This is a genomic window from Nocardioides renjunii (genome assembly GCF_034661175.1).
Classification (GTDB): Bacteria; Actinomycetota; Actinomycetes; order Propionibacteriales; family Nocardioidaceae; genus Nocardioides; species Nocardioides renjunii.
In genome coordinates, this window is record NZ_CP141058.1 from 2537337 (window position 1) to 2594138 (window position 56802).

Genomic DNA, 56802 nt, shown 5'->3' on the forward strand with positions numbered 1-56802 from the left:
ACGCGTCGGCGGCGAAGGCGCGGACGGTCACCGACCGGTGCGTCGCCTTGAGCCAGGCGCCCTGACGCAGCACCTTGCCGCGGGACTTGTAGACGACACCGGAGCGCTCGCCGACCTTGATCCGGTCACCGCTGCGACCGCACTTGTCGATCATGCGGGCCTGCGCCCGGACGACCCGGACCTGGGCGGGCAGCACCTCGGGCGGCGTGACCACCGGCGGCGTGACCGGCGGGGTGACGACCGGCGGGGTCGGGCAGGGCACGTTGCTGTCGGTCGGCACGGGGTAGGTCGTGGTGGTCTGACCGTTGGGGAACTGGTGCCCCGGGGTGGCGGTCAGCGTGAGACTGCCGTCGGAGTTGGTCGTCGCCGTCCAGGGGCCGGTGGGCACCTGGCCGTAGTGGGCGTTGCCCGGACCACAGTCGTCGACGACCGGCACGGTCGGCGGCTGGACGGTGGTGGGCGGGCACGGCACGTTGCTGTCGGTCGGCGCCGGGTAGGTCAGGGTCGTCTGCCCGTTGGGGAACTGGTGTCCCGGGGTGGTGGTGACCGTGAGGCTGCCGTTGGAATGGGTCGTCACGGTCCAGGGGCCGGTGGGCACCTGGCCGTAGTGGGCGTTGCCCGGACCGCAGTCGTCGACCACCGGCACGGTCGGCGGCTGCACGGTCTTCACGACGCAGTTGTCGGTGAACTTGTAGACCGGGATGGTGCCGTAGCTCGTGTTGGTGTTGCCGTTGTCCCACCTGGCGTCGAGCCGCAGGGTGACGTCACCCGTCGGCTTGCTGGTGACGGTCTCGGTGAACTTCGCGGTCTGCGTGGACGTCAGCTTGGTGCCCACCGGGACGACGGCCCGGTTGGAGGCCGTGATCGTCTCGGTGACGGTCTCGCTGTTGGTGACCGTCCAGGTGACGGTCCAGCCCCCGCCCGTCTTGCAGGCGACGGAGCCGGTGATGGTGTTGTGGTGGGCGCTCGCGGCGCCGGCGATCCCGACGACGGCGAAGCCGACGGCCAGGACGAGCGTGACGACGCGTGACACCGTGCGGTTCAGGGAGGACGTACGTCCTGCGCCCTGCCCGCCGACCTGTTCGCTCAGGCTCTCGTGTGGTGCTGAAGACATGTGTGACAAACCCCCAAATAGCGTGGGGACGCCCGCTGCCTCCCCATCACTCGATTCAACGCGGCGCGGGAGCGGCAAACACGAGAGGTTGTCTCAAGATGCTCTCTGGATTCCCTCAGTCGTCTGACGACTTCGTCAATATGCGCTAGGGCGCTCGGAGATCGTCAGCGGCCGAGCAGGGGATCCAGCGCAACTGCGACGAAAAGGAGGGACAGGTAGAGGTTCGAGGTGTGGAAGAGCCGCATCGGGTTGATCTCCCCCAGGGCGTCGGAGACCTTCGTGCGCGCCCACATGCGGTGCGCCTCGACGAGGAACACCGCTCCCAGCACGGCCGCCGCCACCGCGTAGACCAGGCTGGTGCCGGCCACCGGCCAGAGCAGCAGCGAGGTGGCCACCATGACCCAGCTGTAGAGCACGACCTGCCGACCGACCTCGGCCGCCGGCTTCACGACAGGCAGCATGGGCACGTCGACGTTGCGGTAGTCCTCGCGGTAGCGCAGCGCCAGCGCCCAGGTGTGCGGCGGCGTCCAGAAGAACACCACGAGGAACAGCACGACCGGCGTCCACGCCAGCTCGCCGGTGACGGCGGTCCAGCCGATCAGCGCCGGGAAGCAGCCCGCCAGCCCGCCCCACACGATGTTCTGCGTCGTGCGGCGCTTGAGCAGGATGGTGTAGACGAGCACGTAGAAGGCGTTGGCGAGCAGCGAGAGCGTCGCCGAGAGCCAGTTGACCCACAGCGCCAGCACCACCGTCGACAGCACGGCCAGGACGGTGGCGAAGACGAGGGCCGACAGCGGCGAGACGATGTGGCGCGGCAGGGCGCGGCGGCGCGTACGCCGCATCTGCTCGTCGATGTCGCGGTCGTAGACGCAGTTGAAGGCCGACGCCGAGCCGGCCGACAGCGCGCCGCCCACGACGGTCGCCGCGACCAGGCCGAGCGGCGGGATGCCGCGGTCGGCGAAGAACATCACCGGCACGGTGGTCAGCAGCAGCAGCTCGATGACCCGCGGCTTGGTCAGCCCGACGTAGGCGCCGACGACGTCGCGCCAGGTCTTGGCGCCGTCGTCGTCGGGGTCGCCACCGGTCGACGGCCGGGCGGACGCACCAGCGCGCGAGCCGGCGTGGGACACAGTGGCACCTCAGGGGACGGGGTGGAGACGGATGGGACCCGGAGTTGTGGGAACCGGAGGCCGTGAACGGCCGGAGGAGCGACGTCCCGGGCCACCCTCGGGTGGGGTCGAGTCTACTCGGCCCCGGCGATAGGCTCGCAGTCGAGGCCACCTCCGCAGGTCTGTGATCCTGCACTCCCCGGCCCCACGGCTGAACCCCGGCTGCACTCCATCGAGAGGAACCGCGTTGTCCGAGAACTCCGCCCTGCCCGCCACGCTCGAGTGGGACGAGATCGACGACAGAGCTGTCGACACCTCCCGTGTGCTCGCGATGGACGCGGTGCAGAAGGTCGGCAACGGCCACCCCGGCACCGCCATGAGCCTGGCGCCCGCGGCGTACCTGCTCTTCCAGAAGGTGATGCGGCACAACCCGGCCGACCCGCACTGGACCGGTCGCGACCGCTTCGTGCTCTCGGCCGGCCACAGCTCCATCACCCTCTACACCCAGCTCTTCCTCGGCGGCTGGGGCCTCGAGATCGAGGACCTGCGCTCCCTGCGCACCTGGGGCAGCAAGACCCCCGGGCACCCCGAGCACGGCCACACCGCCGGCGTCGAGACCACCACCGGCCCCCTCGGCCAGGGCGTCGCCAACGCGGTCGGCATGGCCATGGCCGCCCGCCGCGAGCGCGGCCTGTTCGACCCCGACACGGCGGAGGCCGACTCCCCGTTCACCCACCACGTCTACGCGATCTGCTCCGACGGCGATCTCGAGGAGGGCATCAGCGCCGAGGCGTCCTCGATCGCCGGCACCCAGCAGCTCGGCAACCTGACGATGATCTACGACGCCAACCGCATCTCCATCGAGGGCGACACCGACGTCGCCTTCACCGAGGACGTCGGCGCCCGCTACGAGGCCTACGGCTGGCACGTGCAGACCGTCGACTGGACCAACGACGGCACCGACTACGTTGAGGACGTCGCCGCTCTGTACGACGCGGTGCGCGCCGCCGCGGAGGTCACCGACCGCCCCAGCCTCGTCGTGCTGCGCACCCTGATCGCCTGGCCCGCGCCGACCGCGCAGGGCACCGGCAAGTCCCACGGCTCGGCCCTCGGGGCCGAGGAGGTCGCGGCGACCAAGGAGATCCTCGGCTTCGACCCCGAGAAGCACTTCGAGGTGCCCGAGGACGTCATCGCCCGCACCCGCTCGCTGGTGGAGCGCGGCAAGCTGGAGCAGTCGGCCTGGCAGGAGCGGTTCGACGCCTGGCAGGCGGCCGCGCCCGAGGAGCGGCTCGAGGTCTTCCGTCGCATGCAGACCCGGGCGCTGCCCGAAGGGCTGGCCGACGCCCTGCCGAGCTTCGACGCCGACCCCAAGGGCGTCGCCACCCGCAAGGCCTCCGGCGCGGTCATCAACGCCGTCGCGGCCGTCATGCCCGAGCTGTGGGGCGGCTCCGCCGACCTGGCGGAGTCCAACAACACCACCATCGAGGACGCGCCCTCCTTCATCCCGGCGGTCCGGTCCACCGACCAGTGGTCGGGCGACCCGCTCGCCGGACGCGTGCTGCACTTCGGCATCCGCGAGCACGGCATGGGTGGCATCCTCAACGGCATCGCCCTCCACGGCGGCACCCGCGTCTTCGGCGGCACCTTCCTCACCTTCAGCGACTACATGCGCGGCTCCGTCCGCCTGGCCGCGCTGATGGGCCTGCCGGTCACCTACGTGTGGACCCACGACTCGATCGGCCTCGGCGAGGACGGCCCGACGCACCAGCCGATCGAGCACCTGGCGGCGCTGCGCGCGATCCCCGGCCTCGACGTCGTACGCCCCGCGGACGCCAACGAGACCGCGGCCGCGTGGCACGCGGTGCTCCAGCGCACCGACCACCCGGCCGGCATCGCGCTCACCCGCCAGAACGTCCCCGTCTTCCCGCGCGGCGAGGACGGCTTCAGCGACACCTCGAACGTGCACCGCGGCGGGTACGTCCTCCTCGACGTCGAGGGCGGCGACCCCGACGTCATCCTGATGGGCACCGGCTCCGAGGTGCAGGTGGCGGTCGCCGCGCGCGACCTCCTCGCCGAGGACGGCATCCGTGCCCGCGTCGTCTCCCTGCCCTGCCTCGAGTGGTTCGAGGAGCAGGAGGAGGCCTACCGCGAGACCGTGCTCCCCCCGACGGTCAAGGCCCGCGTGTCGGTCGAGGCCGGCGTGAAGCAGGGCTGGCGCGAGTACGTCGGCGACCACGGCCGCATCGTGTCCATCGACCACTACGGCGCCTCGGCCGACTACGCGCGCATCTACGAGGAGTTCGACATCACCGGCGAGGCGGTGGCCAACGCCGCTCGCGACAGCCTGCGCACGCTCACCGACTGACGTCGGCCGAGCCCGCAGCCACCGACCACCGATCCTCAGGAGGCACCATGAACGACCGTCTCAAGGCCCTGGCTGACGCCGGGGTGTCCATCTGGCTCGACGACCTGTCCCGCGAGCGCCTCGAGACCGGCAACCTCGCCGACCTCGTCCAGAACCGGCACGTCGTCGGCGTGACGTCCAACCCGGCGATCTTCCAGTCGGCGCTGGCAAAGGGCGAGCGCTACGACGCCCAGGTCCGGGAGCTGGCGGCGCAGGACGCCGACGTCGACAAGGCGACCCTCGTCATCACCACCGACGACGTGCGTGAGGCCTGCAAGGGCATGCGCCCGGTCTTCGACGCCACCGACGGCGTCGACGGCCGCGTCTCCATCGAGGTCTCCCCCGGTCTCGCCCACGACACGGGCGAGACCGTCACCGAGGCGGCGATCCTCCACAAGACCGTCGGCGAGCCCAACGTGATGATCAAGATCCCGGGGACGAAGGAGGGCTGGCCCGCGATCACGGAGACCCTCGCGGCCGGCATCTCGGTCAACGTGACCCTCATCTTCGGGCTCGAGCAGTACCGCAACGTGATGGAGGCATACGTCACCGGTCTGGAACGGGCGTCCGACAACGGCCATGACCTGAGCGGCATCCACTCGGTCGCGTCGTTCTTCGTCTCCCGCGTCGACTCGGAGATCGACAAGCGCCTCGAGGCGACGACCGGGGGCCCGGGCACCGACCCGGCGCTGCGGGGCAAGGCCGGCGTCGCCAACGCCCGCCTGGCCTTCCAGATGTACGAGGACTTCTTCCAGGGCGAGCGCTGGGCCGCGCTCGAGGCCAAGGGCGCGCGCAAGCAGCGGCCGCTGTGGGCCTCCACCGGCGTGAAGAACCCGGACTACGACGACACCATGTACGTCGTCGACCTGGTCGCCGCCGACACCGTCAACACGATGCCCGAGAAGACCCTCGACGCGGTCGCCGACCACGGCGAGGTGCGCGGTGACCGCATCCGGCCGTTCTACGACGACGCCGCCGCTCACATGCAGGCGCTGGCCGACGCCGGCATCGACTACGACGACGTCATCAAGGCCCTCATCAAGGAGGGCGTCGACAAGTTCGTCGTCGCCTGGGACGAGCTGCAGGAGACCCTCGCCGCGTCGCTCGAGGCCGCGCGGGCATGACCGAGGGGCCGGTCGACCCGACGACCACGGACGCCTGGTCACGGCTGACCGGGCTGGCGCAGGCCCCCCGGGCCGACCTGCGCGACGCCCTGACGACGTCGTGGGTCGAGCAGCAGTCGCTGGACGCGGCCGACCTCCACGTCGACCTGTCGAAGAACCTGTTCGACGACGACGTGGAGGCCGCCCTGCTGGCCCTCGCCGACGAGGTGGACCTGGTCGGGCGTCGGGACGCGATGTTCGCCGGCGAGCACATCAACGTCACGGAGGACCGTGCGGTGCTCCACACCGCGCTGCGGCTGCCGCGCGAGGCGACGCTGACGGTCGACGGCACCGACGTCGTGGCCGACGTGCACGAGGTGCTCGCCCGCGTCTACGCCTTCGCCGACCAGGTCCGCTCCGGCGACTGGACGGGCGTGACCGGCAAGCGGATCCAGACGGTCGTCAACATCGGCATCGGCGGGTCCGACCTCGGCCCGGTCATGGCCTACGAGGCGCTCGAGCCCTACCGCCAGGACGGGCTCTCCTGCCGCTTCATCAGCAACATCGACCCGACCGACGCGGGGCAGGCGCTCACCGGGCTCGACCCGGAGACCACGCTCTTCATCGTCTCCAGCAAGACGTTCGGGACGCTGGAGACGCTCACCAATGCGCGCCTGTGCCGGACGTGGCTGCTCGAGCACCTGCCGGCCGGCAGCGACCCGGCCGCCGCGGTCGCGCAGCACTTCGTGGCGGTCTCGACCGCCCTCGACAAGGTCGCCGACTTCGGCATCGACCCCGACAACGCGTTCGGCTTCTGGGACTGGGTCGGCGGGCGCTACTCGATGGACTCGGCCATCGGCCTCTCCCTGGTCGTGGCCATCGGCCCGGAGCACTTCGCCGACCTGCTCGCCGGCTTCCACGCGATGGACGAGCACTTCCACACGATGCCGGCCGAGGACAACGTGCCGCTCAAGATGGGGCTGCTCAACGTCTGGTACACCAACTTCCTCGGCGCCCACACCCACGCCGTCCTGCCCTACTCGCAGCTGCTGCACCGGTTCCCGGCCTACCTCCAGCAGCTGACCATGGAGTCCAACGGCAAGGGCGTGCGGTGGGACGGCGAGGCCGTCGGCTACGACACGGGCGAGGTCTTCTGGGGCGAGCCGGGCACCAACGGCCAGCACGCCTTCTACCAGCTGATCCACCAGGGCACCCGCCTCGTGCCGGCGGACTTCATCGCCTTCGCGCGGCCGGCGTACCCCCTCGTCGACGAGCCCGAGGAGGGCGAGCGCGTCGACGTCCACGAGCTGCTGCTCGCCAACTTCCTGGCGCAGACCAAGGCGCTCGCCTTCGGCCGCACCGCCGACGAGGTCCGCGCCGAGGGCGTGGCGGAGGAGCTCGTCGCCGCTCGCACCTTCCCGGGCAACCGGCCGACCACCTCGATCATGGCGCCGGCGCTCACCCCGGCCGTCCTCGGGCAGCTGGTCGCGCTCTACGAGCACGTCACGTTCGTGCAGGGCGCCGTCTGGGGCATCGACAGCTTCGACCAGTGGGGCGTCGAGCTCGGCAAGCAGCTGGCGCAGGAGCTGCGGCCGGCGGTGGCGGGCGACGCGTCGGTCGCGGCGGAGCAGGACCCCTCCACCCAGTCCCTGATCGCCTACTACCAGGAGCAGCGACGCTGATGGCCTCCACACCCCGCCCCAACCCGCTGCGCGACCCGCAGGACCGCCGGCTGCCGCGCATCGCCGGGCCGTCGAGCCTGGTGCTGTTCGGCGTGACCGGCGACCTGTCGCGCAAGAAGGTCATGCCGGCCATCTACGACCTGGCCAACCGCGGGCTGCTGCCGCCCGGCTTCTCGCTGGTCGGGTTCGCGCGGCGCGACTGGGAGGACCAGGACTTCGCGCAGATCGTCTACGACGCGGTCAAGGCCAACGCGCGTACGCCGTTCCGCGAGGAGGTGTGGCGCCAGCTCTCGGAGGGCTTCCGCTTCGTGTCGGGCAACTTCGACGACGACGAGGCGTTCGATACCCTGCGCCGCACCATGCACGAGCTCGAGGAGGTCCGCGGCACCGGCGGCAACACCGCCTTCTACCTGGCCATCCCGCCGTCGTTCTTCGGCGTCGTGGTCGACCAGCTCAAGGAGCACGGCCTCGCCGAGCAGGCCGCCGACGCCGACGGCGTGCAGCCGTGGCGACGCGTCGTGGTCGAGAAGCCGTTCGGCCACGACCTCGAGTCGGCGCGCGAGCTCAACGCCGTGCTCGACGGCGTCTTCCCTCCCGAGTCGGTCTTCCGCATCGACCACTACCTCGGCAAGGAGACGGTGCAGAACATCCTGGCGATGCGCTTCGCCAACAACATGTTCGAGCCGATCTGGAACGCCAACTACGTCGACCACGTGCAGATCACGATGGCCGAGGACATCGGCATCGGCGGCCGGGCCGGCTACTACGACGGCATCGGCGCCGCCCGTGACGTCATCCAGAACCACCTGCTGCAGCTGATGGCACTGGTGGCGATGGAGGAGCCGACGTCGTTCGACGCCGAGAGCCTGCGGCTGGAGAAGCAGAAGGTCCTCTCCTCCGTCGTGCTGCCCTCGCGGCTGGACATCACCACGGCCCGCGGGCAGTACAGCCCCGGCTGGCAGGGCGGCGAGAAGGTGATCGGCTTCCTCGAGGAGGAGGGCATCCGTCGCACGTCCAGGACCGAGACCTTCGCCGCCATCACGCTGCACGTCGACACCCGGCGGTGGGCCGGCGTGCCGTTCTACCTCCGCACCGGCAAGCGCCTCGGCCGCCGGGTCACCGAGGTGGCCGTGGTCTTCAAGAGGGCGCCGCACCTGCCGTTCAACGCGACGTCGACCGAGGAGCTCACGCAGAACGCCCTGGTGATCCGCGTGCAGCCCGACGAGGGCCTGACGATGCGCTTCGGCTCCAAGGTCCCCGGCACGGCGATGGAGATCCGCGACGTCAACATGGACTTCGCCTACGGCGGTTCCTTCACCGAGGCGAGCGCCGAGGCCTACGAGCGCCTGATCCTCGACGTGCTGCTCGGCGACCCGCCGCTGTTCCCGCGCCACGAGGAGGTCGAGCTGTCCTGGAAGATCCTCGACCCGATCCTCGAGCACTGGGCCCGCAAGGGGAAGCCGGAGGCCTACCCGTCCGGCACCTGGGGGCCGGAGTCGGCCGACAAGATGCTCGCCCGCGAAGGACGCACCTGGAGAAGGCCATGACGATGTTCGAGCTGCAGAACACCACCTCGTCCAAGATCGCCGCGGAGTTCGTACGCGCCCGCACCCGTGCCGGGTCCCCGGCGATGGGCATGGTGATGACGCTGATCATCGTCGTGCCCGACGAGGACGCCGAGGCCGCGATGCAAGCCGCCCAGCGGGCCTCGCGCGAGCACCCGGCCCGCGTGCTGGGCATCATCCTCGGCGACGCGCGCGGCAAGCCCCAGGTCGACGCGACCGTCGGCACCGGCGGTGGCTGGGGCGGCGAGACCGCGCTCATCCGGTTGCGCGGCGAGGTGGTGCGCTACGCCGAGTCCGTGGTGCTGCCGCTGCTGCTGCCGGACTCCCCCGTGGCGATCTGGTGGCCCACCGAGCCGCCCGACGACCCGGCCGACGACCCGCTGGGGGCGCTGGCGCGGCGACGCATCACCGACTCGGCGGCTGCCACCCGTGGCAAGTCCTCGGTCATGCACCGCCAGTGCCAGTCCTACGCGCCCGGCAACACCGACCTCAGCTGGACGCGCCTCACGCCGTGGCGGGCGCTGCTCGCCGCGGCCCTCGACCAGCACCCGGTCAAGGTGGCGCGCGCCTCGGTCTCGGCCGAGCGGATCAGCCCGAGCGCCGACCTGCTCGTGGCCTGGCTCAACGACCGCCTGCGCGTGCCGGTGGAGCGGCACACCTCCGAGGGGCCGGGGATCACCCAGGTCGTGATGGACACCAAGCAGGGACCGATCACGATCACCCGCGAGGACGGCCGGCTGGCGACGTTCTCCTCCCCCGGCCGCCCGGACCGCCCGGTGGCCCTCAAGCGCCGGGAGGTGCCCGCGCTGCTCAGCGAGGAGCTGCGCCGTCTCGACGAGGACGACGTCTACGCCGCCACCGCCCGCCGGCTCGTCGCGCTCGAGAAGGAGTCCTGACCGCATGACCGACGCCCCCCGGGTCAGCCGGCACCAGGACGCCGACGTCCTCGTCGGCGACGTGGCCTCGGCCCTCCTCGACCGGATCGAGACCGCGCAGGCGCGCGGCGACGTCCCGCACGTCGCGCTCACGGGCGGCTCGATCGCCGAGTCGCTGCACCGCGAGCTCGCGCGGCGCGCCCCGGACTCGTCGGTGGACTGGTCGCGCGTGGAGTTCTGGTGGGGTGACGAGCGGTTCGTGACCGCCGACTCGCCCGACCGCAACGCGCTCCCGGCCCGCAGCGAGTTCCTCGACGTCGTCGGCGTCGACCCTGCGCACGTGCACGAGGTGCCGTCGAGCGACCAGGTCGCCACCGCCGAGGAGTCGGCCGCGGCCTACGCCGAGACGCTACGGGCCCGCGGCGTCGAGTCGTTCGAGGTGATGATCCTCGGGCTCGGGCCCGACGGGCACTGCGCGTCGCTCTTCCCCGGCCACCCGGGCCTCGCGGTGTCGGGCGTCGCCGTGACGGCCGTCCACGACTCCCCCAAGCCGCCGCCCGACCGCGTGACCCTGACCTTCGAGGCGCTCAACCGCGCCCGATCGGTCTGGTTCATCGCCAGCGGCGAGGGCAAGGCCGAGGCCGTCGCCCGCGCCCTGGCCGACGAGGGATCGGTCGAGGAGACCCCCGCGCGGGGGGTCCGCGGGCACGAGACGGTCTGGTGGCTCGACGAACCCGCCGCCTCCGCCCTCCCCACCCTCCCCGCCTGAACTACACGTGACCGGGCACTTCGTGCCCGTCCTGCGCACCGACCGGGCACTTCGTGCCCGTCCTGCGCACCGACCGGGCACTTCGTGCCCGTCCGGTCAGCGTGAGAGGTCGATGTACGTCGGTCGGCGGGCCGCCGCGGCTTCGTGGCCCGCGCGCAGCCGGTCGCTGGCCGCGAGCTCGCGACCGTAGACGTCGTCCTTCGTGAACACGTCCATGTGCCACCCGCGCGCGTCGCGCAGCCAGTCGAGCCGGGCCTCGTCGTGCTCGCTCACCTCGTCGCCGTGGTAGGCCTCGCCGTAGTACTCCGCGCCGTAGCGGACGCCGGCGTCGCCGACGTCGATGCGGAACCTCGGGACGCCGGCGTCGTCCTCCACCCAGACCTGCGTCTCGGGCGGCGGGAGGTCGGCGTCGTACCAGTGCAGTCGCAGCGCGCTCTCCGGCGGAGACTCCGCGCCCGTGTCACCGAGCGGGGCGAGGGTCCGGAGCTGGCGGATGCCGCGGTGCCCGGCGAACCTGGGCACCTCGCTGAGGAGCAGCCGGTGGTCGAGCCCGAGTCGCAAGAAGCCGTCGACGGCGGCGAGGGCGTCAAAGCGCCAGAGCAGGCGGCCGAGGTCGCACGCGGTCCTAAGCGGCGTCGTGACGGCGAGGGCGCCGATCTGGTCGAGGTCGCGGGTGGTGAGCTCACGGATGCCGCTCGCGACGCCCGGTCGGCGCATCCGGCTGCCCGACCGGCTGAAGACGTCGAGCACCGGCATCTCGTGGATCGCCGAACGAGGCAGCGCGTCGACACCGTGCAGCCATGCCGCGGTGCGGTCGACGACGACCGCGTGCTCGGGGACGACCAGCTCGAGCGCGGCGACGCGGAGTCGGAGGGAGTCCGGCACGGCGGCGGCCACGAAGACGCCACGCAGCACCGGTCGCAGCAGGCCGCGCTCGACCAGGCGTCGCCGCAGGCTCTCACGGACCCCGAGACGGGTCGCCTCAGCGGCCGAGAGGGGACGGTCCAGCGGGATCGGCGCGTCGACGCCCAGCGCCTCGACGTCGCGACACCAGGCGGGCATGACGTGCATCCGGCCAGCGTGCCGCCTGCCGGCGGAGGACGTCGTACGTCATCCACAGCGGCAGGCCCGGACCGGCACGAAGTGCCCGGTCGGCACGCAGGACGGGCACGAAGTGCCCGGTCACGTGAAGTTCAGAAGATGATCTCGCCGGCCTTGCGGCGGCTGCGCAGGAGGGCGACGGCCTCGTCGAGGATGTCGGCCGCCTCGGTCTCGCTGCGACGCTCCTTCACGTAGGCGAGGTGCGTCTTGTAGGGCTCGATCTTCGGCGCCGGGGGCGGGTTCTCGGAGTCGAGGCTCGCCGGCAGGCCGCACTTGGGGCAGTCCCACGAGTCGGGCGCGGCGGCCTCGATCGCGAAGGTGACCACCGAGCGGTGGTCGTGGCTGCAGAAGTAGGTCACCGTCTGCCGGGGCGCCGCCTCTCCACGCTCGGCCTCCCCCATCGGTCCGGCGCCGACCCGACTACCGCGGATCGCGTTTCCACCACCAGCCACGACAACTCCTTCGCCAGAACCTTGGGACAGACAGAGACAGGGACAGTGCGGGGCGGACGATCAGGCGCCGCTGTAGGCCTTGAGCAGGCCCAGGGCGACGATGCAGGCGAACCAGATGACGCCGACGCCGATCGTGAAGCGGTCGAGGTTGCGCTCCGCCACCGAGGATCCGCCCAGGCTGCTGGAGACGCCGCCGCCGAACATGTCGGACAGGCCACCACCGCGGCCCTTGTGGAGCAGCACCAGCAGGATCATGATCGCGCTGGTGATGACCAGCAGGACGGTGAAGAGCGGAATCACGAGCGGAATCCTACGTCACGCCGTCGGGATCCGCTGAGGGGCCTCACAGCACCGGCATGTCGTAGAAGCGGCAGATGCCGCCGAACTCGTCGACCTGCAGGCTCGCGCCGCCGACGAGACACCCGTCGACGTCCGACTTGTCCATGATGCCGCCCACGTTGGCGGCCTTGACCGAGCCGCCGTAGAGGATCCGCAGGCCGTCGGCCGCGGCGTCGCCGTGCACCTCGCGCACCCGCCCACGGATGGCCGCACAGACCTCCTGCGCGTCGTCGGGCGTCGCCACCTCGCCGGTGCCGATGGCCCACACGGGCTCGTAGGCGACCACGAGACCGGCCACCTGCTCGGCGGTGAACCCGTCGAGCGAGCCGTCGACCTGCGTGAGCGTGAACGGCACGTGCTCGCCGGCCTGGCGCACGTCGAGGCCCTCGCCCACGCACACGATCGGCGTCATCCCGGCCGCCAGCGACTTGTGCGCCTTGGCGTTGACCAGCTCATCGCTCTCGTGGTGGTACATCCGGCGCTCTGAGTGGCCGACCACGACGTAGGAGCAGCCGAGCTTGGCCAGCATCGCGGCGGAGACCTCCCCGGTGTAGGCGCCGTTGTCGTGGACCGACACGTCCTGCGCGCCGTAGCGGATCGACAGCCGGTCGCCGTCCACGAGCGTCTGCACCGAGCGGAGGTCGGTGAAGGGCGGCACGACGACGACCTCGACCTTGCCGAAGTCGTGGCGCTTGTCCGCCAGCGTCCAGGCGAGCTTCTGGACCAGCACCACCGCTTCCTGGTGGGTCAGGTTCATCTTCCAGTTGCCCGCCATCAGCGGGGTCCGGGTGTTCTTCGTGCCAGCCACTGCGTCACGCCCTCTCGAGTACTGCGATCCCGGGGAGCTCCTTGCCCTCCAGGAACTCCAGCGACGCGCCACCGCCGGTGGAGATGTGACCGAACGCGGCCTCGTCGAAGCCCAGCTGGCGCACGGCCGCGGCCGAGTCGCCGCCGCCCACGACGGACAGGCCTCCCGACGAGGTGACCTCGGTGAGCGCCTGCGCCACCGCGCGGGTGCCCTCGGCGAAGGCGGCCACCTCGAACACGCCCATGGGGCCGTTCCAGAAGACCGTCTGCGCGTCGGACAGCGCCGCCGCGAAGGCGGCCGCGGACTCGGGCCCGATGTCGAGCCCCAGCGCGTCGGCGGGGATCTCCGAGGCGGGTACGACGCTGGGCTGGGGCTCGCGGTCGCCCGACGGGAACGCGGTGTCGACCACGACGTCGGTCGGCAGGACGATCTCCACCCCGCGGTCCACCGCCTCGCTGAGGTAGCGGGTGCACGTGTCGAGCTGGTCCTCCTCGAGCAGGCTCTTGCCGACCTCGTGCCCCTGGGCCTTGAGGAAGGTGAACACCATGCCGCCGCCGATGAGCAGCTTGTCGGCCTTGTCGATCAGGTTGTCGATCACGCCGAGCTTGTCGGAGACCTTCGAGCCGCCGAGGACGACGACGTAGGGGCGCTCCGGGTGCTCGGTGAGCCGGCGCAGCACCTCGACCTCGGCCGCGACCAGGCCGCCCATCGCCGACGGCAGTCGCAGCGCGACCTCGTAGACGCTGGCCTGCCGGCGGTGGACGACGCCGAAGCCGTCCGAGACGAAGGCGTCGGCCAGCTGCGCGAGCTGGTCGGCGAACGCCCCGCGCACGGAGTCGTCCTTGCTGGTCTCGCCGTCGTTGAACCGGACGTTCTCGAGCACGGCGATCCCGCCGTCCTCCAGGCCGGCCACGGTCTCGCTCGCGCTGGCCCCGACCGTGTCGGTGGCGAACGCGACCGGCCGCTCGAGCAGCTCGGAGAGCCGCGCGGCGACCGGCTCGAGGGAGTACCTCGGGTCGGGCGAGCCGTCCGGGCGGCCCAGGTGGGCGGTCACGACCACCCGGGCGCCCGCGTCGGACAGCTGCGTGATGGTCGGCACGCTCGCGCGGATCCGGCCGTCGTCGGTGATGGTGGTGCCGTCGAGGGGCACGTTGAGGTCCGAGCGGACCATCACCCGCTTGCCCCTCAGGTCACCCAGCGACTCGATGCCTGCGGTGTCGGACATCGAGGTCAGAGCGACGTGCCGACGTGCGTGATCAGGTCGGCGAGGCGGTTGGAGTAGCCCCACTCGTTGTCGTACCAGCCGAGCACCTTGACCTGGTTGCCGATGACCTTGGTCAGCGGGGCGTCGAAGATGCAGGACGCCGGGTCGGTGACGATGTCGGTGGAGACGATCGGGTCGGTGGAGTACTTGAGGAACCGGCCGTCGGCGGCCGCCTTGACGATGTCGTTGACCTCGTCGACCGACGTCTCGCGGCTGGCCTCGAACGTGAGGTCGGTGGCCGAGCCGGTGGGCACCGGGACGCGCATCGCGTAGCCGTCGAGCTTGCCCTTGAGCTCGGGGAGCACCAGGCCGATGGCCTTGGCGGCACCCGTCGAGGTCGGCACCATGTTGAGCGCGGCGGCGCGGGCGCGGCGCGGGTCCTTGTGGATGTTGTCCTGGAGGTTCTGGTCGGCGGTGTAGGCGTGGATGGTCGTCATCAGGCCCTTGTTGATGCCGAGGCCGTCGTGGAGCGCCTTCGCCATGGGCGCGAGGCAGTTGGTCGTGCACGACGCGTTGGAGATGACGGTGTGCTGGGCCGGGTCGTAGAGCTCGTGGTTGACGCCCATCACGATGGTGATGTCCTCGTTGGAGGCGGGCGCCGAGATGATGACCTTCTTGGCGCCGGCGTCGACGTGGGCCTTGGCCTTGGTGGCGTCGGTGAAGAAGCCGGTGGACTCGACGACGACGTCGACACCGAGGTCGCCCCACGAGAGGTTGGCCGGGTCGCGCTCGGCCGACACGGCGATCTTCTGGTCGCCGACCATGATCGAGGTGTCGTCGCTCGACACGTCGGCGTCGAGGCGGCCGAGGATGGAGTCGTACTTGAGCAGGTGCGCCAGGGACGCGTTGTCGGTCAGGTCGTTGACGCCGACGATCTCGATGTCGGCGCCGGAGGCGCGGACGGCGCGGAAGAAGTTGCGGCCGATGCGGCCGAAGCCGTTGATGCCTACGCGGACGGTCATGGGTGCATGTCTCCTAGGTGGGGCCTTCGGTGACCCCGTCGACAACTCTGGCCTTCGGTGACCAGCATCACCGAGCCTATCGGCTGCCGACCGGCCCCCGAACCGGGGTCGCCCACGCTACGGACAGGTAACTTTGGATCGATCCAAGACCGTCACCCTCCGGTCACCCGTACGCCGCCCGGGCGACGGTCCGGCGCCGCCGGGCAGCGCGCTCAGGCGTCCTCGGCGAGCATCTCCGGCGTCAGGGACGCCTCGGTGTCGGGGATGCCGAGCTCCTCGGCGCGCTTGTCGGCCATCGCGAGCAGGCGGCGGATCCGCCCGGCGATCGCGTCCTTGGTGAGCACCGGGTCGTGGAGCTGGCCGAGCTCCTCGAGGGAGGCCTGCTTGTGCTCGAGCCGCAGGTGCCCGGCCTGGCGGAGGTGGTCGGGGATCTCCTCGCCGAGGATCTCCAGCGCACGGTCGACGCGGGCGCCCGCCGCGACCGCGGCCCGGGCGGACCGGCGCAGGTTGGCGTCGTCGAAGTTGGCCAGGCGGTTGGCCGTCGCGCGGACCTCGCGGCGCATCCGCCGCTCCTCCCAGGCCATCAGCGACTCGTGGGCGCCGAGGCGGGTGAGCAGCGCGCCGATGGCGTCGCCGTCGCGGATCACGACGCGGTCGACCCCGCGTACCTCGCGCGCCTTGGCGGAGATGCCGAGGCGACGGGCGACGCCCACGATCGCGAGGGCGGCCTCGGGGCCGGGGCAGGTGATCTCGAGGGAGGACGAGCGGCCCGGCTCGGTGAGCGAGCCGTGGGCGAGGAAGGCGCCCCGCCAGGCGGCCACGGCGTCGCAGCCGCCGCCGCTGACGACGGCCGGCGGCAGGCCACGCACAGGGCGGCCGCGCTGGTCGAGCAGGCCGGTCTGCCGCGCGAGCGCCTCACCGTCCTTGGTGACCCGGACGATGTAGCGGCTGCCCTTGCGGATGCCGTTGCCCTGCACCATGACCACGTCGGAGGGGTGGCCGTAGACCTCGGAGATGTCGGTGCGCAGCCGGCGAGCGGCGGCGCCGGTGTCGAGCTCGGCCTCCACGACGATGCGGCCGCTCACGATGTGCAGTCCGCCGGCGAAGCGGAGCATCGAGGCGACCTCGGCCTTGCGGCAGCAGGTCTTGGTGATCTGGGTGGAGGCGAGCTCTGCCTTCACCTGTGCCGTCATTGCCATGGGCGGAATCCTGCCATGCGGGTCAACGACCCTCACGCGCTCGGGTCAGCCCTCGTCGACGATCCGGCGGAAGGCGGCCGCGAGGCGGTCGGGATCGTGACGCGGCTCCCCCGGCACGGCGATGTCGTCCACCACCAGCCGGGCTCCCCGGTCGGTGACGACCGTCTCGAGCTGCTCGCGGTCGCCGACCAGTGAGGACGCGTCGACGACGACGGCGTGCACGGTCAGGTCGGGTGCGTGCTCGAACAGCGCGGCGAGGTGGTCGGCCGGGCCGAAGCCGGTGGTCTCCCCCGCCTGGGCCTCGAGGTTGAGCACCACCACGAGGCGTGCCTCGGTCTCCGCCAGGGCGCGGCGCAGGCCCGGCACCATGAGGTGCGGGATCACCGAGCTGAACCAGGACCCGGGGCCCAGCACGACCCACTCGGCGGCCAGGATCGCCTCCACCGCCTCGGCGCACGCCTGCGGGTCCTCGGGGACCAGGGCGACCGACTCGATCTGCCCGGCCGTGGTCGCGACCTCGACCTGGCCGCGTACGACGCTGACGGCCGCCGGCTCGGCGGGGTCCGCGCCGCGGACGCGGGCCGTGATGTCCATCGGCGTGGTGGCCATCGGCAGCACCCGCCCGTGGGCGCCGAGCAGCCGGCCCACCCAGTCGAGCGCGCGGACGTGGTCGCCCATCAGCTCCCACAGGCCGACGATGAGCAGGTTGCCGATGACGTGGCCGTTCATCTCGCCCTGACCGGCGAACCGGTGCTGGATGACGTCGGCCCAGGTGCGGCCCCACTCGTCGTCGCCGCACAGCGCGGCCAGCGCCATCCGCAGGTCGCCCGGGGGCAGGACCCCGAACTCGCCGCGCAGCCGGCCCGACGAGCCGCCGTTGTCGGCGACGGTCACCACCGCGGTCAGGTCGTCGATGGTGAGGTCGTCCTTGAGGCGCCGCAGCGCCGACAGGGTGGCGAAGAGGCCGTGACCGCCGCCGAGGGCCACCGCGGCCTGCGCGGTGTCGCGGGCCACGTCACTCCCTGCCGAGGTCGCGGTGGGAGGTGCTGACGTCGTAGCCCGCCTCCCGCATCAGGCCGGCGATGGCCTCGGTCATCGCCACGCTGCGATGCTTGCCGCCGGTGCACCCGACGGCGACCTGCATGAAGCGCTTGCCCTCGTGGAGGTAGCCCTCGGCGATGGTGCGCAGCACCGGGAGGTACTGCTCGAGGAAGGTCCCGGCGCCCGGCTGCGAGAGGACGTAGGCGGCGACGTCGGGGTCGCGGCCGTTCTGCGGCCGCAGCTCGGGGACCCAGTGGGGGTTGGGCAGGAACCGCATGTCGGCGACCCAGTCGGCGTCGACGGGGATGCCGTACTTGAAGCCGAAGCTGATGACGGTCACCTTGAGCCGCGTCGTGGTCGCGGTGCCGAAGAGCTCGGTGATCTTGTCCTGCAGCTGGTGCACGTTGTAGTTGGACGTGTCGAGCAGCACGTCGGCGTCGCCGCGGATCTCGGCCATCGCCCCGCGCTCGCGCTGGAGGCCGTGGAGCAGGCGGCCGCTGCCCTGCAGCGGGTGGGGGCGACGTGCCGCCTCCTGGCGGCGGACCAGGACGTCGTCGGTCGCCTCGAGGAACAGCAGCGTCGTGGGCCGGCCGGTGACCTGCTGGTGGCGGTTGGCCTGGAGCGAGTCGAAGAACGACCCGGACCGGACGTCGACGACCACCGCGATCGGCTGGTGGATGCCCTTGCTGTCGTCGACGAGGCGTACGACGTCGCGCACCAGCGTCGGCGGGAGGTTGTCGACCACGAAGTAGCCGAGGTCCTCCAGCTCCTTGGCCGCGGTGCTGCGTCCGGCGCCGGTCATGCCGGTCACGATGACCAGCTCGCCGGGGGTCGGCTCGGGCATCTAGTCGTCCTCCAGGATCTCGCCGGTGGCGGTGTTGACCGCCGGCTCTCGGGGTGCAGTCTTGCGGGTCGCGTCGGCCTTCGCGACCGCGTCCTTGATGGCGGTCGCCGTGCGGGGGCCGATGCCCGGCACGAGCGCGATCTGGTCGGCCTCGGCCTCGCGGAGCTTCTTGAGCGAGCCGAAGTGCTTGAGCAGCGTCTTGCGCCGCACCTCCCCGAGGCCCGGCACGTCGTCGAGCATGCTCTCCACCATCGACTTGGACCGGCGGCCGCGGTGGTGGGTGATGGCGAACCGGTGGGCCTCGTCACGGATGCGCTGGAGCAGGTAGAGGCCCTCGCTGGTGCGCGCCATGATGACCGGGTCCTCCTCCCCCGGCAGCCACACCTCCTCGAGCCGCTTGGCCAGGCCGCACACCGGGATGTCGTTCAGCCCGAGCTCGGCGAGGGCCTGCTGAGCGGCCGCCACCTGCGGTGGCCCGCCGTCCACGACGACCAGCGACGGGGCGTACGCGAACTTGCGCGGGCGGCCGGTGTCCGGATCGATCAGCATGGGGCCGGAGTCGGTGGCCACCGTCTCGCTGCGCGCCTGCTCGTCGAGGAGGCGACGGAACCGCCGGGTGATCACCTCGTGCATCGACGCGACGTCGTTCTGGCCGTCGACGCCGCGGATGACGAACCGGCGGTACTCCGACTTGCGGGCCAGCCCGTCCTCGAAGACCACCATCGAGGCGACGACCTCGGTGCCCTGGAGGTTGGAGACGTCGTAGCACTCGATCCGCAGCGGCACCTCGTCGAGGCCGAGGGCCTGCTGGATCTCCTCGAGCGCCCGGTTGCGGGTGGTGAGGTCGCTGGCGCGCTTGGTCTTGTGGAGCGCCAGCGCCTGCAGGGCGTTGGTCGCGACGGTCTGCTGCAGGTCGCGCTTGTCGCCGCGCTGCGGGACCCGGATGGCGACCTTGCTGCCGCGCCGCTCGCCGAGGAGCTCCTCGAGGACGTCGTGGTCGGGCGGCAGGGCCGGCACCAGGACCTCGCGCGGGATGGAGTCGGACTCACCGCCGTAGAGCTGGAGCAGGAAGTCCTGCACGAGCTCGGGGGTGCCGCCCTCGTCGGTGCGGTCGGCCACCCACCCCCGCTGTCCGCGGATCCGCCCGCCGCGGACGTAGAAGATCTGCACGGCCACCTCGAGCGGGTCCTCGGCCAGGGCGATCACGTCGGCGTCGGTGCCGTCGCCGAGGACCACCGCCTGCTTCTCGAGGGCCCGGTTGAGGGCGCCGAGGTCGTCACGCAGCCGAGCGGCCTTCTCGAAGTCGAGCGCCTCCGAGGCGGCGTACATCTCGCGCTCGACGCGCCGGGTGAACGCCGCGGTGTTGCCGCCCATGAAGTCGCAGAAGTCGTCGACGATCTCGCGGTGCTCCTGCGCGGTGACGCTGCCGACGCAGGGGGCGGAGCACTTGTCGATGTAGCCGAGGAGGCACGGCCGGCCGATCTGCGCCGAGCGCTTGAAGACGCCGTTGCTGCACGAGCGCATCGGGAAGACGCGCAGCAGCAGGTCGACGGTCTCGCGGATGGCCCACGCGTGGCTGTAGGGGCCGAAGTAGCGGGTGCCCTTGCGCTTGGCGCCGCGGCCGACCATCACCCGGGGGAACTCCTCGCCCACCGTGACGGCGAGCCAGGGGTAGGACTTGTCGTCGCGGTACTTGACGTTGAACCGCGGGTCGAACTCCTTGATCCAGCTGTACTCCAGCTGGAGCGCCTCGACCTCCGTGTCGACGACCGTCCACTCCACGCTCGCGCCCGTGGTGACCATGCTGGCCGTGCGCGGGTGCAGGTTGCCGATGTCCTGGAAGTAGGACGAGAGGCGTGAGCGGAGGCTCTTGGCCTTGCCGACGTAGATGACGCGACCCTTGGCGTCGCGGAACCGGTAGACCCCCGGACTGGTCGGGATCGACCCCGGCGCAGGGCGGTAGGAGCTCGGGCTTGCCACCCGACAACCCTACGGGCGGCCCCCGACACCGGAGGCCGCCCGGTGGGTCACCGGAGGACGGGGATCGGCCGCTACTTCACCTTCTGCGGGCGCGACCGCAGCGAGACGGTCTGGAAGCCGGCCTGGCGTCCGGTGACCTTGACCACCAGCTTCTTGCCGCGCATGGCACGGGTCACCTTGAGCGAGCGCTTGTTCGCCTTCTTGACGGCCTTCTTGCCGAGGTACCACCGGTAGGTCAGCCGCGTCCCGGCGCTCCAGCCCTTCACCGTGGCGACCACACGCTTGCCGACCTTGGCCTTGCCGCCGATCTTCGGCCGGGAGGTGACGAGCACGCCCGGCGCCACCTGCACCGTGGAGCCGGACCGGGCGAAGGTGGTCGTGGCGTAGCCGGCGGCCCGCGGGTACTCGCTGACCTGGATCGTCGCGCCGACGTCGGCGGGGCCAGGCTGGTAGGTCCGGGCGGTCGCGCCCGGGATCGGCGTGCCGTTGCGGCTCCACTGGTAGGCGGCGGAGTAGTCCGCGGGCTTCTGGCTGTCGTAGTTGACCCAGTCCAGCCCGGTCGCGGTCAGCGTTCCGCCGAGCCGCGCGTCGCCGGTGATCAGCGGAAGGCGCTGCGCGCCCTGGGCGTACCAGGCCGCCGGGGCGACCGTCTGCGGCGCGGAGGTCCGCGACGTGGGGTCCAGCCCGGGTGCGTACGCCGTCACCACCGCGCTCAGCGCGCCGCCGGCCATGGCCGGGGTCGGGCGGAAGGTGCGGTCCTCGGCGCCCGGGACGGGCTGGCCGTCGAGCAGCCACTGGTAGCGGTAGCCGGCGGGCGCGGGGCTGAAGCCGGACGGCGTGACCGTGACCTCGCGCAGGGCGGTCGCCGCGCCGACGCTGGCGGTGCCGCCCGCGACGGACGCGGCTGCGGGCGTACGCGTGATGGTCACGGTGGCGCCGCTGCCGCGCGCACGGTCAGCGTGCCGGAGTTGGTCCACGCCTCGTCACGCTGCAGGGCGCCGTCGTTGCTGGCGTCCGGCTTGCGGAGGAAGGCGCCGGCCTCCTCGTTCTCCCGCTCGACGACGATCCCGGGCGAGTAGGTCTGGCCGTAGCGGACCGTGGAGCTGCTGGTCGTGTAGTAGGTGCCGGCGTCGCCGCCGCCGCCGTTGCGCAGGTCGACGAAGTGCCGCAGGCCCGTGTCGGGGTCGATGAAGGTGACGCTGCGCAGCCCGCTCGTCGCCCCGCGCGAGGCGAGGGTCCAGGTGCCGCCGGCGGTGCCGTCGACGACCTCTCCGGGGGCGGTGATGCCCTGCTCCCACCGGTAGACGGTGCCGAGCACCGGGTTGGCGAAGCCGGACGGGCCCGCGCCCATCACCTCGTAGAGGTTGCCGTACTCGGCGGCGGCGGTGTTGGCGTGCTCGAGGCTCACGTTGTGGCCGTACTCGTGCTCCAGGACGATCCGGAAGTCGGCTCTGGCCTCGGCCTGGAGGATGACGGGTCCGCCGCTGACGAACGACGAGCCCAGCCGGGCGCGGCCGCCGACCGTGCCGCCGCAGCCGTCGGGCACGACGACGACCAGGTGGTTGGGCGACGACCCGGAGAAGTCGACGCCCGGGAACGCCTGGCTGCCGACGCTGGCGGCGATGGCACCGAAGTCGGCGCCGCCTGCGCCGAGGCCGCAGCCGGACGCGGTGGAGCCCGCGGTCGACGCGACGGGCACCACCGGTGACGCCGTCGTCCAGGACGGGATCTGGCCGCCCGACTCACGCACCCAGTACTGCTGGGCGCCGGCGAGGCCGTCGAGGATCTGCGCGTCGGTCAGTCCGACCGCGCCGAAGTTGGTCACCCTGGCGACGTACGTCGCGTGGTTGGTCGGTCCGGCGGACGGACCGGGCGATGCCACGCGGGCGCTCACCACCTCCAGCGGCGTGCCGTCGGCGGCGGCCCGGCTGAGCGCGCCGGCCCGCGCCGGACCGGTCAGCGTCCTGCCCTCGCCCGTGCCCGGTGCGGCCAGCGTGCCGGTGAAGTCCGACAGCGGCTCGGCGGTGAACCCGTCGGCCAGCTCGACCTCGGTGCCGGAGGGCAGCAGCAGCGAGTAGCGGTCCGGGTCACCGCCCTCGCCGGCCACCACCAGGACCGTGCCGGTGACGTCGAGCGTGTCGCGCGACGTCCCGCCGGGGGCGGACGCGCCCTGGGCCGGGGTCAGCAGCGCCGCTGCGACGGCGACCGCGGTGGCGACCGTGAGACGTGCTCGGACAGCCTTCGAGACCATGTGGTGCTCCCCCTGCGCGTGCCCCCCGTCAGGGCAGTCGGGGGCATTCTGTCCCCGAGCACGGCCTCCTGCACCCGGGACCCGCAGGTCGCCCGCAGGAGTTGCGTCAGGCGCGGGTGATGGAGTCCCCGTCGACCGTGATCTCGACCGCCTCGAGGGGCGCCGAGGCCGGGCCGGACAGCGGCGAGCCGTCCTCCAGCGAGAAGCGGCTGGCGTGGCAGGGACACGGGATCTCGCCCTCGCTGCTGGTCTCCACGAGGCAGCCCTGGTGGGTGCACACGGCGGAGAACGCCTTGAAGTCACCCTCCGTCGGCTGGGTCACGACGACCTTGGCGCCGGTCACCACGAGGCAGCCGCCGACCGGTACGTCGGCGGCGCTGGCCAGCGCCTCGCCACCCGCCGCCCCGCCGCTCTCCTCCTCGGTGGGCTCGCCGGTCGGCTCGTCGCCACCCGACGTGGCAGGGTCGGTCGCGCTGGTGTCGTCGTCGGAGCCGCACGCGGCCAGGACGGGGACACCGAGGGCGACCGCGGCGGAACCGGACAGGGCACGACGTCTGTTGATCGTGGTCATGCGAGCGACCCTAGCCAGCGCACCTGTGAGGAGACTGTGACTACGACGACTTCTTGGCGGCGGCTCGCTTGACCGGTGCCTTCCTCGCGGGAGCCTTGGTGGTCGCCTTGGTGGTCGCCTTGGTGGTCGCCTTGCGCGTCGCGGTCTTGCGGGCGGGCACGGACGCCGCGGCCGCGGCCCGTCGCGGGGCGCCGGGCTGCTTGGCCCCGCGGCCCTCGAGGATCGGCTTGAGGAACGCGCCGGTGTGGCTCTCCGCGACCGCCGCCACCGCCTCGGGCGTGCCCTCCGCGACGACGAGGCCGCCGCGCGACCCGCCCTCGGGCCCCATGTCGATGAGCCAGTCAGCCGTCTTGATGACGTCGAGGTTGTGCTCGATGACGAGGACCGTGTTGCCCTTGTCGACCAGGCCGGACAGCACGTGGAGCAGCTTGCGGATGTCCTCGAAGTGCAGGCCGGTGGTCGGCTCGTCGAGGACGTAGACGGTGCGGCCGGTGGACCGCTTCTGCAGCTCGCTCGCCAGCTTGACGCGCTGCGCCTCGCCGCCGGACAGCGTCGTGGCGGGCTGGCCGAGCCGGACGTAGCCGAGCCCGACCTCGCCGAGGGTCTGCATGTGGCGGGAGATCGCCGGGACGGCGGCAAAGAAGTCGGCCGCCTCCTCGATCGGCATGTCGAGGACCTCGGCGATCGTCTTGCCCTTGTAGTGGACCTCGAGCGTCTCGCGGTTGTAGCGGGCGCCGTGGCACACCTCGCACGGGACGTAGACGTCGGGCAGGAAGTTCATCTCGATCTTGATCGTGCCGTCGCCGGAGCACGCCTCGCAGCGGCCGCCCTTGACGTTGAACGAGAACCGGCCCTGGAGGTAACCCCGCATCTTGGCCTCCGGGGTGGAGGCGAAGAGCCGGCGGATGTGGTCGAAGACGCCGGTGTAGGTGGCGGGGTTGGACCGCGGGGTGCGGCCGATCGGCGACTGGTCGACGTGGATGACCTTGTCGACGTGCTCGAGGCCCGAGATCTTGGTGTGCCGACCGGGGACCGTGCGGGCGTTGTAGATCTGCTTGGCCAGCGAGGTGTAGAGGATGTCGTTGACCAGCGTCGACTTGCCGGAGCCGGAGACGCCCGTGACCGCGGTGAAGACGCCGAGCGGGAAGCTGACGTCGACGTTCTGCAGGTTGTGCTCGCGCGCGCCGTGAACAGTGAGCTCACGGCCCTTGGTGCGCGGGCGGCGTACGGCGGGGACGGGGATCTCGCGGCGGCCGCTGAGGTATTGCCCGGTCATCGAGTCGGGGTGGGCCAGCAGGTCCTCGACGGACCCGGAGTGGACGACCTGACCGCCGTGCTCGCCGGCGCCCGGGCCGATGTCGACGACCCAGTCGGCGACGCGCACGGTGTCTTCGTCGTGCTCGACGACGATGAGGGTGTTGCCGAGGTCCTTGAGCCGGATCAGCGTCTCGATGAGCCGCTGGTTGTCGCGCTGGTGGAGGCCGATGGACGGCTCGTCGAGGACGTAGAGCACGCCGACCAGGCCGGCACCGATCTGCGTCGCGAGCCGGATGCGCTGGGCCTCGCCGCCGGACAGCGACCCGCTGGGCCTGTCGAGGGAGAGGTAGTCGAGGCCGACGTCGAGCAGGAAGCGCAGGCGCTCCTGGATCTCCTTGAGCACCCGCTCACCGATCTGGCGCTCACGGGTGGAGAGCTCGACGGTGCGGAGGTACTCGGCCGTCTCGTCGATCGACATGGCGCAGACCTCGGCGATGTTCTTGCCGCCCTGGTCCTTGGCGCCGAGGGTCACCGACACCGAGACCGGCTTGAGCCGGGTGCCTTGGCACGCGGGGCACGGGACCTCGCGCATGAAGCCCTCGAAACGCTCGCGGCTCGTGTCGGACTCGGCCTCCTTGTGGCGCCGCTCGACGTAGGGGCGCACGCCCTCGAAGGCGGCGTAGTAGGCCCGCTCGCGGCCGTAGCGGTTGCGGGTGACGACGTGGACCTTGGTCTTGTGGCCCTCGAGCAGGGACGTGCGCGCCTTGGGCGTCAGCTGGTCCCACGGCGTGTTGAGGTCGAAGCCCAGCTCCTCGCCGAGCGCGTTGACGAGCCGGAGGAAGTAGTCGGCGACGTGCGCGCCGCTCCACGGCGCGATGGCGCCCTCGCCGAGGGTGGCGCCGGGGTTCGGCACGACGAGCTCGGGGTCGACCTCCATCTTGGTGCCGAGGCCCGAGCAGACCTGGCACGCGCCGAAGGGCGAGTTGAACGAGAACGAGCGCGGCTCGAGGTCGTCGGTGTCGATGGTGTGGTCGTTGGGGCACGCCATCTTCTCCGAGAACCGCATCTCGCGACCGGGGTCCTTGGCGTCGAGGTCGACGAAGTCGACGACGACGAGCCCACCGGCGAGCCCGAGCGCGGTCTCCACCGAGTCGGTCAGCCGGCGCTTGGACGACTCCTTGACCGCGAGCCGGTCGACCACGACCTCGATCGTGTGCTTGAGCTTCTTGTCGAGCACGGGGGGCTCGTCGAGGGTGTGCGTCTGGCCGTCGACGCGCGCGCGGCTGAAGCCCTGCTGCTGGAGCTGGCGGAAGAGCTCGACGTACTCGCCCTTGCGGCCGCGGATGACCGGGGCGAGCACCTGGAACCGGCGACCCTCCTCCATCGACAGGATGCGGTCGACGATCTGCTGCGGCGTCTGGCGCTCGATGGGCGCACCGCAGGTCGGGCAGTGGGCGCGGCCGGCCCGGGCGTAGAGCAGGCGCAGGTAGTCGTAGACCTCGGTGATCGTGCCGACGGTGGAGCGCGGATTCTTCGAGGTGGACTTCTGGTCGATGCTGACCGCGGGGCTGAGGCCCTCGATGAAGTCGACGTCGGGCTTGTCCATCTGACCGAGGAACTGGCGCGCGTAGGCGGACAGCGACTCGACGTAGCGACGCTGGCCCTCGGCGAAGATCGTGTCGAAGGCGAGGCTGGACTTGCCCGACCCGGACAGGCCCGTGAAGACGATGAGCGAGTCGCGCGGCAGGTCGAGCGAGACGTCCTTGAGGTTGTGCTCGCGGGCGCCCCGGATGATGAGCTGGTCGGCCACTGTGGTCCTCGTTCTGGCAGCGTGGTGGAGTCGAACACATGTTCGTCTCGATGGGCGCGGAGGGTCAACCCGGCGCGCCGTTCCACCTTCTCACGCAGCACCGACAGCGGGGCCATCGAGCACCCGCTCGGGTGGACGGTGCACGCTCGACGGTGGTGGCACGATGGGCCTGTGACCGACGTCCCGCGACCGTCCCCCGACCTGCTGGTCGACGCCGATCGAGCGCTCGTCCGCACGGTCGACCAACTCTCCGACTCCCAGTATGCCGAGCCCTCACAACTCCCCGGCTGGTCGCGCGCCCACGTCGTCGCCCACCTGGCGCTCAACGCGGAGGCGCTGGCGGGCGTGCTGCACGGGGCCCACCTCGGTCAGCACCGGCCGATGTACGCCTCCCCAGAGGCGCGCGACACCGACATCGAGGCGCTCGCCGCCGCCGACCCTGGAGAGGTCCGCGAGCGGTTCCTCGCCTCGCAGGGGCAGTTCCGGCAGGCGCTCGAGGCGATGACCGAGGGCGACTGGGACGGACGGTTCGAGCGGACGCCGGGCGGCCCGTCGTTCGGGCTCGCCAACGTCGCGCCCATGCGGCTGCGGGAGGTCGAGGTCCACCACGCCGACCTGGGCGCCGGCTACACCGCCGCCGACTGGCCGGAGGGGTTCCGCCGGCTGCTGCTCGACTCGATGGCCAAACGGCCCTTCCCCGCACCCTTCGACGTACGCGCCACCGACCTCGACGGCACCTGGCACGTCGGCCGGGCCGGTGACCAGCGCGGTGACCAGCGCGACGGTGCTGTCGTGCCGGTGGTCACGGGCACGTCGTCCGACCTCGGCTGGTGGCTGACCGGCCGGGGTGCCGGCCAGGGACTCACGACCGACGCCGACCAGCTCCCGGAGGTGCACCCGTGGTGAACGAGTCCTACACCGGCCAGGTCTCCCCCGGCGGCCCGCCGGACGTGCGCCGGCTCGGCTGCCTGACCCTGACCAAGGTCGCGGTCGACCCCGACATGTCCAACAACTGCTACCTGCTCCACTGCGCCGAGACCGACGAGGTGGTCCTCGTCGACGCCGCGGCCGAGCCCGACCGGTTGCTCGAGCTCATCGGCGACCGCTCCCTCACCTCGATCGTCACGACCCACCAGCACTGGGACCACCACCGCGCGCTCGCGGCCGTGAAGGCGGCGCACCCGGGGGCCACCGTTGTCGCCGGGGCGCCCGACGCCGACGCCATCGAGGAGCAGACCGGGGTGAGCGTCGACCGCCGCGTCGGCGAGGGCGACAAGATCGCCGTCGGCACCTGCGACATGACCGTCATCCCGGTCGCCGGCCACACGCCGGGCTCGATCTGCCTCGTCCTCGACGACGAGGTCGTCGCGCCGACACCGCACCTCTTCACCGGCGACTGCCTGTTCCCCGGCGGGGTGGGGGCGACCCGGGGCGACGCAGAGGCCTTCCGACAGCTCATCGGGGACGTCGAGACGAAGATCTTCGGCCGGCTCCCCGACGAGACGTGGTTCTACCCCGGCCACGGCGACGACGGCCGGCTCGGCGACGAGCGGCCCTCCCTCGGCGAGTGGCGGGCCCGCGGCTGGTGACGCTGGTCCTCGACCGCCGTGGCAGGCTGGAGGCATGAGCACGCGTGAGCTGACCCTGGCGGACTTCGAGGAGACGGTGAGCGGTGAGGGCATCGTCCTCGTCGACTTCTGGGCCGCCTGGTGCGGCCCCTGCCGCCAGTTCGCCCCCGTCTACGAGAAGGCGTCGGAGGAGCACCCGGACATCGTCTTCGGCAAGGTCGACACCGAGGCCGAGCAGCAGCTGAGCCAGATGGCCGCGATCACCTCGATCCCCACGCTGATGCTGTTCCGCGACGGGGTCCTGCTGTTCAACCAGGCCGGCGCCCTGCCGCCGCAGGCTCTCTCCGGCGTGATCGCCCAGGCCCGTGAGCTCGACATGGACGCCGTCCGCCAGGAGCTGCAGGCCGCCCAGGCAGCCGCCGGCGACGCCCCGCAGGACGAGGTGGGCCTCGACGACTTCGCCGCCGCGCACAGCCAGGGGGCCTACGTCGTCGACGTGCGCGAGGCCGACGAGGTGGCCGGCGGTCGCGTCCCCGGCGCGGTCCACATCCCGATGAACGAGGTGCCCGGCCGCGTCGCCGAGCTGCCGAAGGACCAGCCCGTCTTCGTCATCTGCCAGTCCGGCGGCCGCAGCCGCCAGGTCACCGACCACCTCCGCGCGCAGGGCGTCCCGGCCGTCAACGTGGCCGGCGGCACGGGCGGCTGGGCGCAGCGCGGCTGGCCGCTCGAGCGCTGAGCCGTCGCGGCTGGCCTCGCCGCGAGGTCAGAGCATCCGGCGCAGGATCGCCGGCCGCAGGTTGGTGAACAGGTGCGCCGCCAGGGCCACGAAGAAGGCGACGTGCGCGCCGACGTGCAGCGGCAGCCAGGCGTCGTCCCCGGTGCCGACCAGCAGCAGCCCGGAGACGGGTACGACGACGAGCAGCAGGAGCAGCGTGCGCTCGGTCCAGTGCACGAGCCGACGGTCGGCCGCCGAGAGGTGCTCGGACCAGGGCGGCAGGCCGGCGACCTTGCGCCACAGCGGGCGGACGACGCCGAGCGCGAGCACCGTCAGCCCGAGCAGCAGGTGGAGCTCGGCGAGGTCGAAGCCGCCGCCGAGGAGGTCGTAGTCGTCGGCGCGGGCCTCGCACCGGTCCTCGAGCCGGTCGAGTCGCTCCTCGAAGGCGTCGCTGGTGTCACCGCCGCTGCGGTCCTCGCCGGGCGGGTCGCACTCCCCGTCGAGGTCGAGGTTGTAGCCGACGGCGAACTGGGCGCCCACGGCGGCGACGGTCAGCCAGTGCAGGACCTTCTGCGAGGGGCGGTAGCCGCGGGTCTCCGAGACTGGCTCGGTGGTGGTGGACACGCGCAGATGCTAGGGCGTACGCCGAGGTGCCGCAGGCCCTCGAGGGGTGGGATAGCCTCGGCGCGTGCTGATCAGCGACTCCCGGAAGGTCCTCTTCGTCCACGTTCCCAAGACCGGCGGGGTGTCGGTCGAGGAGACCGTGAAGGAAGCGTGTCCGGACGCCCGGAAGGCGCGCACCCCGATCGGTCGGCACGCCACGCTCGGCAAGATCATCAAGCACGAGCCGCAGGTGCTCGACTACTGGACCTTCGGCTTCGTGCGCAACCCGTGGGCCCGGATGGTGTCGTGGTACTCGATGATCTCCGCGTGGGACCGCCGGCACGGCCCGCGGAGCGGCAAGCCGCAGGACGTCAAGCACCACTCGATGCGCGACGGCAACGACATGTGGCGCGCCGCGGCGGCCTACTCCGGCTTCGACGAGTTCGTGATGCGCGGCACCGAGGAGCTCCCGCGGGTGGGCGTCCCGCAGATCACCTACCTGCGGGCCCGCCGGCACGGCCGGGAGGTCGACTTCATCGGCCGCACCGAGAACTTCGTCGCGGACCTGCAGAAGGTGCAGGTGCAGCTCGGCCTCGAGCCGTCCACGCCGCCGCACAAGAACAAGTCCAAGCACGGGACCTACCACGACTACTACACCGACGAGACGCGCCAGCGGGTCGCCGAGGTCTACGCCGAGGACATCGACCTGTTCGGCTACACCTACTGAGACAGGCCGGGCAGGCGAGTGCCGCGGGCACCTGACCAGGTGCCCGTGTCGGCGAGCCGGCGCCAGACGTCGTACTCCGGCTCGAAGTGGGCGACCAGCGCCTCCCGCGTCGCCGGGGTGAGCTCGCCACGCTCGGCCGACGAGGCGTTGCGGCGCTCGAACTCCAGCGGCACGCCGACGCGCTCGCTGAACCACGCCGACCACACCTCGGGGTGCTCCACGCTGAGGACCCGGTCGACCGCGACCGCGCCCTGGGCGTGGATGAACCTCGCGGGCCGCCCCTGCGGGACCGGTGCGTCCGGGTCTCCGGCGAGGTAGTGCCGGGCGAAGTCCTCGAACGACATCTCGGCCGTCGAGCGGCGGCTGTCGTCGCGGGCCCGGTAGCGCCACCACGACTCCAGCCAGGCCACCGGCTCGCGGAACATCGTGACCAGCTCGTAGGAGTCGCGGGGGTGCCCGTGCGCGGCGAGCTCGGGCGCCTTGGTGTGCACGAACCCGCGCGCCGGCAGGTGCTTGCGGCCGGGCGGGGAGCTGACCGACTCGGTGGCGTACGGCGCCAGCGCGCGCTCCAGGGTCGTGCTCGCGGTCTTCGGCAGCGCGAGGAGCACGAAGTCCCGGCCGGGGCCGAGACCGAGGAACGTCATCACGCGCCGATCATCCCCCATCGGCTCCCCATCGGCTGCGCCTGTCACGCGTGCGTGGGCTAGCCTCGCGCCCGTGCTGATCTCCGACGCCAGGCGGGCACTGTTCGTGCACGTGCCCAAGACGGGCGGCGTCTCGGTGGGGGTCGCCTTCCAGCGCGCGTGTCCCGACGCGCGCAGCAAGACGCCGGGCGTCTCGCCGCCGCTGGGCAGGCACGCGCCGTACGAGCGGATCCTGCGCGCGGAGCCGCACGTGGCCAACTACTGGTCCTTCGCGTTCGTCCGGAACCCGTGGGCGCGGATGGTGTCGTGGTGGTCCATGATCGACGACTGGAACCGGGCCTGGGGACCGGCCAGCGGGCGGCCGCAGGAGACGGCCACGCGGATGCGCGGCAACGAGATGTGGCGGGCGGCGGCGGCGTACGCGGACTTCGAGGAGTTCGTGCTCCGCGGGACCGACGAGCTGCCGCGGGTCGGCCGGCCGCAGGTCGACTACCTCCGGGCGGCTGACCGCGAGGTCGACTTCGTCGGGCGGACCGAGTCGTTCGCCGAGGACCTGCAGCGGGTGGAGCGACAGCTGGGCAGCGAGCCGACGCGGGTCCCGCACCGCAACAAGTCGCCGCACGGGAGCTATCGCGACTACTACACCGCCGCGAGCCGGGCGAAGGTGGCCGAGGTCTACGCCCCCGACCTCGAGGCGTTCGGCTACACCTTCTGAGCGGGACCGCTCCGGCACAATGCGCGCATGACCTTCCCCGGCGGCTGGACCCGCGGCGCGCACACCTTCGACGGCGTCAGCCACCCGACCCACCGACGGGGCACCGGCCCGGGCGTCATCGTGGTGCACGAGATCCCCGGCATCACCCCGGCCGTCGCGGCGTTCGCCGAGGAGGTGGTCGACGCCGGGCACACCGTCGTGATGCCCAGCCTGTTCGGCACGGACGGGGCCGGGATGACGGTGGGCTCCACCGCTCGCGCGCTGCGGCAGGTGTGCGTGAGCCGGGAGTTCACCAAGCTCCGCACCGGCGAGACCGCTCCCGTCGCCGACTGGCTGCGCTCGCTGGCCCGCGAGCTGCACGCCGAGCTCGGCGGCCCCGGCGTGGGCGCCCTCGGCATGTGCTTCACCGGCGGCTTCGCGCTCGCGATGATGGTGGACGACTCCGTCGCCGCGCCCGTGCTGTGCCAGCCCAGCGCGCCCTTCGCCGTCACGCCGTCGAGGTCGCGCGACCTCAACCTCTCCCCCGCCGACCTCGACATCGTCAAGGGCCGCTGTGCCGCCGGCCAGCAGGTGCTCGGCCTCAAGTTCCGGTCCGACCCCGCCGTCGGCAAGCGCTTCGAGACCCTCACCACCGAGCTCGGCGACGCCTTCATCCGGGTCGAGCTCGACGGCAGGGGCCACTCCACCGTGACCGAGCAGCGGTCGCAGGAGGCGGTCGACGCAGTGCTCGGGTTCTTCCGGGAGCGGCTGCGGCCGGGGTGAGGAGGGTTGCTCCGGCGGTCGAGGACGGTCTCGCCTCGGTGGTCGAGCAGCCCGCCCGCTTCGGTGGTCGAGGTGGTGGGTTCGTCGGTGGTCGAGTAGCCGAGCGAGGAACGAGCGAGGCGTATCGAGACCCGCTCTCGCTTGGTGGTCGAGTACCCGAGCGAGGAAAGAGCGAGGCGTATCGAGACCCCTTTCACAGGACGTCTCGAGCACGGCTATTGTCAGTGGTCTGCGGTAGAATCGAACACATGATCGAGACGCTGGCAGACCCGAAGGCAGAGGTCCAGGACCTTTCTGCCTCCGAGCTGCTGCGAGCGCTCCGCGACCGCAAGGCGGCCGAGGACCGGGCCGCGGCCGATCAGCTCGACCTCGCCGCCCGCTGGGCCGACCTTCATCCGCCGGAGTCGATCCACACCGCCGCGACCTTCAGCGACGGCGGCCGCTACGGCCTCGAGCACGAGGAGCCCATCGCCGGCGAGGGCTGCCCGGCGGTGGCGGAGTTCTGCATCGCCGAGCTCGGCACCGTCCTCGGCATCTCCTCCACCTCGGCGAAGCGGCTCATCGGTCACGCCCTCGAGCTGCGGCACCGCCTCCCACGGCTGTGGGCTCAGGTCCACGCCGGCCAGGTACCGGCGTGGCGGGCCCGCACGGTCGCGGAAGCCACCATCCACTCGACCCCGTCGCTCACCGTCGAGGCGGCGCGGTGGGTCGACACCCAGGTCGCCGCCGTCGCCGGACGCATCGGACCCGCACAGCTCGACCGGCTCGTCGCAGAGACCATCAAGCGCCACCACCTCGACACCCACGACCCCACGAGTGATCCCGAAGACGGGTGGCAGCACGTCGACCCGCGCCACGCCACCCTCCACTCCGAGGACGTGCACTACGCCGGCACCATGCGGTTCGAGGCCGAGCTCGACCTCGCCGACGCCCTCGACCTCGACCGCGCCCTCACCCACGGCGCCGAGACGCTGAAAGCCCTCGGCTCACACGCTCCGCTCGACGCCCGACGGTCCGCAGCGCTCGGCGACCTGGCCCGCACCCAGACCGCCCTCGACCTCCACGCCCAAGGCTCGAGTGCCACCAGGCGAGAGGACGGGCTGCCGGTTGCCCGGGAGGTGGTGCTGCACGCCCACTTCGACACCAGCCTCGACGGGCACGACGGGCTGGAGACCGTGTTCGGTGCCACCGGACGGATGGAGGAGGGCCAGCGGCTCGTGCTGCTGGAGCAGATACGCGGCTGGTGCGGCGACTCGCGCACGAAGGTCACCATCAAGCCGGTCATCAACCTCTCCACCGAGCTCACGGCACCGGGCTACGACATCCCCGACCGAATCCGCGAACAAGTCATCCTGCGCGACCGCACGTGTGTGTTCCCGTGGTGCACGCGACCCGCACGCGGTTGCGACATCGACCACATCGTCCCCTTCGACCACGACGCCGACACCGAGGGCCGGCCACAACCCGGTCCGACCGTGTCCTCGAACCTCGCACCGGAGTGTCGCTGGCACCACCGACTCAAGACCCACACCGCCTGGCGCTACGACGTCACCGGACCCGGTGTCTACGAGTGGACCAGCCCCCACGGCCACCGCTACCGACGCGACCGCACCGGCACCACCTGCATCGACACCCCGCCGCGCGCTGCCGACGACCCCGAGCCACCCGACCGACCATGACCCCGCCCCACACCCCGCCGGAATGACCACGGCGGGGCTACACGCACGCGTGGGCTCCGATCCCCCGCTGCATGGGCCGTCGTCGCGCCGCGTCACCGGTCCTGACGCCCCTGACGCCCGCTTCCGCGGCCGTGTCCGCCGCGACCGCCCAGCAAGGCGGCGCCGGCACCTGACGGAGCTGCCCAGACGTAGCTGGAACTCCAGCCGAGGACTGAGCGGCCGCACGATGCCAGGACCGAGCAGCGACCGCCATCCGTCGACGGCGACGGGCGCCATCCGTCCGCCACCCTTCCGACCAGGCGTTCGCTGCGGACCGGACGCGCGGGCCTGACCGCCCCCGATCCATCCGGTGCCAGCGCCGCTCGCAGGCCCCTAGAACCGCGGCGCCGACCAACCCACACGGACCCACTCGACTGCCAAGATGCTGCCGACGCCGATCCGAGCGTCCCGCAACTGCCCCCGGGGGGCTGCGGCACCACGTCGAGCGAGGTCGGATGCTGGAGCTGTTCGTCGCGTTGACCCTCCTTGCGGGCAACGCGCGCTATGCGGGCACCGGCGTGGCCCCACGGTTCCGCGCGCTCTCCGACGACCGCGCCAGGGTCACGCACGAGTCGTTCACGACGCACGTCCAGGACTGGCTCCTCTTCTTCAACGTCGTCGCCTCGTCGGTGAGCGCGGCGCTAGCTGCCTACCAGCAGTGGTGGCTCGGGGTGCTGCTGTCGTCAACTGCGCTGGCGGTGTCCGTGGTGGCGCGGGTCCTTCGGCGATCGGCTCGCTCGAACATCCTCGCCGGCTTCGCCGAGCGCGACCTGGAGCCGTTGCACCCGCGGGAGACGAGCAGGCGCCGCGAACGGCGACAGCTGCAGCTCGCCGGCGTGGCGCTCGTCGGCTACGTCACCTTCCGCGTCATGAGCTTCGTCGCGGAGGAGAGCGGCGACACCTGGCCGGCGGTGGCCGGCTTCGTCGGCATGATCCTCACTGCTGGTGGAGCGCTGGGGCTGGTGGGGTCGATGGCGTGGAGGTTCGGCGACGAGCGCCCTGCGTCTGACCGCTCCAGCGACCTGCCCTGACGCGACGCGCAGAGGTCAGGACCCCGGCGCGGAGCCCGCGCCCCCGCGGCGTCGCGCGGCGACCTGCCGCCATGCGATCAGGGCCTGGACGGACGCGAACGCCACCAGGACCGCGAACAGCAGCCCGTACCCGACGCTCACGACCATCCATCCCACGACCACCGGGAAGCCGAGGATCGCGACCTGGAAGACCAGCCCGGCGACGGGCAGGACCCGGGCCCCCGTCGACTCCGGGGACACCGCGACGGCGTGCGCCTGTGTGGCCGGCAGCGCGAGCCCGTAGCCCAGCCCCATGGCTGCCGAGGCGGTCGCATAGGCGAGCGGGTCGGACCCGACGGCGAGGAAGGACGCCACCGCGACCAGCATCACCGTGATCGCGACGGCGATCACCCGGGTCTGGTCGAACCGCCTGACCCACGGCGCCACCACGAACCGGACCGCGATCACCGCGACCGTGTAGGCGACGTAGAACACCGAGTAGTCGAGACCCCGGTCGCCGGCGAAGGTCGTCTGGAACTGGGTCATCGTGGTGAACAGGCAGGCGAACAGCGCGATCACGACGAGCCACGGCCCGACGGGCGAGCGGGCGATCGTCCCGGCAGCCGACAGCAGGCCGACGGAGTGCCCGGCGGACTCGCCCGGCTCGGACCCCGACCCCGTGCCGCGGCGGTCCGGCGTGAGGAGCGCGGCCACCACGGTCGCGACGACTGCTGCGGCGCAGACGAGACCTGCCACGACGAAGGTGCCGCGGAAGCCGAGCGAGGTGGTCATGAGCCAGCCGGCCAGCACCGGCCCCGTACCGATCCCCACCTGCTGGGTCCCGGTGAGGTATCCGAAGTACGTCACCCGGCCGGAGTCGGTGACCATCTCGTTCACCACCATCGGCATGACGGTGTAGACGACCGCCCAGGCGGTGCCCAGGAGCACGCCGACGGCCACCAGTGGCTCCCAGCCCTCGCGCACCGTCGCGGTTGCGGCGGCCGTGACGCCGAAGACAGTGATGGCCGACGCCTGCACCCAGTGGGGCCGCAGCGCCTCGGGATGCCGGCTGAGCAGCACCAGGGCGAGGGCGGCCGGGACGACGGCGGCCGACAGCACGACCCCGAAGCCGGCCTCGCTCCCGCCCAGCGCGAGGACGTACAGCGGGAGGAGCAGCAGCATGCCGTAGGCGGTGGAGATCCCGAGCGCCGCTGCCAGCACGGCGACGACGGCGGCGGGTCGCACACCGGGCAGCAGCGCACGGCCACCACCCTGCGCGTCGAGGGTCTCGCCCGTGTTCGCTCCCATGCGTCTAGGGTCGAGCAGAGGCACGCCGGACACCATGCACAAGTGGAGGCAGGGAGGGCGTCATGGTTGCCGATCCAGCAGCAGATCGGGGTCCAGAGCTCCGACGTGGCAACAGCCTGCTCGACAGCGTCAACCGGGGCATCCTCGACGCCCTCGCCGCCGACCCCCGGCTGAGTATCGCCGCCCTCGCCCGGCAGGTGGGCATGTCGACCCCGACGGTCCGCGAGCGCGTCCGGCGGCTCGAGGAGGCCGGCGTCATCCGCGGCTACCGCCTCGACGTCGATCCCGCCGCGATCGGACTGCCGGTGGCGGCGTGGGTCAGGATCCGGCCCGGCCCGGGTCAGCTGCCGCGGATCGCCGAGCTCGCCGAGGCCACCCCCCAGGTGAGCGAGTGCCACCGGATCTCCGGCGAGGACTGCTTCCTGCTCAAGGTGCACGTCGCCCGGATCGAGGACCTCGAAGGGGTGCTCGACCAGTTCCTCGTCCACGGGCAGACGACGAGCTCCTTCATCGTGTCCTCCCCCGTGCTGCCGCGGACCGTCCTGCCGGTGGGCGTCAGCCGGAGCGCTCGTACCGGCAAGTAAGTTGGGCCCCGTGAACTTCGTGAGCCGCCAGAGCATCGTCGCCGCCCTGACCCTCAACGCACTTCGACCGCCGCGCCACCAGCGCGCCGGGGTCCCCGCCTTCGTCGCGGGTTGGCTCTTCGGCGAGACCGCCCCGCAGATGCTCGCCCTGACCGCCCTCGACGCCGCCACGCACCTCGCGCGGAGCCGACGGCAGGGAGCCGGCGCGAAGGCGGGACTCGCGCTGGCCGGCGCCAGCGCCCTCGGGCTGGCCCACATCATCCGGCAGAGCCGGCGCGTCAAGGACGGGTTCGAGGAGGCGCTCGTCGAGGGCCTCGGCGTCGACTACGTCGAGCAGCTCGACGAGGTGCCCGACCCCGCCGACCTCGCGACGCCGTGGCGGCGCCTGGCCCGGCCGTTCGACTTCGCCGACGACGCGGTGAAGGTGATCGAGAACCTGCCCTACTCCGAGGCCGGCAGGCGCGGGCACCTCGACATCTACCTGCCCGCGGGCGAGGACGCCATCGAGGACGCCCCCGTGCTGCTGCAGGTCCACGGCGGCGCCTGGACGCTCGGGACCAAGGAGCACCAGGGCCGACCGCTCATGAACCGGATGGCCGCCAAGGGCTGGGTCTGCGTGGCGATCAACTACCGGCTCGCTCCGCGCGACCCGTGGCCCGCGCACATCGTCGACGTGAAGCGCGCGATCGCCTGGGTCAAGGACAACATCGCCGACTACGGCGGCGACCCCGACTACGTCGCGATCACCGGCGGGTCGGCCGGCGGCCACCTCACCGCGCTGGCCGCCCTCACGCCGGGAGACCCGCTCTTCCAGCCCGGCTTCGAGGACGCCGACACCAGCGTGCGGGCGGCCGTGCCGTTCTACGGCGTCTACGACCTCGCCGGCTCCACCGGGCTCGCCAACGCCATCGGCATGCGCGACGGGTTCCTCGGCCCGCGTGTCATGCAGACCACGTGGCAGGACTCGCCCGAGGTCTACGAGGCGGCCTCGCCGATCCTCCGGATCACCCCGGACGCACCGGACTTCTTCGTCATCCACGGCGAGCTCGACTCCCTGGTCTCCGTCGACCAGGCGCGGCTGTTCGTCGCGGACCTGCGGCGCACCTCGGAGAAGTCGGTCGTCTACGCCGAGCTGCCCGGCGCCCAGCACGCCTTCGACACGTTCCACTCCATCCGCAGCGCGCACGCGGTGCGGGCGGTGGACCGCTACCTCAGCTGGCACTGGAACACGTGGCGGCACGGGCTCGAGGCCGACAGCGGCGTCGAGCCCGACGAGCTCGACGACTCGGCCTGAGCCCGCGCCGGTCCACCGACCAGGGCGGTCAGCCCTGGCTGATGAAGCCCACCTGGTTGCCGGCAGGGTCGGTCAGCAGCGCCAGCGACGTCCCGCCGCCGACCTCCGACACCGGGCGTACGACGGTGCCGCCGGCCGCCTCGACCTCGGCCACCTTCGCGGCGAGGTCGTCGGTGTCCCAGTAGACGACCGGGCCGGTCATCTGGTCGGCCGCACCCTGGGGGTTGAGGCCGATCTCCTGCCCGCCGACGGAGAAGCCGACGTAGTAGGGCGTGTCGGTGTGCGGCTCGACCCCGAAGGCGGTGGTGTAGAACGCCGTGGCGGTGGCCAGGTCGTCGACGGGGATCACGATCGAGTGGTTGCTCATGGTCTGCTCCTTGGTCGGGATGTGCTTCCACCCACCTGACGAGCGGGAGCGGCCGGGTGTGACCGTTGTCGACGGACTAGTGTCGTCGCTCGTGCCGCATCCCGACGAGCGCTCCGTGGTTCCGTCCGACCTCCCCGCCGACCTCCTCGAGCACGCGCGCGCCGCGAAGGGCTTCATGCCCGAGGACGAGGGTGCCCTGCTGCACCGCTGGGCCCGCCAGCGGCTGCCGCACGGCCCCGCCCTCGAGGTCGGCACCTACTGCGGCAAGTCGGCGATCTGGATCGGCGGCGCCGCCCGCGAGGTGGGCGGGACCGTGTTCACCGTCGACCACCACCGCGGCTCGGAGGAGAACCAGGCCGGCTGGGAGCACCACGACGACACCCTGGTCGACCCGGCCCTCGGGGTGATGGACACCCTGCCGACGTTCCGGCGCACCATCGCCGACGCCGGCCTCGAGGAGCAGGTGGTCGCGGTGGTCGGACGCTCCGAGACCGTCAGCCGGTGGTGGCGCACACCGTTGTCGCTGCTCTTCGTCGACGGCGGGCACGGCGTCGAGCCCGCCCGCGCGGACTTCCGCGGCTGGCCGCACTGGGTGATGTCCGGCGGCGTGCTGGTCGTCCACGACGTGTTCCCCGACCCCGCCGACGGCGGCCGACCGCCGTACGAGGACATCTACCTGCCGGCCCTCGCCAGCGGCGCCTTCACCGAGGTCGACGTCGTCGGCTCGATGCGGGTGCTACGCCGTACGTCGGGCGACGCCGGCGACCCGCTCGGCTGATCCGGCTGTCGAGGCGGGCGAGTCGGGCGACGCGCACCCGCAGGCCAGGCCGATCTCGGCGAAGTCGGGCGCGAGCGTGGTGCCACGCATGATGTCGGCGCCCGGCGTGCCGTCGGAGAGGGCGTCGACCGCGAGGACGACCGCCGCCGCGGTGTAGGTGGTCTGCTCGACCGGCCAGTTGACGTCGTCGGGCCAGACGTAGCCGGTCCAGTAGGAGCCCTCGTCGGTGCGCAGGTGCTGCATGTCGGCGAGCAGCTGCAGGGCACGCTCGCGGTCGCCGAGCGCCTCGAGGGCGAGCACCAGCTCGCAGGTCTCGGCACCCGTCACCCACGGGTTGGTGGAGACGCAGCGGATGCCCAGGCCGGGCTCGACGAAGGTCTCCCACCGCTCGGCGAGCAGTCGGTGCCCCGCCTCACCCCGCACGGCGCCGCCGAGGACGGGGTAGTACCAGTCCATCGAGAACTCGGACTTGTCGAGGAAGAGGTCGCGGTGCTCACGCAGCGCGTGCCCCAGGCGACCGCCGGCGAGCTCCCACCCGACCTGCGGGTCGCCGACCATCCCCGCCAGGGCGACCCCGGCACGCAGCGCGTGGTGGATGCTCGACGACCCGGCGAGCAGCGCCTCCTCGTTGACCGCGGCCGGCGCCCCGTCGCGCCACTCCTGCGACCACGCCATGCCGCCGAAGGGGAGCTGCATCGACACGACGAAGTCGAGCGCGCGCCGCACCGTCGGCCACATCCGGTGGACGAAGGACTCGTCGCGCGCGACCAGCCAGTGGTGCCACACCGCGACCGCGACGTACGCCGACATGTTGGACTCCCCGGAGTGGTCCTCGACCTCGCCCACCACGATCTTCATCGGCCACGAGCCGTCGGCACGCTGGGACGCGCGCGCCCACGCGAACGCGCGCTCGGCGGCCTCCCGCTCGCCGCCCACCATCAGCGCCATCGCCGCCTCGAGGTGGTTCCACACGTCGGTGTGCTCGCCCGCGGTCCACGGGATCGCGCCCGACGGCTCCTGCGCGGCCGCGATCGTGGCGGCCGTCTGCTCGACCTGCGCCCGCGTGAGGATGTCCGCGATCGCCGGAGCAGGACTCATGCCGGCTGGTCCCCCGGCTGGTCCGTGAGCGGCTTCGTGAAGTAGAGGACCATGCTCTTGCCGATCACCGGGTCCAGCACCTTGCCGGCCCAGCGCAGGGCCGTGGGATCCTCCATGATCTCCCACACCAGGAGCCGGTGGTAGGCCTTGGCGAGCGGGTGCTCGTCGTGGGTCACGCCCACCGCGCACTTGATCCACCAGTAGGGCGTGTGGAGGCCGTGGGCGTAGGACTTTCCGGTGAACACCATGGCGTCGCCGGGGGTGCCGTCGTTGGCGCGCCCGGCCTTGGTCACCTTGTCGACCAGCTCCTCGGCGGTGTAGATCCGCACGTGGCCGCCCTCGGCGTTGTGGTAGTCGTCCGACAGCTTCCAGTTCACGAGCTCCGGCAGCCAGCGCGGCACCGAGACGGCCAGGGTGCCGCCGGGCCGCAGCACCCGCACCAGCTCGCGGATCGCGTCGACGTCGGCATGGATGTGCTCGAGCACCTCGGCGGCCACGACCCGGTCGAACTCACCGTCGGCGAAGGGCAGCGCCAGCGCGTCGCCCTCCTTGACGTCGGCCTCGGCCCCCGGCGGGACCTCCCCGGCCTCGCGCATCGCCGCGAACCACTCCCGCACGGTCGCGAGCTCGTCGGCGTCCTGGTCGAAGGCGACGACGTCGGCGCCGCGCTTGTACATCTCGAAGGCGTGCCGGCCGGCACCGCAGCCCATGTCGAGCACGCGCTCCCCCGCGCGCAGCCCCAGCCGGTCGAAGTCAACGGTCAGCACGGCGGCTCTCCTCCTGCTCACGCCGGAACCCGGCGATGGTCTCCTCGTAGGCGCCCGCCGTGGCCTCGGCCACCGCGCGCCAGCTGAACAGCTGCTCGACCCGGGCGCGTCCGGCCGCGCCCATCGTCGTACGACGCTCGGGGTCGTCGAGCAGGCGGGCGATCGCCGCCTCCAGCTCGCCGACGTCGCCCGGGGTCACCAGGTCGGCGCACTCGCCGTCGGGTCCGACCACCTCCGGGATGGCGCCGGCGCGCGAGACCACCAGGGGCGTGGCGCACGCCATCAGCTCGGCGGTCGGCAGCGAGAACCCCTCGTAGAGCGACGGCACGCAGGCGACCTCGGCCGACCCCATCACCTCGACGAGCTCGGCGTCGCTGACCCCGCTGACGAACGTCACCCGGTCGGCGATGCCGAGCTGGTCGATGAGCTGCTCGGTGCGGCCGCCCGGCTCCGGCCGGGTGACCAGCACCAGCGACAGGTCGCGCTCGACGCAGAGCTTGGCGAAGGCCTCGAGCAGGGTCGCGATGCCCTTCATCGGGGCGTCGGCGCTGGCCATGGCGAGGATCCGGCCGGGCACGCGGGGCGCGGTCGGCGGGGTGAAGACGTCGTCGACGCCGAGCAGGATGGTCTGCATCCGTGCCGGGTCGACGCCGAAGTCGCGGGCGATGTCGCGGCGCGAGGACTCCGACGGTGTCAGGACCTTGCGGAGCCGCTTGGCGACCCGGCTCTGCATCCGCAGGAAGCCGTACCAGCGGCGCAGCGTGAGGCGCTTGCGCCACGTCGGCGCGGTCTGGAGGTCGATCTGGCGGTCCATCGTGATCGGGTGGTGGATCGTGGCGACCACCGGGAGCCCGTAGGACTCGAGCTCGAGGATCCCGGTGCCGAGCACCTGGTTGTCGTGGGCGACGTCGAAGTCGCCAGCGCGGTCCTTCATCAGCCGGGCGATGCGCGAGCTGAACGTCTTGGGCTCGGGGAACCCGGCCGTGCACATGGTGAGGAACTCCTCGACGTCGATCAGGTCGCGGAACTCGCGGAGCCGGGGGACGCGGAAGGGGTCGGGCTCGCGGTAGAGGTCGAGGCTGGGCACCTTCGTCAGCCGCACGCCCTCGTCCAGGTCGGGGTAGGGCTGCCCGGAGAACACCTCGACCTCGTGCCCGAGGCGCACCAGCTCACGGCTGAGGTGGCGGATGTAGACGCCCTGACCGCCGCAGTGCGGCTTGCTCCGGTAGGACAGCATGGCGATGCGCACGGGGCCATTATGCCTACTCATCGGTAGGCGCCTCGCCGTTCACCCCTCGCTGGAGTGACCGGGGAAGACGTGCGCCGTCGGGTCCAGCGCGACGGCGGCGTTGTTGACCGCCGTCGCCGCCTCGCCGAAGCCCACGGCGATGAGGCGCACCTTGCCGGGGTAGTCGGTGATGTCACCGGCCGCGAACACCCGCGGCAGGTTGGTCCGCATCGCCGAGTCCACGACGACGTGCCGCTTGTGGGTCTCCAGCCCCCACCGCTGGATGGCCCCGAGGTCGGCGATGAAGCCGAGCGCCGCGACGAGCGCCTGCGCCTCGAGGACCCGCGGCTCCTCGCCGTCGACGCTGACCTCCACCTCCTCGAGGTGCGACTCCCCGCGCAGCGCGGTGACCTGGGCGTTGGTGATGATCTCGACGCTCGACGCCGTGACCTCCGCCACCGTGCGCTCGTGGGCGCGGAAGGCGTCGCGCCGGTGCACGAGGGTCACCGAGGCGGCGAGGGGCTCGAGGTGCTGCGCCCAGTCGAAGGCGCTGTCCCCTCCCCCGACGACCACGACGTCCTTGCCGGCGTACGGCGCGAAGCTCGGCACGAAGAACTCCATGCCGCGGCCCACCCAGCCGTCACCCGCCGGCAGCGGCCGCGGGCTGAACTTGCCGATGCCGGAGGTGATGAGCACCGCTCCGGCGGTGACGCGGGTGTCGTCGTCGAGCGTGACGACCACGTCGTCGTCGCGGTGCTCGAGGGTGGTCGCGGTGCGGTCGAGCAGGTACGTCGGGTGCGCCGTCGCGGCCTGCTCGACGAGGCCGGCGACCAGGTCGCGACCCTTGACGCTGGGGAAGCCGGCGACGTCGTGGATCGCCTTCTCGGGGTACATCGCGGTGATCTGGCCGCCCAGCTCCGGCAGGGAGTCGACCACCACGACGCTCATCCCGCGGAAGCCGGCGTAGTAGGCCGAGAACAGGCCGGTCGGGCCCGCGCCGATGATGAGCAGGTCGGTCGTCAGGTCGTCCACGCCGTGATCCTCGCCGCCCAGCGCGGCGCCCACAAGGGCCACGGCTCACGGCCCTCGTCTCACAGGGCGTCGAGCTCGTCGACCTTCCACGTCCCGTCGTCGCGCTCCAGCGTGACCAGCACGCGGTCGAGGTCCAGGGTCGGCTCCTCGAGGTCCTCGGCGGACGTGCTCTGGTTGACGAACACCAGCACCCGCGCGGCGTCGGTGGAGGCGGTGACGACGGCCGTGTCCACCACGTCGGCGGAGGCGACGGTGCGGTCCTCCTGGCTCGAGGTCGTCACCCCGGCCATCGTCCGGTCGTAGCGCACCTGCATCGAGTCGGTCATGAGCGCGCGGGCCGCGGCCTTGTCGTCGGCGAGGGTCTCCCAGGAGTAGCTGTAGGCCCGCGCGACGGCCTCGGACGCCGCCTCGCGGACCGCGTCCTTCACCGACACGGACGCGACCGACGCGTCCGACGCGTCGGCCACGGCGACGTCCGGCGGCGGGCTGGCGGGAGAGCGCGCCAGCCACACGACGACGGCAGCGGCGGCGACCACGAGGACCGCCAGGACGACGGCCATGGTGCGCCTCTGCGTGGTCACCCGGTCACCTCACGAACTCGACGTCGCTGGTCAGCCACCGCTCGCCCTCGCGGACCAGGTCGAGGCGCAGCCGGTAGTAGCGGACCTGCGCCTCGCCACCGGTCGTGGTGTTCTGCACGGTGCTGTTGGCCGCGACCAGCACGGTGCCCGTGTCCTCGTCGAGGTCGCCCACCCCGAGCGCGACCACCTCGGCGGTGGAGGTGGCCTTCGTGCGCACGGCCTCCTGCTCGAGCGTCCTGCGCTGCGCGGCGTACTCCTCGGCGAAGTCGCCGGTCGCCCCCGCGAGCACGGCGTCGGCGACGCGGTCCATGTCCTCGTGGTCGACGGTGAGGAACGCCAACGCCTCGGCCCGGGCGGCCGCCGCCACCTCGCGCTGCGCCGCGCTCAGCTCGTCGTCGACCTGTCCGCGGTCGGAGACCAGGACACCGATGGCGACCAGCAGCGCGACGAGCACGACCACGAGGGCCCCGACCACCCACCTGCCGCTCCGCACTCCCACGCCGCGAACCTAGCCCAGCCGGTCGCCCGTGTGCCGCTGCCCCGCCTCCCTAGACTGCGTTCTCGTGAGCCGGCCCATCCACTACCTGACTGCGCACCCCTCGGCGATGCTGCTGGGCGCGCAGCTGCTGCAGGTGCTCGCGTGGCCGTTCCTCGAGGACTCGATCGTCGGGCGGGCGTTCCTCGGCGTCATCGGCATGCTGGCCGTCGGGTCCGCGGTGCTGGCGGTGCGGCGTACGCCCAACGTGAGCCGCGTCGTCATCGTGCTCGGCGCCCCGGCGATGGTGCTCACGCTGGTCGAGGCGGTGTTCCGCGACAACGACGCGATCGTGCTGGCCTCGGGACTCCTGCACGCACCTTTCTACTTCTACGTCTCCTACGCGATGCTGCGCTACCTCTTCCACGACGACGAGGTGACCACCGACGAGTACTACGCCACCGGGGCCGCCTTCACCGTGGTGGCGTGGGGCTTCGCGTACGTCTTCTCGGTCGTGCAGGTCGTCTGGCCCGACTCGTTCACCAACGCCGAGGGCTTCGGCCGCCCCTGGTTCGAGCTGCTCTACCTGTCGTTCTCGACCCTCACGAGCGTCGGGCTGTCCGACATCGTCGCCGTCGGCGCGCAGGCGCGCTCGGTCGTCATGGTCGAGATGATGGTCGGCGTGTTCTACGTCGCCATGGTCGTCGCCCGCATGGTCGGGCTGACGATGATGCGCCGGCGCTGAGTCGAGTCCCGGGCCGGGACCCCGGGCTCAGTCCTCGGAGTCCTCGTCGTCGTCGTCGAGGAGGCCCTCGCGCTCCGCGGCCGCGACGATGCGACGGATGTTGTCGATGTCGCCGCAGTCGGCGTCGAGCTGGGAGTTCCGCTCGGTGAGGAACGCCTCCCCGAGCCGCACCAGGACCTCCTCGGAGATCTCCTCGCGGGCCGGGTTAAGGATCGTGAGCTCCTCCTCGGTGAGGTGGTGGTTGAGGGCCGTGGCCAGCTCCTCCACCGCGTCGTCGAAGGCCTGCGTGTCGGTCCCCTTGAGCTCGAGCACCTTGAGCATCGCCTCGTGTCCCTCGGCGTGCTCCTCCTCGCCGTGCTCGGCCTCGTGCTCGGTGATGGCGTCCTTGCGCCGCAGCTGCGGGTAGACGTGCTTCTCCTCGGCCTCGGCGTGCGCCACGTGCAGCGCGGCGAGCGCCTTGCGGACGCCGTCGCGGTCCGAGGTGCTGTCGCGCAGGTCGCGCATCAGGGCCTCGAAGCGACGGTGGTCGTCCAGGATCAGGTCGATGACGTTGCCCGACACCGGGCGGCCGAGGTCGATGGGAGTGCTCATGCGAGCGACGCTAGTCCCCCGCGCGTCGCCACGACACTCCTCCCACCTCCAGGGGGGTGGGTCGGGCGTGCGTGCCTACGATGGGAGGCGTGCCGGGCATCGAGGTGTGGAGCCAGTTCGACCACGACCCGCGCCTTCCCGCCAACGCGCCGATGCGTGCCTCGGACCGCGACCGCGCCGTGATCGAGACGGTGCTCGCCGACGCCTTCGCCGAGGGACGCCTGACGCGCGCGGAGTACGACGAGCGCTCCGACGCCGCGATCGCGAGCCGGACCCTCGGGGACCTGATGCCCCTCGTCGCGGACCTCCCGGTCACCCGGGCGCCCCGGTCCAGCCTCCCGGAGGCGGCCGAGCGGGCCTACGTGCAGGCGCGCCGGCAGGCGGTGTGGGGCTTCCTGTCCGCCTCGCTCATCTGCTGGGCGATCTGGGTCGCGACGAGCTTCGGCGGCGACGGCTTCACCGCGCAGTTCCCGTGGCCGCTCTTCGTGATGCTCGGCACCGGGCTCAACGCCGGCCGGGTGGTCTGGCAGAAGGACGAGATCGTCGAGGAGGAGACGCGCCGCCTCGAGAAGCGGGAGCGCAAGGAGCTCAGGCGCCGCGACGAGGGTCTCTGAGGGCCCCGCGGTCCTACTTCGTGGCCTCCATCATCTGGCGGAGCTCCTTCTTGAGGTCCGAGATCTCGTCGCGCAGCCGGGCGGCCACCTCGAACTGCAGCTCGGCGGCCGCGGTCTTCATCTGGTCGGTGAGGCCCTGGATGAGCTCGGCGAGGTCGGTGCTCGGGATGCCGGCGGTGTCGGGGGCCTCGGCGTGGATGCGCGACAGCGCGGGCGTCGGCGACTTGCCGGCCTTCACTCCCCCGGCGCGGCCCTTCTGGCCGACGTCGGCCCAGGTGCGCAGCAGCTCCTCGGTGTTCTCGTCCTCGCGCGCCAGCATCTCGGTGATGTCGGCGATCTTCTTGCGCAGCGGCTGGGGGTCGATGCCCCGCTCGGTGTTGTAGGCGACCTGGATGGCGCGACGACGGTTGGTCTCGCCGATCGCCATCTCCATCGACGGGGTGATCTTGTCGGCGTACATGTGGACCTGGCCCGACACGTTGCGCGCGGCGCGGCCGATGGTCTGGATGAGCGACTTGTCGGAGCGCAGGAAGCCCTCCTTGTCGGCGTCGAGGATCGCGACCAGCGACACCTCGGGCAGGTCGAGCCCCTCGCGCAGCAGGTTGATCCCGACGAGGACGTCGTACTCGCCCATCCGCAGCTCGCGGAGCAGCTCGATGCGGCGGAGCGTGTCGACCTCGGAGTGGAGGTAGCGGGTGCGGATGCCGGCGTCGAGGAGGTAGTCGGTGAGGTCCTCGGACATCTTCTTGGTCAGCGTGGTCACCAGGACCCGCTCGGCCTTGTCGGAGCGGGTGCGGATCTCGTGGATGAGGTCGTCGATCTGGCCCTTGGTCGGCTTGACCACGACCTCCGGGTCGATCAGGCCGGTCGGGCGGATGATCTGCTGGACCGTGCCGTCGATGCCGCCGACCTTGTCGAGCTCGTAGTTGCCGGGAGTGGCGGAGAGGTAGATCGTCTGGCCGATCCGGTCGAGGAACTCCTCCCACCTGAGCGGGCGGTTGTCCATCGCGCTGGGCAGCCGGAAGCCGTGGTCGACGAGGTTGCGCTTGCGCGACATGTCGCCTTCGTACATCCCCCCGATCTGCGGCACGGCCACGTGGGACTCGTCGACGACGAGCACGAAGTCCTCGGGGAAGTAGTCGAGCAGGGTGTTGGGCGCACTGCCCGGCGTGCGGCCGTCCATGTGCATCGAGTAGTTCTCGATGCCCGAGCACGACCCGACCTGGCGCATCATCTCCACGTCGTAGGTGGTGCGCATCCGCAGCCGCTGGGCCTCGAGCAGCTTGCCCTGCTTCTCGAAGGTGGCGAGCTGGTCGTCGAGCTCGAGCTCGATGCCCCGGATCGCGCGCTCCATCCGCTCGGGACCGGCGACGTAGTGGGTGGCCGGGAAGACGTGCAGCTCGGTGTCGTCGGAGACGACCTCACCGGTGATGGGGTGGAGCGTCATGAGCCGCTCGATCTCGTCGCCGAAGAACTCGATGCGGACCGCGAGCTCCTCGTAGACGGGGAAGATCTCGAGGGTGTCGCCCCGGACCCGGAACGTGCCGCGGGTGAACGACATGTCGTTGCGGGTGTACTGGATCTCGACGAGGCGGCGCAGGACCGAGTCGCGGTCGTGCTCCTCGCCGACCTTGAGCCGCAGCATGCGGTCGACGTACTCCTGCGGGGTGCCGAGGCCGTAGATGCAGGACACCGTCGAGACCACGATCGTGTCGCGGCGGGTCAGCAGGCTGTTGGTCGCGCTGTGGCGCAGCCGCTCGACCTCCTCGTTGATCGAGGAGTCCTTCTCGATGTAGGTGTCGGTCTGGGGGACGTAGGCCTCGGGCTGGTAGTAGTCGTAGTAGGAGACGAAGTACTCCACCGCGTTGTTGGGGAAGAGCTGGCGCAGCTCGTTGGCGAACTGCGCGGCGAGGGTCTTGTTGGGCTGGAGCACGAGGACGGGACGCTGCAGCTGCTCGGTGACCCAGGCGACCGTGGCGGTCTTGCCGGTGCCGGTCGCGCCGAGGAGCACGACGTCCTTCTCCCCGCCCTGGATCCGGCCGGTGATCTCCTTGATCGCGGCCGGCTGGTCGCCGGACGGCTCGTAGTCGGACACCACCTTGAAGGGGGCCACCCGGCGCTGCAGATCGGTCACTGGACGCATGCGTCGAGCGTACGTGGAGCCACCGACAGCGGGCCGGCGCGCTGGCCCTACGCTCGCTGCCATGCCCCCGGACGGCCGCCCCGACGCAGACCGGCCGCCCGACCACGTGCTCGACCTGTTCGTCGCCGACGGCGTGCTCGAGCGCCTCCCGGGCGGGCGCGGGACGAGCTGGCGGGCCGGCGACCTCGTCGTGTCGCCCGGGCACGACGCCTCCGAGGAGTGGCTCGCCCCGCACCAGGCCCGGCTGGCGGTCCGGCTCGACGAGGCCGTGCCCCGCTCGCTCCGGCTCGCCCTCCCCGTCCCGGCGCGCGACGGTCGGCTGGTGGTCGACGGGCGGGCGGCCACGCGCTTCGAGCCGGCGACGGCACCGTGCCGGGACCTGGCCGCCCTGCGCGCCACCGCCCACCTCCTGCACGCCCTCCTGGCGACGGCCGTCGCGGAGCGTCCGGCCGCCCTCGACGTCCGGACGGACCGCTGGGCCGTCGCCGAGCGGCAGGCGTACGACGCCCCGGCCGCGCTCGCGGCGGCGCGCAGGCGTCCCGAGCCCGGCCTCGCCGCGCTCGTGCAGGACCTCGTCGCGGGGCTGGACGGGACCGACCTCGGGCGCGAGCAGCTGGTCCACGCCGACCTCGCCGGCAACGTGCTGCTCGACGCGGCCGGCACCCCCTTCGTCATCGACCTCTCCCCCGCCTGGCGCTCGCCGCTGTGGGCGGAGGCGGTGTGCGTGCTCGACGCCGTGCTGTGGCACGGCGCCCCGACCGGTGCGCTGGCCGAGTGGCGCAGCGGCGCCGAGCGGCAGGCGATGCTGCGAGCCGCGCTCTTCCGCGTCCTCTCCGACCAGCCGTGCGACGTCGGGCGCCACGCGGCGCTGGGCCTCGTGTGACGCCGGGCGGCTGCACCGGGCACCTGCTGGCTAGATTGTGCGCGTGACCGTCGCCCGCACGCTGACCACCGTCCGGCGCACCCTGCTCGGTCTGCTCGGCCTCCAGATCGGGCTCGCGGTCGTGCTGTCACTGGTCGACTCCTACCGGCGCCGCGGCAAGAAGCCGAAGCCGTTCCCGGTGACCGGGCCACAGACCGTCCCGGTCGGCGCGGGCGAGATCACGACGTACACGTTCGGGCGCGACCTCTACGACGACATGCTGGCCGCGATCGACGGCGCGAAGAAGCAGATCCTCTTCGAGACCTACATCTGGAAGGGCGACGACATCGGGTGGAAGTTCAAGACCGCCCTGACCGCGGCCGCGGACCGCGGTGTCGACGTGCACTGCATCTACGACGGCTTCGCCAACGTGGTCGTCTCCCCCGCCTTCAAGCGCTTTTCGCCGTCGCTCAAGGTGCTGCGCTACCCGATCTGGACGGCCGGCCTCCGGTTCTGGAGCCTGCGCGGCTACGGCCGCAACCACCGCAAGATGCTGGTCGTCGACGAGGAGGTCGGCTTCCTCGGCGGCTACAACATCGGCTCGGCCTACGCGACCGAGTGGCGCGACACGCACGTGCGGATCAGCGGGCCGGGCGTGTGGGACATGAAGCGGGCGTTCGCCGACTTCTGGAACCTCAACCGGCGCCACCGCATCCGCCGCAGCGAGCGCCCCCTCCTGCTGGAGACCGCCTCGGACTGGGACCCGCAGATCCGGATCCACCGCAACATCCCGCGCCAGTGGTCCTTCCCGATCCGCAGCATGTACCTCGAGGCGATCAACCGGGCCAGCCGCAACGTGTGGCTGACCACCGCCTACTTCCTGCCCGACCAGGACTTCGTCGACTCGGTCGCCGACGCGGCCAGGCGTGGCGTCGACGTGCGGATCCTGCTCCCGCTCAAGTCCAACCACATCGTCGCCGACTGGATCTCGCGCGGCTACTACGGCCAGCTGCTCGCGGCCGGCGTGCGGATCCTGCGGTTCAAGGACGCGATGGTGCACGCCAAGACCGCCACCATCGACGGCAGCTGGTCGACCGTCGGCACCGCCAACATCGACCGGCTCAGCCTGCAGGGCAACTACGAGATCAACCTCGAGGTCATCGACCCGGCCTTCGCCGCGGTGATGGAGGACGTCTTCCGCACCGACGAGTCCAACTGCCTCGAGCTGACCCTCGCCGAGTGGGAGGCCCGCGACCTCAACCGGAAGTTCACCGAGAGCTTCCTCGCTCCGCTGCGCCCCCTGCTTTGAGGAGCAGGATCCAGGCGGCGACGGCGCCGATCCAGACCAGACCGGCCGCGTAGGCCAGCGCCTGCCACGACGACCAGTCGAGCGCGTCGCCGTGGCGGGCCAGCGCGACCCCCTCCAGCACGACGAAGGCCGCCCCGGTCCAGCCGAGCGGACGCACCTGGTCCACGTCGTCGATCAGCCGCGCGTGCGCCGCGGCCCAGCCGAGCCCGACGAGCCAGGCGCCGACGGCGCGCGCGGTCAGCGGCGTCAGCGGCCACGCCCAGACCTCCGCGGCCTGCTCGGGCGCGAGCAGCAGCGCGACCCCGGTCACGACCAGCACCACCGCAAGACCCACGAGCAGCCACCGCAGACCGACCGGCAGCGGGAGGCGTACGACGTCGGGCGCGGGCGTGGTGACCCGCCGCTGCAGCACGAGGGCGACCACCATCGCCACCGGGACGCCGGCGTAGATCGCGATCCAGCCCCAGGTGATGAGCCGGGCGCCGGTCGGCTGGTCGGCCCCGAGGTGGAACTTGTCGAGGTGCACGAGCGTGACCACGAGGGTCAGCGTGGTGAAGACGAGCACCGTCCACACCGTCAGGCGCGCGCGTCCCCAGCCGGCCGATCGGGCGCCCGCGACCTCCAGGACGGCGCTGGACCAGTAGGCCGCGCCCAGGAAGACCGCGGTCATCGGGACGTCGATCGTCCACGAGAACCACTCGTCGGTCCGGGATGTGAACACGGTCAGCTGCAGGCCGGCGAGGAAGACGAGGAACGCCGCCAGGACCAGGATCGCGCGCATCGGCCGGGCGACCACGACGTCACGGCGCCGGGTCGCGTGGTCGCTCATGCCCTCGCCGTGGGCGCCGGGTGGGACGCGAGGTAGCCGTGCAGCAGGGCGATCACGGTGGCACCGTCGCCGACCGCGGTGGCCACCCTCTTGATGGACCCGGCACGCACGTCGCCGACCGCGAACACGCCCTCCATGCTGGTCTCGAGCGGCAGCCGGGACGCGTGCCCACCGGCCTGCGCCGCGTCGGGACCGGTCAGCACGAAGCCGGTGTCGTCCCGCTCCACCTCGGCGGGCAGCCAGGACGTGCGCGGCACCGACCCGATGAGGACGAAGAGTCCCGAGGCGGGCACGTCGTCGCCCTCGTCCGGCGCCCCGTGCGGGTCGGCGAGCCGGAGCCCGGCGAGGCACCCGTCCTCCTCGGTGCCGCCGACGACGGCCGTGCGGTAGCGGATGGTGACGTTGCGCGTGGCCTCCAGCTGGGAGATGAGGTAGTCCGACATGCTCGCTGCGAGCGAGGGCCCGCGGACCAGCAACGTGACCTGGCGGGCGTAGCGGGCCAGGTGGAGCGCCGCCTGGCCGGCGGAGTTGCCGCCGCCCACGACGTAGACCTCGCCACCCGCCATGGACGGGGCCTCGGACACCGCGGCGCCGTAGAAGACGCCGCGTCCCACCAGCGCCTCGAGGGCGGGGACCTCCAGCCGTCGGTAGTCGACGCCGGTGGCGACGACGACGCTGCGCGTGCGGGCGACCGTGCCGTCGGTCATCGTCACCGTGTGCAGGCCGTCCTCGGTGCCGAGCTCCACCACCTGGCGCAGGAAGGAGTACTCGGTGCCGAAGGACCACGCCTGCTGGAAGGAGCGGAAGGCCAGGTGGGCGCCGCTGACGCCACGGGAGAAGCCGGGGTAGTTGCGGATCAGCGACGACGTGCCGGCCTGCCCGCCCACGGCCTGCTGCTCCACCACCATCGTCGACAGGCCCTCGGACGAGGCGTAGACCGCGGCGGCGAGGCCGCTGGGTCCGGCGCCCACCACCACGACGTCGTAGACGTGGTCGGCCGGTGGCGGCCGCATCAGCCCGAAGGCATCGGCGATCTCCAGGTCGGTGGGCGCGACGAGGGTCGTCGGCGGGGTGGTGAAGGCCAGCTGGAGCACCGGCAGGTCGGGCTCGGTCAGTCCGAGCCCCGCGAGGAGCCGGGTGGCCGACTCGGTGCCCACCTGGTGGAAGCCGACCGGGATGTGGTTGCGCCCGAACGAGTCGCGCAGGAAGTGGGTGCGCTCGTCGCGCTGCTCGCCGATGATCCGCACCGCCTCGAACCCGATGCCCTGCGCGAGGTGCCAGTCGTCCAGGGCGTCGGTGATGGACCCGTGGAACTCCTCGTCCCGCGGGCGCTCCGGTCGCAGCAGCAGGAGCTCGGCGTGGCCGTGGCCGATGGCTGCGAACACGTCGCCGGTGCTGGCGAAGTCGCCCCAGACGGCGGTGATCGCGCGCTTCGCGGACGGGTGCACCGAGTAGGCCCGGCGGAGGAAGTCGATGCCGTCGCGGTCGTCGGGGCCGTAGCAGGCGATGACGAGCGCGACCTGCCGCCCCCACCGCCGCAGCCCCTCCAGCACCGCGCGGGCGTGGGCGTACTCGGCGCACACGACGACCTCGTAGTCGCCGCCGTACCTGCGGCGAAGCTCCGACCCGAGGACGCCGCGCGACGTCTCGTCGGTCGTGGCCAGCAGCAGGACAGGATCGGCGTCACCCATGTGGGCCTCCCTCAAAGCCTCGACACGGTCAGCGACGCTACTCCCGCGGCACCTGGTGCGGCGACTCCAATTCTGGGGTGTCTGGAGCGGTGCCTCAGCGGGTCGGCAGGTGCGTGGGCACGCTCATCCGCGGTCCGCGGCGCGGACGGGTCCGGCCGCCGGCCATCGCCATGGCGGCGGCCCGGCCGCGCTGGGGGCGGTAGGGCTCGAGCAGCTCGGCCATCTCGTCGTCGGTGATGTCGCGCCCGAGGAGCGCCCAGCCGACCCAGTTGGCGAGGTGGTAGTCGCCGAAGCTGACCGCGTCGGGGTCCCCCAGCGCGCGCTGGCGCACCTCCGCGCTCGTCCACACGCCGACGCCGCGGATCGATCGCAGCCGCCGGTCGGCCTCCTCGACGGGCAGCTCGGTGATGCGCTCGAGCGACGGCCCGAGCCGGCAGGCGGTGACAACCGTGCGCGACTGGGCGGGCTGCACGCCGAGACGCAGCCACTCCCACGACGGGATCGCGGCGATCGTCTCGGGCGTCGGCTGCACCATCAGGCGCAGCGCCCCGACCGGGCCGGGCGCCGGCTCGCCGTGGCGGCGGACGAGCTCGCGGAACGAGCCGAACGCCTGCTTGCCGGTGACCTTCTGCTCGAGGATCGACGGCACCAGCGACTCCATCACCAACCCGGTGGCGCCGATGCGCCAGTGCTGGTGGGTGCGCCACCCCGCGGCCACCTCCGGGTGGTGGTGCGCCTCGAAGCTGCTCGGGTCGTCGTCCGCGCCCAGCAGGGCGGGCATCCGGTCCAGCGCCCACTCCGCGCCCGGGCCCCACGCCCGGCCCACGATCTCGCCCGCCGCCGGCCGGGGGTGGACGCACAGCGTCGCCGGCCCGAGCGGTGTACGCATGGCACGCCAGATGCGGCCCGACTCCTCGTGGCGCTGGGTCGGGTCGCCGGCGCCGCGGCGCTGCGGCCGGAGCACCTGCGCCGGCGCGCACGGCCACGCGGGCCGCCAGGTGCGGGTGCGCTCGCCGTCGGTCAGGGCCATGGGTGCGACGTTAGACGAGACCACCGACTAGGTTGCCGTCCATGTCTGATGCACCGGGCGCCACTCCCCACCAGCGTGAGCTCGAGGAGGGCATCCAGCGCGACTTCTCGCGGTCGATGTCCTACGGCGACTACCTGCGCCTCGACGTGCTGCTCGCCGCCCAGCAGCCCCTGTCCGACCCGCCGCAGCACGACGAGCTGCTCTTCATCGTGCAGCACCAGACCACCGAGCTGTGGCTCAAGCTGATGGTCCACGAGCTCCGCTCGGCGCGGGACCTGCTGCGCACCGACGACCTCGCCCCCGCGCTCAAGCGGATGGCGCGGATCAAGCACATCCAGCACACCCTCACCGACCAGTGGTCCGTGCTCGCCACGCTCACGCCGAGCGAGTACGCCCAGATCCGGCCGTTCCTCGCGACCAGCTCGGGCTTCCAGTCCGCGCAGTACCGCGAGGTCGAGTTCCTGCTCGGCAACAAGAACGCCGACATGGTGAAGGTCTTCGCGCACGACGAGGGAGCCCGCTCCACGCTCGAGGAGCTGCTGCACGAGCCGTCGCTCTACGACGAGCTCCTCGCCCACCTCGCGCGCCAGGGGTACGCCGTCCCGCAACGGCTGCTGGACCGCGACTGGTCGCGGCCGCGCGCCACCGACCCGGACCTGATCGAGCTCTTCGCGGGCGTGTACGCCGCCCCGGCCGAGCACTGGGGCGTCTACGAGACCTGCGAGGAGCTGGTCGACGTCGAGGACGCCTTCCAGCAGTGGCGGTTCCGGCACCTCCAGGTGGTGCAGCGGGTCATCGGCCACAAGGTCGGCACCGGCGGGTCGTCGGGCGTCGACTTCCTGCGCCGGGCGCTCGACCTGACGTTCTTCCCCGAGCTCTACGAGGTGCGCACCCGCATCGGGTGACCCCATCCCGGGCCGGGTGGGCTCAGGCGCCGCGCAGCCGGGAATTGATCGCCGCGGGCGCGAACTCCTGGTCGACGACCAGCCGGGTCAGGCCGACGACCGCGGCCTCCTCGTCGAGGGCGCCGAGCTGCAGGGCCATGTGCCGCGTGGCGCGCGGCAGCGCCAAGCGGTAGAGCGTCTCGCGCATGCCCGCCAGGAGCGGGGCCGAGGCCAGGGCGCCGCCGATCAGCACCACCTCGGGGTTGATGAGGCACACCACGGTCGCCATGACCTCGCCGATGCGCCGGCCCGCCTCCTGGGTGAGGGTGGCAGCCTCGGCGTCGCCCGACTGCAGGAGCGCGCGGACCTCGCGACCGGAGGCCGCGGGCACGCCGCGCGCGGTCAGCTCGGCGGCCACGGCGCGGCCGCTCGCCACGGCGGCCAGGCACCCGTGCATCCCGCACTGGCAGCGGATGTCGGACCCCGGGGAGACGCGCACGTGCCCGATGTCGCCGGCACCCCCGTCGACGCCGGTGTAGGAGCGACCGTCGATGACGATGCCGGTGCCGATGCCCGTCGACACCTTGACGAGGAGCAGCGAGCGCGCACCGGCGTGCCCGGCGGCGTACTCCCCCATGGCGGCGGCGTCGGCGTCGTTGGCCGTCAGCACCGGGACGCCCGGCAGCGCCGACTGCAGGTGCTCGGAGATGGGGTAGGCGTCCCACCCGGGGAGGATCGGCGGCTGGCTGGGCCGGCCGGTCTCCGGGTCGACCGGGCCCGGCAGGCTCAGGCCGATGCCGCACAGCGCGCTCCGGGCCACGCCGAGCGCGGCCATGAGCTCGGTCATCCCCGTCGCGATGCGGTCGAGCACGTGGGAGGGGCCGTCCGCGACCGCGACGTCGAGCGACACCTCGTCGAGCACGGTCCCGCCGAGGTCGGTGACGGCGATCCGCGCGTGCGTCGTCTCGATGGAGGCGACCAGGACGTGCGACTGGGCGGTGTTGAAGGCCAGGCTGCGACGGCGTCGGCCTCCCGTCGCGCCGGTCGTGCTGCCCTCGATGATCAGGCCGGCGCCGAAGAGCGCGTCGAGGCGCTGGGTGAGGGTCATCCGGGACATCCCGGTCGCCTCGAGCACGTCACCACGTGTCATCTCGCGGTGGCGGATGAGCTCGAGGATGTCGCCGGGCCCGTTGGTCATGCTCCTCCGTCCGTCCGGTCCGTCTCGGCTGCGATCGGAGGAAACTCTCGCACAAGAAATGATTGACAGCTTTGAAACATAGGTCCAGTGTTTGGACAAAAGTTCGTTGTCCCCTGGGAGGTCCCGTGACCACGCACACCACCGCTTCGAAGACGTCCCGTCGGCGGCGTGCCGGCATGGCAGTCCTTGCCTGCACGATGCTGGCCGTCACGGCGGCCTGCGGGGGCGACGGCGACGAGCAGGAGAGCGACGCCGACAGCATCACCGTGTGGATCGTCGAGGACCTCCCCGACCGGGTGAAGGCGGCCCAGGCGATCGTCGACGACTTCACCCAGAGCAGCGGCATCGACGTCGAGCTCACCGCGGTCGCCGAGGACCAGTTCAACCAGATCCTCACCTCCAACGCCGCCGCGGGCGACCTCCCGGACGCCA

The 56802-nt window shown here is 72.1% G+C and carries 55 protein-coding genes (2 of these 55 running past the window's edge); 23 read left to right on the plus strand and 32 right to left on the minus strand.

Annotated features, from left to right (window positions below; all coding sequences use genetic code 11):
- Both SHK17_RS12040 and SHK17_RS12045 read right to left on the minus strand, forming a co-directional pair.
- Positions 1-1114, minus strand: the 5' portion of a protein-coding gene (locus SHK17_RS12040; RefSeq protein WP_322425306.1) for a hypothetical protein. Its footprint begins 95 nt before the window's first position; the window shows 1114 of its 1209 coding nt (coding positions 1-1114); its start codon is at positions 1112-1114; its stop codon lies beyond the left edge, outside the window.
- Between the two features lie 164 nt (positions 1115-1278).
- Entirely contained in the window at positions 1279-2244 is a 966-nt protein-coding gene (locus SHK17_RS12045; protein ID WP_322919338.1) for a heme o synthase, read from the minus strand.
- 310 nt (positions 2245-2554) lie between these two features.
- Here SHK17_RS12045 and tkt point away from each other — a divergent pair, with 310 nt between their 5' ends.
- Genes tkt through pgl form a run of 6 tightly spaced genes read left to right on the plus strand, consistent with a single transcriptional unit; the run spans position 2555 to position 10621 of the window.
- On the plus strand, positions 2555-4588 hold the full coding sequence (tkt, locus tag SHK17_RS12050; RefSeq protein WP_322922030.1) for a transketolase: 2034 nt from the start codon (positions 2555-2557) through the stop codon (positions 4586-4588).
- A 47-nt stretch (positions 4589-4635) separates the two neighbouring features.
- A complete protein-coding gene (gene tal, locus SHK17_RS12055) occupies positions 4636-5751 on the plus strand; it encodes a transaldolase (protein ID WP_322919340.1) in 1116 nt (371 codons plus the stop codon).
- On the plus strand, positions 5748-7412 hold the full coding sequence (pgi, locus tag SHK17_RS12060) for a glucose-6-phosphate isomerase (RefSeq protein ID WP_322919341.1): 1665 nt from the start codon (positions 5748-5750) through the stop codon (positions 7410-7412). Before tal ends, pgi begins: the two co-directional genes overlap by 4 nt.
- Complete coding sequence (gene zwf, locus SHK17_RS12065) at positions 7412-8959, plus strand: glucose-6-phosphate dehydrogenase (protein WP_172274729.1); 1548 nt, start codon at positions 7412-7414, stop codon at positions 8957-8959. The genes pgi and zwf overlap by 1 nt, the downstream gene beginning before the upstream one ends.
- A complete protein-coding gene (locus SHK17_RS12070; RefSeq protein ID WP_253943612.1) occupies positions 8956-9873 on the plus strand; it encodes a glucose-6-phosphate dehydrogenase assembly protein OpcA in 918 nt (305 codons plus the stop codon). Before zwf ends, SHK17_RS12070 begins: the two co-directional genes overlap by 4 nt.
- Positions 9874-9877: 4 nt before the next feature.
- Positions 9878-10621 (plus strand): 6-phosphogluconolactonase, encoded by a 744-nt coding sequence (gene pgl / locus SHK17_RS12075; protein WP_322919342.1) that lies wholly within the window; start codon positions 9878-9880, stop codon positions 10619-10621.
- A gap of 96 nt (positions 10622-10717) precedes the next feature.
- Here the strand turns inward: pgl and SHK17_RS12080 are convergent, their stop codons facing one another.
- The 14 genes from SHK17_RS12080 to uvrA form a co-directional block, all read right to left on the minus strand.
- Positions 10718-11692, minus strand: coding sequence for a hypothetical protein (locus SHK17_RS12080; RefSeq protein WP_322919343.1), 975 nt, complete (start codon positions 11690-11692; stop codon positions 10718-10720).
- Positions 11693-11814: 122 nt separating this feature from the next.
- The gene (locus SHK17_RS12085) at positions 11815-12174 is read right to left on the minus strand and encodes an RNA polymerase-binding protein RbpA (RefSeq protein ID WP_172274720.1); all 360 of its coding nucleotides are present in this window, start codon (positions 12172-12174) and stop codon (positions 11815-11817) included.
- Between the two features lie 60 nt (positions 12175-12234).
- Positions 12235-12474, minus strand: coding sequence for a preprotein translocase subunit SecG (secG, locus tag SHK17_RS12090; protein ID WP_172274718.1), 240 nt, complete (start codon positions 12472-12474; stop codon positions 12235-12237).
- Between the two features lie 43 nt (positions 12475-12517).
- Positions 12518-13288: a triose-phosphate isomerase gene (tpiA, locus tag SHK17_RS12095; RefSeq protein ID WP_322922031.1), complete on the minus strand. Its 771-nt coding sequence runs from the start codon at positions 13286-13288 to the stop codon at positions 12518-12520.
- Between the two features lie 37 nt (positions 13289-13325).
- Positions 13326-14546 (minus strand): phosphoglycerate kinase, encoded by a 1221-nt coding sequence (locus SHK17_RS12100; RefSeq protein WP_322919344.1) that lies wholly within the window; start codon positions 14544-14546, stop codon positions 13326-13328.
- 5 nt (positions 14547-14551) lie between these two features.
- On the minus strand, positions 14552-15547 hold the full coding sequence (gene gap, locus SHK17_RS12105; protein WP_172274709.1) for a type I glyceraldehyde-3-phosphate dehydrogenase: 996 nt from the start codon (positions 15545-15547) through the stop codon (positions 14552-14554).
- A gap of 212 nt (positions 15548-15759) precedes the next feature.
- Positions 15760-16746, minus strand: coding sequence for a DNA-binding protein WhiA (gene whiA, locus SHK17_RS12110; RefSeq protein WP_172274706.1), 987 nt, complete (start codon positions 16744-16746; stop codon positions 15760-15762).
- 45 nt (positions 16747-16791) lie between these two features.
- Positions 16792-17760 carry a gluconeogenesis factor YvcK family protein gene (locus tag SHK17_RS12115; protein ID WP_322919345.1) on the minus strand — a complete coding sequence of 323 codons (969 nt, stop codon included), beginning with the start codon at positions 17758-17760 and terminating at the stop codon, positions 16792-16794.
- 1 nt (position 17761) lies between these two features.
- On the minus strand, positions 17762-18631 hold the full coding sequence (rapZ, locus tag SHK17_RS12120; protein WP_172274701.1) for an RNase adapter RapZ: 870 nt from the start codon (positions 18629-18631) through the stop codon (positions 17762-17764).
- Positions 18632-20611 carry an excinuclease ABC subunit UvrC gene (gene uvrC / locus SHK17_RS12125; RefSeq protein ID WP_322919348.1) on the minus strand — a complete coding sequence of 660 codons (1980 nt, stop codon included), beginning with the start codon at positions 20609-20611 and terminating at the stop codon, positions 18632-18634.
- 71 nt (positions 20612-20682) lie between these two features.
- The gene (locus SHK17_RS12130) at positions 20683-21540 is read right to left on the minus strand and encodes a hypothetical protein (RefSeq protein WP_322919349.1); all 858 of its coding nucleotides are present in this window, start codon (positions 21538-21540) and stop codon (positions 20683-20685) included.
- Complete coding sequence (locus SHK17_RS12135) at positions 21537-22862, minus strand: metallopeptidase domain-containing protein (RefSeq protein ID WP_322919350.1); 1326 nt, start codon at positions 22860-22862, stop codon at positions 21537-21539. Before SHK17_RS12135 ends, SHK17_RS12130 begins: the two co-directional genes overlap by 4 nt.
- Before the next feature lie 106 nt (positions 22863-22968).
- Complete coding sequence (locus SHK17_RS12140; RefSeq protein ID WP_172274692.1) at positions 22969-23433, minus strand: Rieske (2Fe-2S) protein; 465 nt, start codon at positions 23431-23433, stop codon at positions 22969-22971.
- Between the two features lie 40 nt (positions 23434-23473).
- On the minus strand, positions 23474-26500 hold the full coding sequence (gene uvrA / locus SHK17_RS12145) for an excinuclease ABC subunit UvrA (RefSeq protein ID WP_322919351.1): 3027 nt from the start codon (positions 26498-26500) through the stop codon (positions 23474-23476).
- A 171-nt stretch (positions 26501-26671) separates the two neighbouring features.
- Here uvrA and SHK17_RS12150 point away from each other — a divergent pair, with 171 nt between their 5' ends.
- Genes SHK17_RS12150 through trxA form a run of 3 tightly spaced genes read left to right on the plus strand, consistent with a single transcriptional unit; the run spans position 26672 to position 28804 of the window.
- A complete protein-coding gene (locus SHK17_RS12150; protein ID WP_322919353.1) occupies positions 26672-27406 on the plus strand; it encodes a maleylpyruvate isomerase family mycothiol-dependent enzyme in 735 nt (244 codons plus the stop codon).
- Positions 27400-28089: an MBL fold metallo-hydrolase gene (locus SHK17_RS12155; protein WP_322919355.1), complete on the plus strand. Its 690-nt coding sequence runs from the start codon at positions 27400-27402 to the stop codon at positions 28087-28089. The genes SHK17_RS12150 and SHK17_RS12155 overlap by 7 nt, the downstream gene beginning before the upstream one ends.
- Before the next feature lie 34 nt (positions 28090-28123).
- Complete coding sequence (gene trxA, locus SHK17_RS12160) at positions 28124-28804, plus strand: thioredoxin (protein WP_216652647.1); 681 nt, start codon at positions 28124-28126, stop codon at positions 28802-28804.
- Between the two features lie 27 nt (positions 28805-28831).
- Here trxA and SHK17_RS12165 read toward each other — a convergent pair whose 3' ends face one another.
- Positions 28832-29407 carry a cytochrome b/b6 domain-containing protein gene (locus SHK17_RS12165; RefSeq protein ID WP_322919356.1) on the minus strand — a complete coding sequence of 192 codons (576 nt, stop codon included), beginning with the start codon at positions 29405-29407 and terminating at the stop codon, positions 28832-28834.
- A 64-nt stretch (positions 29408-29471) separates the two neighbouring features.
- On the opposite strand from SHK17_RS12165, the gene SHK17_RS12170 reads away from it, so the two are divergent.
- Entirely contained in the window at positions 29472-30113 is a 642-nt protein-coding gene (locus SHK17_RS12170) for a sulfotransferase family 2 domain-containing protein (protein ID WP_172274681.1), read from the plus strand.
- Here the strand turns inward: SHK17_RS12170 and SHK17_RS12175 are convergent.
- On the minus strand, positions 30107-30760 hold the full coding sequence (locus tag SHK17_RS12175) for a sulfotransferase family protein (protein WP_322425321.1): 654 nt from the start codon (positions 30758-30760) through the stop codon (positions 30107-30109). The two genes, SHK17_RS12170 and SHK17_RS12175, sit on opposite strands and share 7 nt — an antisense overlap.
- 70 nt (positions 30761-30830) lie before the next feature.
- Between SHK17_RS12175 and SHK17_RS12180 the strand changes: the two genes are divergently transcribed.
- The 4 genes from SHK17_RS12180 to SHK17_RS12195 all read left to right on the plus strand — a co-directional run bounded on the left by SHK17_RS12180 (position 30831) and on the right by SHK17_RS12195 (position 34983).
- On the plus strand, positions 30831-31472 hold the full coding sequence (locus tag SHK17_RS12180; RefSeq protein ID WP_322919357.1) for a sulfotransferase family 2 domain-containing protein: 642 nt from the start codon (positions 30831-30833) through the stop codon (positions 31470-31472).
- A 27-nt stretch (positions 31473-31499) separates the two neighbouring features.
- On the plus strand, positions 31500-32234 hold the full coding sequence (locus SHK17_RS12185; protein ID WP_322919358.1) for a dienelactone hydrolase family protein: 735 nt from the start codon (positions 31500-31502) through the stop codon (positions 32232-32234).
- A 248-nt stretch (positions 32235-32482) separates the two neighbouring features.
- Complete coding sequence (locus SHK17_RS12190; RefSeq protein ID WP_322919359.1) at positions 32483-33913, plus strand: HNH endonuclease signature motif containing protein; 1431 nt, start codon at positions 32483-32485, stop codon at positions 33911-33913.
- Between the two features lie 494 nt (positions 33914-34407).
- Complete coding sequence (locus tag SHK17_RS12195; protein ID WP_322919360.1) at positions 34408-34983, plus strand: hypothetical protein; 576 nt, start codon at positions 34408-34410, stop codon at positions 34981-34983.
- Between the two features lie 15 nt (positions 34984-34998).
- Here the strand turns inward: SHK17_RS12195 and SHK17_RS12200 are convergent, their stop codons facing one another.
- On the minus strand, positions 34999-36270 hold the full coding sequence (locus SHK17_RS12200; RefSeq protein ID WP_322919362.1) for an MFS transporter: 1272 nt from the start codon (positions 36268-36270) through the stop codon (positions 34999-35001).
- A 62-nt stretch (positions 36271-36332) separates the two neighbouring features.
- Between SHK17_RS12200 and SHK17_RS12205 the strand changes: the two genes are divergently transcribed.
- Together SHK17_RS12205 and SHK17_RS12210 are read left to right on the plus strand one after the other, a co-directional pair.
- Positions 36333-36854 carry an Lrp/AsnC family transcriptional regulator gene (locus tag SHK17_RS12205; RefSeq protein ID WP_322919364.1) on the plus strand — a complete coding sequence of 174 codons (522 nt, stop codon included), beginning with the start codon at positions 36333-36335 and terminating at the stop codon, positions 36852-36854.
- Between the two features lie 10 nt (positions 36855-36864).
- Positions 36865-38148, plus strand: a complete 1284-nt coding sequence (locus SHK17_RS12210) for an alpha/beta hydrolase (RefSeq protein WP_322919366.1) — start codon at positions 36865-36867, stop codon at positions 38146-38148.
- Between the two features lie 28 nt (positions 38149-38176).
- Here the strand turns inward: SHK17_RS12210 and SHK17_RS12215 are convergent, their stop codons facing one another.
- Entirely contained in the window at positions 38177-38515 is a 339-nt protein-coding gene (locus tag SHK17_RS12215; protein WP_322919367.1) for a VOC family protein, read from the minus strand.
- A gap of 115 nt (positions 38516-38630) precedes the next feature.
- Here SHK17_RS12215 and SHK17_RS12220 point away from each other — a divergent pair, with 115 nt between their 5' ends.
- The gene (locus tag SHK17_RS12220; RefSeq protein ID WP_322919368.1) at positions 38631-39293 is read left to right on the plus strand and encodes a class I SAM-dependent methyltransferase; all 663 of its coding nucleotides are present in this window, start codon (positions 38631-38633) and stop codon (positions 39291-39293) included.
- Here the strand turns inward: SHK17_RS12220 and SHK17_RS12225 are convergent.
- From SHK17_RS12225 to SHK17_RS12250, 6 genes are read right to left on the minus strand one after another with little or no spacing between them, the layout of a single operon-like run.
- Positions 39252-40391 (minus strand): glucosidase family protein, encoded by a 1140-nt coding sequence (locus SHK17_RS12225; RefSeq protein ID WP_322919369.1) that lies wholly within the window; start codon positions 40389-40391, stop codon positions 39252-39254. The two genes, SHK17_RS12220 and SHK17_RS12225, sit on opposite strands and share 42 nt — an antisense overlap.
- Positions 40388-41158 carry a class I SAM-dependent methyltransferase gene (locus SHK17_RS12230; protein WP_322919370.1) on the minus strand — a complete coding sequence of 257 codons (771 nt, stop codon included), beginning with the start codon at positions 41156-41158 and terminating at the stop codon, positions 40388-40390. The genes SHK17_RS12225 and SHK17_RS12230 overlap by 4 nt, the downstream gene beginning before the upstream one ends.
- Entirely contained in the window at positions 41145-42407 is a 1263-nt protein-coding gene (locus tag SHK17_RS12235) for a glycosyltransferase (RefSeq protein ID WP_172274643.1), read from the minus strand. Before SHK17_RS12235 ends, SHK17_RS12230 begins: the two co-directional genes overlap by 14 nt.
- 39 nt (positions 42408-42446) lie before the next feature.
- Positions 42447-43418, minus strand: coding sequence for an NAD(P)/FAD-dependent oxidoreductase (locus SHK17_RS12240; protein ID WP_322425334.1), 972 nt, complete (start codon positions 43416-43418; stop codon positions 42447-42449).
- 59 nt (positions 43419-43477) lie between these two features.
- Positions 43478-43999 (minus strand): hypothetical protein, encoded by a 522-nt coding sequence (locus tag SHK17_RS12245; protein ID WP_322425335.1) that lies wholly within the window; start codon positions 43997-43999, stop codon positions 43478-43480.
- A 4-nt stretch (positions 44000-44003) separates the two neighbouring features.
- Positions 44004-44498 carry a hypothetical protein gene (locus SHK17_RS12250; RefSeq protein ID WP_172274630.1) on the minus strand — a complete coding sequence of 165 codons (495 nt, stop codon included), beginning with the start codon at positions 44496-44498 and terminating at the stop codon, positions 44004-44006.
- A gap of 64 nt (positions 44499-44562) precedes the next feature.
- Between SHK17_RS12250 and SHK17_RS12255 the strand changes: the two genes are divergently transcribed.
- The gene (locus SHK17_RS12255; protein WP_322425336.1) at positions 44563-45219 is read left to right on the plus strand and encodes an ion channel; all 657 of its coding nucleotides are present in this window, start codon (positions 44563-44565) and stop codon (positions 45217-45219) included.
- 27 nt (positions 45220-45246) lie between these two features.
- Here SHK17_RS12255 and SHK17_RS12260 read toward each other — a convergent pair whose 3' ends face one another.
- On the minus strand, positions 45247-45810 hold the full coding sequence (locus SHK17_RS12260) for a hemerythrin domain-containing protein (RefSeq protein WP_322425337.1): 564 nt from the start codon (positions 45808-45810) through the stop codon (positions 45247-45249).
- Positions 45811-45899: 89 nt separating this feature from the next.
- Here SHK17_RS12260 and SHK17_RS12265 point away from each other — a divergent pair, with 89 nt between their 5' ends.
- Positions 45900-46424 carry a DUF1707 domain-containing protein gene (locus SHK17_RS12265; protein WP_172274622.1) on the plus strand — a complete coding sequence of 175 codons (525 nt, stop codon included), beginning with the start codon at positions 45900-45902 and terminating at the stop codon, positions 46422-46424.
- Between the two features lie 13 nt (positions 46425-46437).
- Here the strand turns inward: SHK17_RS12265 and uvrB are convergent, their stop codons facing one another.
- Positions 46438-48567, minus strand: coding sequence for an excinuclease ABC subunit UvrB (gene uvrB, locus SHK17_RS12270; protein WP_322425338.1), 2130 nt, complete (start codon positions 48565-48567; stop codon positions 46438-46440).
- Positions 48568-48628: 61 nt separating this feature from the next.
- Between uvrB and SHK17_RS12275 the strand changes: the two genes are divergently transcribed.
- Positions 48629-49450 carry an aminoglycoside phosphotransferase/kinase family protein gene (locus tag SHK17_RS12275; RefSeq protein WP_322919372.1) on the plus strand — a complete coding sequence of 274 codons (822 nt, stop codon included), beginning with the start codon at positions 48629-48631 and terminating at the stop codon, positions 49448-49450.
- A gap of 43 nt (positions 49451-49493) precedes the next feature.
- Positions 49494-50738, plus strand: a complete 1245-nt coding sequence (locus SHK17_RS12280; protein WP_322425340.1) for a phospholipase D-like domain-containing protein — start codon at positions 49494-49496, stop codon at positions 50736-50738.
- On the opposite strand, the gene SHK17_RS12285 is transcribed toward SHK17_RS12280, so the two are convergent.
- The 3 genes from SHK17_RS12285 to SHK17_RS12295 form a co-directional block, all read right to left on the minus strand.
- The gene (locus SHK17_RS12285; protein WP_322919373.1) at positions 50698-51567 is read right to left on the minus strand and encodes a hypothetical protein; all 870 of its coding nucleotides are present in this window, start codon (positions 51565-51567) and stop codon (positions 50698-50700) included. The two genes, SHK17_RS12280 and SHK17_RS12285, sit on opposite strands and share 41 nt — an antisense overlap.
- Positions 51564-53258, minus strand: coding sequence for an FAD-dependent oxidoreductase (locus SHK17_RS12290; RefSeq protein WP_172274606.1), 1695 nt, complete (start codon positions 53256-53258; stop codon positions 51564-51566). Before SHK17_RS12290 ends, SHK17_RS12285 begins: the two co-directional genes overlap by 4 nt.
- Before the next feature lie 94 nt (positions 53259-53352).
- Positions 53353-54288, minus strand: coding sequence for a DNA-3-methyladenine glycosylase family protein (locus tag SHK17_RS12295; RefSeq protein ID WP_322425342.1), 936 nt, complete (start codon positions 54286-54288; stop codon positions 53353-53355).
- Between the two features lie 41 nt (positions 54289-54329).
- On the opposite strand from SHK17_RS12295, the gene SHK17_RS12300 reads away from it, so the two are divergent.
- Complete coding sequence (locus SHK17_RS12300; RefSeq protein WP_322919374.1) at positions 54330-55193, plus strand: tryptophan 2,3-dioxygenase; 864 nt, start codon at positions 54330-54332, stop codon at positions 55191-55193.
- Positions 55194-55215: 22 nt separating this feature from the next.
- Here the strand turns inward: SHK17_RS12300 and SHK17_RS12305 are convergent, their stop codons facing one another.
- Positions 55216-56370: an ROK family transcriptional regulator gene (locus SHK17_RS12305; RefSeq protein WP_322919376.1), complete on the minus strand. Its 1155-nt coding sequence runs from the start codon at positions 56368-56370 to the stop codon at positions 55216-55218.
- Positions 56371-56546: 176 nt separating this feature from the next.
- Here SHK17_RS12305 and SHK17_RS12310 point away from each other — a divergent pair, with 176 nt between their 5' ends.
- Positions 56547-56802 carry the beginning of an ABC transporter substrate-binding protein gene (locus SHK17_RS12310; protein ID WP_322919377.1) on the plus strand. It continues 1112 nt past the right edge of the window, so only the first 256 of its 1368 coding nucleotides appear in the window; its start codon is at positions 56547-56549; the stop codon falls past the right edge of the window.

What these genes read in the sequence shown, in the direction of transcription:
- tkt (WP_322922030.1), top strand. Translation starts at nt 2,555, where the DNA reads ATGGACGCGGTGCAGAAGGTCGGCAACGGCCACCCCGGCACCGCCATG.
- tal (WP_322919340.1), top strand. Translation starts at nt 4,636, where the DNA reads ATGAACGACCGTCTCAAGGCCCTGGCTGACGCCGGGGTGTCCATCTGG.
- pgi (WP_322919341.1), top strand. Translation starts at nt 5,748, where the DNA reads ATGACCGAGGGGCCGGTCGACCCGACGACCACGGACGCCTGGTCACGG.
- zwf (WP_172274729.1), top strand. Translation starts at nt 7,412, where the DNA reads ATGGCCTCCACACCCCGCCCCAACCCGCTGCGCGACCCGCAGGACCGC.
- SHK17_RS12070 (WP_253943612.1), top strand. Translation starts at nt 8,956, where the DNA reads ATGACGATGTTCGAGCTGCAGAACACCACCTCGTCCAAGATCGCCGCG.
- pgl (WP_322919342.1), top strand. Translation starts at nt 9,878, where the DNA reads ATGACCGACGCCCCCCGGGTCAGCCGGCACCAGGACGCCGACGTCCTC.
- SHK17_RS12080 (WP_322919343.1), bottom strand. Translation starts at nt 11,692, where the DNA reads ATGCACGTCATGCCCGCCTGGTGTCGCGACGTCGAGGCGCTGGGCGTC.
- tpiA (WP_322922031.1), bottom strand. Translation starts at nt 13,288, where the DNA reads ATGGCGGGCAACTGGAAGATGAACCTGACCCACCAGGAAGCGGTGGTG.
- SHK17_RS12100 (WP_322919344.1), bottom strand. Translation starts at nt 14,546, where the DNA reads ATGTCCGACACCGCAGGCATCGAGTCGCTGGGTGACCTGAGGGGCAAG.
- gap (WP_172274709.1), bottom strand. Translation starts at nt 15,547, where the DNA reads ATGACCGTCCGCGTAGGCATCAACGGCTTCGGCCGCATCGGCCGCAAC.
- whiA (WP_172274706.1), bottom strand. Translation starts at nt 16,746, where the DNA reads ATGGCAATGACGGCACAGGTGAAGGCAGAGCTCGCCTCCACCCAGATC.
- rapZ (WP_172274701.1), bottom strand. Translation starts at nt 18,631, where the DNA reads ATGCCCGAGCCGACCCCCGGCGAGCTGGTCATCGTGACCGGCATGACC.
- SHK17_RS12135 (WP_322919350.1), bottom strand. Translation starts at nt 22,862, where the DNA reads ATGGTCTCGAAGGCTGTCCGAGCACGTCTCACGGTCGCCACCGCGGTC.
- SHK17_RS12140 (WP_172274692.1), bottom strand. Translation starts at nt 23,433, where the DNA reads ATGACCACGATCAACAGACGTCGTGCCCTGTCCGGTTCCGCCGCGGTC.
- trxA (WP_216652647.1), top strand. Translation starts at nt 28,124, where the DNA reads ATGAGCACGCGTGAGCTGACCCTGGCGGACTTCGAGGAGACGGTGAGC.
- SHK17_RS12185 (WP_322919358.1), top strand. Translation starts at nt 31,500, where the DNA reads ATGACCTTCCCCGGCGGCTGGACCCGCGGCGCGCACACCTTCGACGGC.
- SHK17_RS12190 (WP_322919359.1), top strand. Translation starts at nt 32,483, where the DNA reads ATGATCGAGACGCTGGCAGACCCGAAGGCAGAGGTCCAGGACCTTTCT.
- SHK17_RS12195 (WP_322919360.1), top strand. Translation starts at nt 34,408, where the DNA reads ATGCTGGAGCTGTTCGTCGCGTTGACCCTCCTTGCGGGCAACGCGCGC.
- SHK17_RS12200 (WP_322919362.1), bottom strand. Translation starts at nt 36,270, where the DNA reads ATGGGAGCGAACACGGGCGAGACCCTCGACGCGCAGGGTGGTGGCCGT.
- SHK17_RS12205 (WP_322919364.1), top strand. Translation starts at nt 36,333, where the DNA reads ATGGTTGCCGATCCAGCAGCAGATCGGGGTCCAGAGCTCCGACGTGGC.
- SHK17_RS12215 (WP_322919367.1), bottom strand. Translation starts at nt 38,515, where the DNA reads ATGAGCAACCACTCGATCGTGATCCCCGTCGACGACCTGGCCACCGCC.
- SHK17_RS12225 (WP_322919369.1), bottom strand. Translation starts at nt 40,391, where the DNA reads ATGAGTCCTGCTCCGGCGATCGCGGACATCCTCACGCGGGCGCAGGTC.
- SHK17_RS12260 (WP_322425337.1), bottom strand. Translation starts at nt 45,810, where the DNA reads ATGAGCACTCCCATCGACCTCGGCCGCCCGGTGTCGGGCAACGTCATC.
- uvrB (WP_322425338.1), bottom strand. Translation starts at nt 48,567, where the DNA reads ATGCGTCCAGTGACCGATCTGCAGCGCCGGGTGGCCCCCTTCAAGGTG.
- SHK17_RS12275 (WP_322919372.1), top strand. Translation starts at nt 48,629, where the DNA reads ATGCCCCCGGACGGCCGCCCCGACGCAGACCGGCCGCCCGACCACGTG.
- SHK17_RS12285 (WP_322919373.1), bottom strand. Translation starts at nt 51,567, where the DNA reads ATGAGCGACCACGCGACCCGGCGCCGTGACGTCGTGGTCGCCCGGCCG.
- SHK17_RS12290 (WP_172274606.1), bottom strand. Translation starts at nt 53,258, where the DNA reads ATGGGTGACGCCGATCCTGTCCTGCTGCTGGCCACGACCGACGAGACG.
- SHK17_RS12295 (WP_322425342.1), bottom strand. Translation starts at nt 54,288, where the DNA reads ATGGCCCTGACCGACGGCGAGCGCACCCGCACCTGGCGGCCCGCGTGG.
- SHK17_RS12300 (WP_322919374.1), top strand. Translation starts at nt 54,330, where the DNA reads ATGTCTGATGCACCGGGCGCCACTCCCCACCAGCGTGAGCTCGAGGAG.
- SHK17_RS12305 (WP_322919376.1), bottom strand. Translation starts at nt 56,370, where the DNA reads ATGACCAACGGGCCCGGCGACATCCTCGAGCTCATCCGCCACCGCGAG.